The sequence below is a fragment of the Nocardia sp. NPDC051052 genome (assembly GCF_044456045.1).
Lineage (GTDB): Bacteria > Actinomycetota > Actinomycetes > Mycobacteriales > Mycobacteriaceae > Nocardia.
On sequence record NZ_JBITFL010000003.1, the window covers coordinates 1 to 54,859 of the forward strand.

The 54,859-nt window shown below is 66.1% G+C and carries 59 protein-coding genes and 1 pseudogene (1 of these 60 cut by a window edge); 21 read left to right on the forward strand and 39 right to left on the reverse strand.

Annotated features, from left to right (window positions below):
• Positions 1-93 precede the first annotated feature (93 nt).
• Genes ACIBCN_RS10070 through ACIBCN_RS10115 form a run of 10 tightly spaced genes read right to left on the reverse strand, consistent with a single transcriptional unit; the run spans position 94 to position 9,093 of the window.
• Positions 94-1,272, reverse strand: a complete 1,179-nt coding sequence (locus ACIBCN_RS10070) for an MCE family protein (protein WP_396991188.1) — start codon at positions 1,270-1,272, stop codon at positions 94-96.
• On the reverse strand, positions 1,269-2,402 hold the full coding sequence (locus ACIBCN_RS10075) for an MCE family protein (RefSeq protein ID WP_396991189.1): 1,134 nt from the start codon (positions 2,400-2,402) through the stop codon (positions 1,269-1,271). Before ACIBCN_RS10075 ends, ACIBCN_RS10070 begins: the two co-directional genes overlap by 4 nt.
• Positions 2,399-3,499 (reverse strand): MCE family protein, encoded by a 1,101-nt coding sequence (locus ACIBCN_RS10080; protein WP_396991190.1) that lies wholly within the window; start codon positions 3,497-3,499, stop codon positions 2,399-2,401. The genes ACIBCN_RS10075 and ACIBCN_RS10080 overlap by 4 nt, the downstream gene beginning before the upstream one ends.
• Complete coding sequence (locus ACIBCN_RS10085) at positions 3,499-4,524, reverse strand: MCE family protein (protein WP_396991191.1); 1,026 nt, start codon at positions 4,522-4,524, stop codon at positions 3,499-3,501. The genes ACIBCN_RS10080 and ACIBCN_RS10085 overlap by 1 nt, the downstream gene beginning before the upstream one ends.
• Positions 4,521-5,543 (reverse strand): MCE family protein, encoded by a 1,023-nt coding sequence (locus ACIBCN_RS10090; protein ID WP_396991192.1) that lies wholly within the window; start codon positions 5,541-5,543, stop codon positions 4,521-4,523. Before ACIBCN_RS10090 ends, ACIBCN_RS10085 begins: the two co-directional genes overlap by 4 nt.
• Positions 5,530-6,906, reverse strand: coding sequence for an MlaD family protein (locus ACIBCN_RS10095; RefSeq protein ID WP_396991193.1), 1,377 nt, complete (start codon positions 6,904-6,906; stop codon positions 5,530-5,532). The genes ACIBCN_RS10090 and ACIBCN_RS10095 overlap by 14 nt, the downstream gene beginning before the upstream one ends.
• An 8-nt stretch (positions 6,907-6,914) precedes the next feature.
• Positions 6,915-7,778 carry an ABC transporter permease gene (locus ACIBCN_RS10100; RefSeq protein ID WP_396991194.1) on the reverse strand — a complete coding sequence of 288 codons (864 nt, stop codon included), beginning with the start codon at positions 7,776-7,778 and terminating at the stop codon, positions 6,915-6,917.
• Between the two features lies 1 nt (position 7,779).
• Positions 7,780-8,634, reverse strand: coding sequence for an MlaE family ABC transporter permease (locus tag ACIBCN_RS10105; protein WP_396991195.1), 855 nt, complete (start codon positions 8,632-8,634; stop codon positions 7,780-7,782).
• Positions 8,635-8,680: 46 nt separating this feature from the next.
• Positions 8,681-8,869 (reverse strand): hypothetical protein, encoded by a 189-nt coding sequence (locus ACIBCN_RS10110; RefSeq protein ID WP_396991196.1) that lies wholly within the window; start codon positions 8,867-8,869, stop codon positions 8,681-8,683.
• On the reverse strand, positions 8,869-9,093 hold the full coding sequence (locus ACIBCN_RS10115; RefSeq protein WP_396991197.1) for a hypothetical protein: 225 nt from the start codon (positions 9,091-9,093) through the stop codon (positions 8,869-8,871). Before ACIBCN_RS10115 ends, ACIBCN_RS10110 begins: the two co-directional genes overlap by 1 nt.
• A gap of 291 nt (positions 9,094-9,384) precedes the next feature.
• Between ACIBCN_RS10115 and ACIBCN_RS10120 the strand changes: the two genes are divergently transcribed.
• Entirely contained in the window at positions 9,385-10,287 is a 903-nt protein-coding gene (locus ACIBCN_RS10120) for an oxygenase MpaB family protein (RefSeq protein WP_396991198.1), read from the forward strand.
• 71 nt (positions 10,288-10,358) lie between these two features.
• On the opposite strand, the gene ACIBCN_RS10125 is transcribed toward ACIBCN_RS10120, so the two are convergent.
• Positions 10,359-11,489 carry a serine hydrolase domain-containing protein gene (locus ACIBCN_RS10125; RefSeq protein ID WP_396991199.1) on the reverse strand — a complete coding sequence of 377 codons (1,131 nt, stop codon included), beginning with the start codon at positions 11,487-11,489 and terminating at the stop codon, positions 10,359-10,361.
• 139 nt (positions 11,490-11,628) lie between these two features.
• Here ACIBCN_RS10125 and ACIBCN_RS10130 point away from each other — a divergent pair, with 139 nt between their 5' ends.
• The 3 genes from ACIBCN_RS10130 (at position 11,629) to ACIBCN_RS10140 (ending at position 14,289) form a co-directional block, all read left to right on the forward strand.
• Positions 11,629-12,450: a carboxymuconolactone decarboxylase family protein gene (locus tag ACIBCN_RS10130; RefSeq protein WP_396991200.1), complete on the forward strand. Its 822-nt coding sequence runs from the start codon at positions 11,629-11,631 to the stop codon at positions 12,448-12,450.
• Positions 12,451-12,501: 51 nt separating this feature from the next.
• Entirely contained in the window at positions 12,502-13,197 is a 696-nt protein-coding gene (locus ACIBCN_RS10135; protein ID WP_396991201.1) for a type 1 glutamine amidotransferase domain-containing protein, read from the forward strand.
• 219 nt (positions 13,198-13,416) lie between these two features.
• A complete protein-coding gene (locus tag ACIBCN_RS10140) occupies positions 13,417-14,289 on the forward strand; it encodes an aldo/keto reductase (protein ID WP_396991202.1) in 873 nt (290 codons plus the stop codon).
• A 47-nt stretch (positions 14,290-14,336) separates the two neighbouring features.
• Here the strand turns inward: ACIBCN_RS10140 and ACIBCN_RS10145 are convergent, their stop codons facing one another.
• The gene (locus ACIBCN_RS10145; RefSeq protein ID WP_396991203.1) at positions 14,337-14,525 is read right to left on the reverse strand and encodes a hypothetical protein; all 189 of its coding nucleotides are present in this window, start codon (positions 14,523-14,525) and stop codon (positions 14,337-14,339) included.
• A 257-nt stretch (positions 14,526-14,782) separates the two neighbouring features.
• Here ACIBCN_RS10145 and ACIBCN_RS10150 point away from each other — a divergent pair, with 257 nt between their 5' ends.
• Positions 14,783-16,129, forward strand: coding sequence for a helix-turn-helix domain-containing protein (locus ACIBCN_RS10150; protein WP_396991204.1), 1,347 nt, complete (start codon positions 14,783-14,785; stop codon positions 16,127-16,129).
• A gap of 20 nt (positions 16,130-16,149) precedes the next feature.
• On the opposite strand, the gene ACIBCN_RS10155 is transcribed toward ACIBCN_RS10150, so the two are convergent.
• The 8 genes and pseudogenes from ACIBCN_RS10155 to mftA form a co-directional block, all read right to left on the reverse strand.
• Positions 16,150-16,311, reverse strand: coding sequence for a hypothetical protein (locus ACIBCN_RS10155; RefSeq protein ID WP_396991205.1), 162 nt, complete (start codon positions 16,309-16,311; stop codon positions 16,150-16,152).
• Positions 16,312-16,433: 122 nt separating this feature from the next.
• Positions 16,434-16,652, reverse strand: a complete 219-nt coding sequence (locus ACIBCN_RS10160) for an MbtH family protein (protein ID WP_396991206.1) — start codon at positions 16,650-16,652, stop codon at positions 16,434-16,436.
• Between the two features lie 475 nt (positions 16,653-17,127).
• Positions 17,128-17,580, reverse strand: coding sequence for a hypothetical protein (locus tag ACIBCN_RS10165; RefSeq protein WP_396991207.1), 453 nt, complete (start codon positions 17,578-17,580; stop codon positions 17,128-17,130).
• Between the two features lie 451 nt (positions 17,581-18,031).
• Positions 18,032-19,495 (reverse strand): mycofactocin system GMC family oxidoreductase MftG, encoded by a 1,464-nt coding sequence (gene mftG, locus ACIBCN_RS10170; protein WP_396991208.1) that lies wholly within the window; start codon positions 19,493-19,495, stop codon positions 18,032-18,034.
• 32 nt (positions 19,496-19,527) lie between these two features.
• The gene (gene mftF / locus ACIBCN_RS10175; RefSeq protein ID WP_396991209.1) at positions 19,528-20,928 is read right to left on the reverse strand and encodes a mycofactocin biosynthesis glycosyltransferase MftF; all 1,401 of its coding nucleotides are present in this window, start codon (positions 20,926-20,928) and stop codon (positions 19,528-19,530) included.
• Between the two features lie 230 nt (positions 20,929-21,158).
• Positions 21,159-22,460, reverse strand: a complete 1,302-nt coding sequence (mftC, locus tag ACIBCN_RS10180) for a mycofactocin radical SAM maturase (protein ID WP_396991854.1) — start codon at positions 22,458-22,460, stop codon at positions 21,159-21,161.
• Positions 22,461-22,463: 3 nt separating this feature from the next.
• A pseudogene (gene mftB / locus ACIBCN_RS10185) lies at positions 22,464-22,706 on the reverse strand (mycofactocin biosynthesis chaperone MftB); the annotation flags it as partial.
• A gap of 15 nt (positions 22,707-22,721) precedes the next feature.
• Positions 22,722-22,868 (reverse strand): mycofactocin precursor MftA, encoded by a 147-nt coding sequence (gene mftA / locus ACIBCN_RS10190; protein ID WP_396991210.1) that lies wholly within the window; start codon positions 22,866-22,868, stop codon positions 22,722-22,724.
• 267 nt (positions 22,869-23,135) lie between these two features.
• Here mftA and mftR2 point away from each other — a divergent pair, with 267 nt between their 5' ends.
• The gene (gene mftR2 / locus ACIBCN_RS10195) at positions 23,136-23,759 is read left to right on the forward strand and encodes a mycofactocin system transcriptional regulator MftR2 (protein WP_396991211.1); all 624 of its coding nucleotides are present in this window, start codon (positions 23,136-23,138) and stop codon (positions 23,757-23,759) included.
• Between the two features lie 63 nt (positions 23,760-23,822).
• A complete protein-coding gene (locus ACIBCN_RS10200; RefSeq protein ID WP_396991212.1) occupies positions 23,823-24,878 on the forward strand; it encodes a 2Fe-2S iron-sulfur cluster-binding protein in 1,056 nt (351 codons plus the stop codon).
• Positions 24,879-24,882: 4 nt separating this feature from the next.
• Here ACIBCN_RS10200 and ACIBCN_RS10205 read toward each other — a convergent pair whose 3' ends face one another.
• From ACIBCN_RS10205 to ACIBCN_RS10215, 3 genes are all read right to left on the reverse strand, one after another.
• Positions 24,883-25,623, reverse strand: coding sequence for a DNA alkylation repair protein (locus ACIBCN_RS10205; protein WP_396991213.1), 741 nt, complete (start codon positions 25,621-25,623; stop codon positions 24,883-24,885).
• Between the two features lie 16 nt (positions 25,624-25,639).
• Positions 25,640-26,401 (reverse strand): glutamate racemase, encoded by a 762-nt coding sequence (locus tag ACIBCN_RS10210; protein WP_396991214.1) that lies wholly within the window; start codon positions 26,399-26,401, stop codon positions 25,640-25,642.
• Between the two features lie 105 nt (positions 26,402-26,506).
• On the reverse strand, positions 26,507-27,718 hold the full coding sequence (locus tag ACIBCN_RS10215) for an NAD(P)/FAD-dependent oxidoreductase (protein WP_396991215.1): 1,212 nt from the start codon (positions 27,716-27,718) through the stop codon (positions 26,507-26,509).
• Positions 27,719-27,872: 154 nt separating this feature from the next.
• Between ACIBCN_RS10215 and ACIBCN_RS10220 the strand changes: the two genes are divergently transcribed.
• From ACIBCN_RS10220 to ACIBCN_RS10230, 3 genes are all read left to right on the forward strand, one after another.
• Positions 27,873-28,232 (forward strand): SPW repeat protein, encoded by a 360-nt coding sequence (locus ACIBCN_RS10220; RefSeq protein WP_396991216.1) that lies wholly within the window; start codon positions 27,873-27,875, stop codon positions 28,230-28,232.
• Positions 28,232-28,897: a TetR/AcrR family transcriptional regulator gene (locus ACIBCN_RS10225; RefSeq protein ID WP_396991217.1), complete on the forward strand. Its 666-nt coding sequence runs from the start codon at positions 28,232-28,234 to the stop codon at positions 28,895-28,897. Before ACIBCN_RS10220 ends, ACIBCN_RS10225 begins: the two co-directional genes overlap by 1 nt.
• Positions 28,898-28,985: 88 nt before the next feature.
• Positions 28,986-29,936, forward strand: coding sequence for a hypothetical protein (locus ACIBCN_RS10230; protein WP_396991218.1), 951 nt, complete (start codon positions 28,986-28,988; stop codon positions 29,934-29,936).
• Between the two features lie 7 nt (positions 29,937-29,943).
• Here the strand turns inward: ACIBCN_RS10230 and ACIBCN_RS10235 are convergent, their stop codons facing one another.
• Positions 29,944-30,777: an alpha/beta fold hydrolase gene (locus tag ACIBCN_RS10235; protein ID WP_396991219.1), complete on the reverse strand. Its 834-nt coding sequence runs from the start codon at positions 30,775-30,777 to the stop codon at positions 29,944-29,946.
• 147 nt (positions 30,778-30,924) lie between these two features.
• Between ACIBCN_RS10235 and ACIBCN_RS10240 the strand changes: the two genes are divergently transcribed.
• The 4 genes from ACIBCN_RS10240 to ACIBCN_RS10255 are packed head-to-tail and all read left to right on the forward strand — an operon-like array spanning position 30,925 to position 32,960.
• Positions 30,925-31,593, forward strand: a complete 669-nt coding sequence (locus ACIBCN_RS10240) for a hypothetical protein (protein WP_396991220.1) — start codon at positions 30,925-30,927, stop codon at positions 31,591-31,593.
• Between the two features lie 18 nt (positions 31,594-31,611).
• A complete protein-coding gene (locus tag ACIBCN_RS10245) occupies positions 31,612-32,211 on the forward strand; it encodes a DUF4232 domain-containing protein (protein WP_396991221.1) in 600 nt (199 codons plus the stop codon).
• Positions 32,212-32,271: 60 nt separating this feature from the next.
• Positions 32,272-32,529, forward strand: a complete 258-nt coding sequence (locus tag ACIBCN_RS10250) for a type II toxin-antitoxin system Phd/YefM family antitoxin (RefSeq protein WP_396991222.1) — start codon at positions 32,272-32,274, stop codon at positions 32,527-32,529.
• Entirely contained in the window at positions 32,526-32,960 is a 435-nt protein-coding gene (locus ACIBCN_RS10255; protein WP_396991223.1) for a type II toxin-antitoxin system VapC family toxin, read from the forward strand. Before ACIBCN_RS10250 ends, ACIBCN_RS10255 begins: the two co-directional genes overlap by 4 nt.
• Before the next feature lie 74 nt (positions 32,961-33,034).
• On the opposite strand, the gene tuf is transcribed toward ACIBCN_RS10255, so the two are convergent.
• The 6 genes from tuf to ACIBCN_RS10285 form a co-directional block, all read right to left on the reverse strand.
• A complete protein-coding gene (tuf, locus tag ACIBCN_RS10260; RefSeq protein WP_107659457.1) occupies positions 33,035-34,225 on the reverse strand; it encodes an elongation factor Tu in 1,191 nt (396 codons plus the stop codon).
• Positions 34,226-34,342: 117 nt separating this feature from the next.
• On the reverse strand, positions 34,343-36,445 hold the full coding sequence (fusA, locus tag ACIBCN_RS10265) for an elongation factor G (RefSeq protein WP_396991224.1): 2,103 nt from the start codon (positions 36,443-36,445) through the stop codon (positions 34,343-34,345).
• A gap of 136 nt (positions 36,446-36,581) precedes the next feature.
• Positions 36,582-37,052: a 30S ribosomal protein S7 gene (gene rpsG, locus ACIBCN_RS10270; protein WP_150399709.1), complete on the reverse strand. Its 471-nt coding sequence runs from the start codon at positions 37,050-37,052 to the stop codon at positions 36,582-36,584.
• Position 37,053: 1 nt separating this feature from the next.
• On the reverse strand, positions 37,054-37,428 hold the full coding sequence (gene rpsL, locus ACIBCN_RS10275) for a 30S ribosomal protein S12 (protein ID WP_019049359.1): 375 nt from the start codon (positions 37,426-37,428) through the stop codon (positions 37,054-37,056).
• Positions 37,429-37,696: 268 nt separating this feature from the next.
• A complete protein-coding gene (locus tag ACIBCN_RS10280) occupies positions 37,697-38,266 on the reverse strand; it encodes a DUF3558 domain-containing protein (protein ID WP_396991225.1) in 570 nt (189 codons plus the stop codon).
• Positions 38,267-38,277: 11 nt separating this feature from the next.
• Complete coding sequence (locus ACIBCN_RS10285) at positions 38,278-38,802, reverse strand: DUF3558 domain-containing protein (protein WP_396991226.1); 525 nt, start codon at positions 38,800-38,802, stop codon at positions 38,278-38,280.
• 327 nt (positions 38,803-39,129) lie between these two features.
• Here ACIBCN_RS10285 and ACIBCN_RS10290 point away from each other — a divergent pair, with 327 nt between their 5' ends.
• The gene (locus tag ACIBCN_RS10290) at positions 39,130-39,360 is read left to right on the forward strand and encodes a hypothetical protein (protein ID WP_396991227.1); all 231 of its coding nucleotides are present in this window, start codon (positions 39,130-39,132) and stop codon (positions 39,358-39,360) included.
• 6 nt (positions 39,361-39,366) lie between these two features.
• Here the strand turns inward: ACIBCN_RS10290 and ACIBCN_RS10295 are convergent, their stop codons facing one another.
• Positions 39,367-39,573 (reverse strand): hypothetical protein, encoded by a 207-nt coding sequence (locus tag ACIBCN_RS10295; protein WP_396991228.1) that lies wholly within the window; start codon positions 39,571-39,573, stop codon positions 39,367-39,369.
• Positions 39,574-39,642: 69 nt separating this feature from the next.
• A complete protein-coding gene (gene hppD, locus ACIBCN_RS10300) occupies positions 39,643-40,857 on the reverse strand; it encodes a 4-hydroxyphenylpyruvate dioxygenase (RefSeq protein WP_396991229.1) in 1,215 nt (404 codons plus the stop codon).
• Between the two features lie 171 nt (positions 40,858-41,028).
• Here hppD and ACIBCN_RS10305 point away from each other — a divergent pair, with 171 nt between their 5' ends.
• Both ACIBCN_RS10305 and ACIBCN_RS10310 read left to right on the forward strand, forming a co-directional pair.
• Positions 41,029-41,553, forward strand: a complete 525-nt coding sequence (locus ACIBCN_RS10305) for an Lrp/AsnC family transcriptional regulator (RefSeq protein ID WP_396991230.1) — start codon at positions 41,029-41,031, stop codon at positions 41,551-41,553.
• A gap of 68 nt (positions 41,554-41,621) precedes the next feature.
• Positions 41,622-42,785, forward strand: coding sequence for a low temperature requirement protein A (locus ACIBCN_RS10310; RefSeq protein ID WP_396991231.1), 1,164 nt, complete (start codon positions 41,622-41,624; stop codon positions 42,783-42,785).
• Positions 42,786-42,789: 4 nt separating this feature from the next.
• On the opposite strand, the gene ACIBCN_RS10315 is transcribed toward ACIBCN_RS10310, so the two are convergent.
• Both ACIBCN_RS10315 and ACIBCN_RS10320 read right to left on the reverse strand, forming a co-directional pair.
• Positions 42,790-43,899 carry a winged helix DNA-binding domain-containing protein gene (locus ACIBCN_RS10315; protein ID WP_396991232.1) on the reverse strand — a complete coding sequence of 370 codons (1,110 nt, stop codon included), beginning with the start codon at positions 43,897-43,899 and terminating at the stop codon, positions 42,790-42,792.
• A gap of 45 nt (positions 43,900-43,944) precedes the next feature.
• Positions 43,945-44,919 carry an NADPH:quinone oxidoreductase family protein gene (locus tag ACIBCN_RS10320; RefSeq protein WP_396991233.1) on the reverse strand — a complete coding sequence of 325 codons (975 nt, stop codon included), beginning with the start codon at positions 44,917-44,919 and terminating at the stop codon, positions 43,945-43,947.
• A 189-nt stretch (positions 44,920-45,108) separates the two neighbouring features.
• Here ACIBCN_RS10320 and ACIBCN_RS10325 point away from each other — a divergent pair, with 189 nt between their 5' ends.
• Both ACIBCN_RS10325 and ACIBCN_RS10330 read left to right on the forward strand, forming a co-directional pair.
• Entirely contained in the window at positions 45,109-45,435 is a 327-nt protein-coding gene (locus ACIBCN_RS10325; protein ID WP_396991234.1) for a type VII secretion target, read from the forward strand.
• The gene (locus ACIBCN_RS10330; protein WP_396991235.1) at positions 45,432-46,574 is read left to right on the forward strand and encodes a transglycosylase SLT domain-containing protein; all 1,143 of its coding nucleotides are present in this window, start codon (positions 45,432-45,434) and stop codon (positions 46,572-46,574) included. The genes ACIBCN_RS10325 and ACIBCN_RS10330 overlap by 4 nt, the downstream gene beginning before the upstream one ends.
• 15 nt (positions 46,575-46,589) lie before the next feature.
• On the opposite strand, the gene ACIBCN_RS10335 is transcribed toward ACIBCN_RS10330, so the two are convergent.
• The 4 genes from ACIBCN_RS10335 to ACIBCN_RS10350 form a co-directional block, all read right to left on the reverse strand.
• The gene (locus ACIBCN_RS10335) at positions 46,590-47,780 is read right to left on the reverse strand and encodes a hypothetical protein (RefSeq protein ID WP_396991236.1); all 1,191 of its coding nucleotides are present in this window, start codon (positions 47,778-47,780) and stop codon (positions 46,590-46,592) included.
• 20 nt (positions 47,781-47,800) lie between these two features.
• Entirely contained in the window at positions 47,801-49,747 is a 1,947-nt protein-coding gene (locus tag ACIBCN_RS10340) for a serine/threonine-protein kinase (protein WP_396991237.1), read from the reverse strand.
• Entirely contained in the window at positions 49,747-51,591 is a 1,845-nt protein-coding gene (locus ACIBCN_RS10345) for a serine/threonine-protein kinase (protein ID WP_396991238.1), read from the reverse strand. The genes ACIBCN_RS10340 and ACIBCN_RS10345 overlap by 1 nt, the downstream gene beginning before the upstream one ends.
• A 96-nt stretch (positions 51,592-51,687) precedes the next feature.
• Positions 51,688-51,879: a hypothetical protein gene (locus ACIBCN_RS10350; protein WP_396991239.1), complete on the reverse strand. Its 192-nt coding sequence runs from the start codon at positions 51,877-51,879 to the stop codon at positions 51,688-51,690.
• A 152-nt stretch (positions 51,880-52,031) separates the two neighbouring features.
• Between ACIBCN_RS10350 and ACIBCN_RS10355 the strand changes: the two genes are divergently transcribed.
• Positions 52,032-52,808 (forward strand): acyl-[acyl-carrier-protein] thioesterase, encoded by a 777-nt coding sequence (locus ACIBCN_RS10355; RefSeq protein WP_396991240.1) that lies wholly within the window; start codon positions 52,032-52,034, stop codon positions 52,806-52,808.
• Between the two features lie 48 nt (positions 52,809-52,856).
• Here the strand turns inward: ACIBCN_RS10355 and ACIBCN_RS10360 are convergent, their stop codons facing one another.
• Positions 52,857-54,527 carry an FAD-dependent oxidoreductase gene (locus tag ACIBCN_RS10360; RefSeq protein WP_396991241.1) on the reverse strand — a complete coding sequence of 557 codons (1,671 nt, stop codon included), beginning with the start codon at positions 54,525-54,527 and terminating at the stop codon, positions 52,857-52,859.
• Positions 54,528-54,685: 158 nt separating this feature from the next.
• On the opposite strand from ACIBCN_RS10360, the gene ACIBCN_RS10365 reads away from it, so the two are divergent.
• Positions 54,686-54,859: the beginning of a SixA phosphatase family protein gene (locus ACIBCN_RS10365; protein WP_396991242.1), read on the forward strand. It continues 318 nt past the right edge of the window; the window shows 174 of its 492 coding nt (coding positions 1-174); its start codon is at positions 54,686-54,688; its stop codon lies beyond the right edge, outside the window.

The following is a 54,859-nucleotide window of genomic DNA, read 5'->3' on the forward strand; positions in this document are numbered from 1 at the left end:
CGTGCTGTGGGCTCTGCTGCGTGACAACCGTACTTGGGAACCACAAAGGCTTGCCGCGGCTACGCCAGCGGCTTGACAGCATCATTGAGACTCCTATCTACCAGGTGCCGGTCGGGACAGCTCATTACCGGTGACGCCGGGTGGCGGGCCGGATCCGTTGTCCGGCACGTTCGGTCGCGGCGCGTTCGCCGAACCACGAACCTGCAGCGCCGGATTGCCGGTGACGCAGTAGTTGTAGAGCCGCACCCTGGTGTCGACGGTTTTGTTGGTCGGCACCACGGGGATGGTGTCGTAATCGCAGCTCGGTCGCGGCCAGGGATCGACGAGGGTGTGATAGGCGTTGTCGTGTGCCGGAACGCCGATCGCCTCCGAGCCCGTGCGCAGCGCGGGGAACAGCGCCGCGATGGCCGGTGCCCGCAGCTTCGCGGCTCTGGTGATCGCGACGAAGTTGGTGACCAGGTTGGTCATCGGGTCCTCGGTGTCGCGCACGATGCCGCCGAGGGTGGCCAGCTGGCCGGGTCCGAGGTCGAGGAACTTGCGTACCTCCTGATCCGCGGCGGTCATCTGCTGGAACAGCGCGCTGGAGCCGGTGGTCAGCGTGGTCAGGTCGGGTTGCGCGTGCGTGGTGGTGTCGGCGATCACCTCGAGGTTCTCGATGAGCTGCCTGGTCTGCGGTAGCAGATCGGTCAGCCCGGCCATGGCTCTGCTGATGCCGGAGATCATGTTGCGCAACCGATCCGGGCCACCGGCGAGAGCCTTGTCGAGTTCGTCGACGATCACATTGAGTCGCGCCGGGTTCATCCCGCCGATCAGACCGCTCATGCTGCCGAGTACCGACTGCACCGTCACCGGCGTCGTCGTCCGTGCACGCTCGACCACCGCGCCGTCGGTGAGATACGGCCCGCTGTCCACGTCCGGCCGGAAGTCGAGATACTGCTCCCCCGCCGCGGAGAGCCGGCCGACGGCAACGGTGCCGCCCACCGGAATCTTTGCCGTGTTGTCGATTTCGGCGATCGCCGCGATGCCGTCGCCGGATATCCGGACGTCGTCGACCCGGCCGACGCGGGTGCCTCGGAAGGTGACGTCGTTGTTGGCCGCCAGCCCGCCGGAGTTCCGCAGCTCCACCCGCACCGTGTACGTGCTCGGCAGCGGATTGATCCGCAGCACGTTGACGCCGAGGTAGGACACCCCGAGCACGAGCACCAGGATCAGGCCGACATTGGCCACCGCGACCCGGCGCCGGACCAGCCATTGCCACAACGGGGGATTCATCGCCCACCGCCTTGCAGCCGGCCGATGACCTTCTCGATGACCTGCGCCAGGCTGCCGACAAATGCTGGCACATCACCGATTTCGGGTGGCCTGCTGCCCTTCGGATCGGTCAGCGCGCCCACGCTGAGATAGGACACGGTGGCCGCGACCGCGAGTACCGGACCGTCCAGGCTGGCCGAGATCGACGGGTAGATGGCGTGCAGCCCGTCCAGCGCCCCCGCGAGATCGTCACCCATCTGGGCGAATCCGGACATGAGGCGCTGAATGCTGTCGAACAGGCTGAGGAAGTCCGGGCCGGTGGTGTCGGTGAAGTCGCCGAGCGCGGCCATGGTCACCGAGACCTTGGCGATGAGATCTGCGATGGCCCTGTTGTTTTCGGCGACCAACCCGATCAGCGGCGGGAAGGTGTCCGCGGCGGCACCCAATTCGGCTTTGCGCCTCGCCAATTCGCCGGTCAACGTATTGAGTCCGGACAGCACGCCATCGACGTCGGCGGTGCGCCGGTTGAGCGCGGCGAGCACGTCGGTCATCTCGGTGATCAGATGCGACAGCTCCGGCGCGCGCCCGGCGAACATGGAGTTCATCTCGGAGGTGATCCGCGCCGCCTGGTTGAGGCCACCGCCGTTGAGCAGCAGCGAGACCGACATCATCAGCTGCTCCACCGAGGCGCCGGTCGCGGTGTGGTCGGGGGCGATGGTGTCGCCGGACCGCAGCAGCTCGGCGCTGTCCTGCTTGGCGGGCAGGGTCATCGCGACGAACATGTCGCCGAGCGGGGTGGCCTGGCGCAGCTCCGCGGTGGTGCCGCGGGGCAGCTGGATGTCCTCACGGATCCGCATCTCCACGTCGGCGAGGAAGTCGGTGGTGCTGATCGCGGAGACCATGCCGACGTCGGTGCCGCCGATCTTGACGTGCGCGTTCGCGGGCAGGTTGAGGGCGTCGCGGAACACCGCGTGCAGGGTGTAACTCGGACCGCCGATACCTGGCTTGGGCAGTGGCACATTGTCCACCGTCACCGCGCAACCCGAGGTCGCGCCGACCGCCACCGCGACGACGATCGTCAACAGCAGCGCACAGCGATGTCGTGGGGCGCGGGGGCCGGGCGACGGGCGGCCCGAGGTTCGCGTCCTCATTTGGTCAGTCCGAGCAGCGCGGCGGTGAGCCCGAAGTCGGGGCCGAAATCCTGGATCTTGCCTGTGCGGCAACCATCGAGACGCATCTGCACCCGCTCACAGAACACCGACAGCGCCTCGCCGTCGAGGACCGCCTTGTCCAGCAGGCCGTGCAGGCGCAGCGCCTGATGTTCCTTGCTGGTCGCGTTGGCGAGATTCTGGAAGAACAGCGGTGTGACGTCGGCGATTTCGGTGACCGAGCGCGCGTTCGCCCGCATCTGCGCGGTGAGGCCGGTGAATCGGGTGAGCGCGCCGAGCAACTGCTCGCGATTGGTGCCCACCACCGTGGAGGTGTTGGTGACGAAGTCGTTGAGCTGGGTCAGCACGGCCTGCAGCCCGGGCGCCTGCTCACCCATCAGCTGAACCATGTCGGTGAGCCTGCCGCTGAAATCGCGCACCGTCTGGTCGTTCTCGGCGATGATCTGGGTGATCTCGTTGAGTTTCACGATGGTGTTGGAGATCTGGTCGCCATTGGCCAGGCTCACCTCGAACGCCGAGGACATCGCGTCGAGCGTCGCGCGCAGTTTGTCCCCGTTGCCGTCCAGCAGCGGGAAGAGCACCCGGCTCGCCATCGGCCCGGTCTTGTTGTCGCCCTGCAACGCTCGGCCGAGCTGATCGAAATTGTCCAGGATACGGTCGAGTTCGACCGGGGTGCGGGTGTGTTCGAGCGGGATGTGCGCGCCGTCGGCGAGCACCGGACCGTTGCCTTCGTAAGCGGGCGCGAGTTCGACGTGCCGGTTGGTGATCAGTTGCGGCGAAACGAGTGCCGCGATCGCGTCGGCGGGCACCTTGACGCTCTTGTCGATGGACATGGTCACCTCGACATAGCTGCCCTTGGCCGTCACCGTGTCGACCCGGCCCACCGGGACGCCAAGGATCGCGACGTCGTTGCCCGCGTACAGTCCGGCGACGTTCTCGAAATCGGCACTGATCCGCAGATGCTCGCCGAGATACTGATCCGGCAGTCCGCTCAGGCTGTCCGGCAGCAACGAGCAGCCGGAGGCCACCGCGGCGACCCAGCACAGCACGGCGGTTTTCAGGAAAGTACCTATTTTCATCAGTTGCACCCCTGTACCGCGCCGGCGAAACACAACCAGTTGTCCGGGAAGATCCACGGCGCCCACACATCGCCGTAAGGGCCGTTGCCGAGCGCATTGTTGAACTGCCGCAAGGCAACCGGCATGATCTCGTAGAGTGAGTCGAGGTTGTCCCGGTTCTTCTCCAGGCCCTCGGACATGGTGTTCAGGCTCTGGATCATCGGCCCGAGCTGATCGTTGTTCTCCAGGCCCATCTGCTGCAGCAACCGGGAGAGCTCGGCGACGTTGTCCAGCAACGACTTCAGCATGGTCTGGCGCTGCGCGACGGCATTCCCGATCGCCTCGCCGCGGGTGAGGAGCAGCAGCACGCTGTTGCGATTGTCCGACACCAGCTGCGAAACCTGATCCATGCTCTTCAACAGCACGTCGACCTCGTCGCGGCGATCGTTGATCACCTTGGCGAGCGCGCCGACGCTGTTCAGCGCCTCCACGGTGAGCTGCGGCGAATCGCCCATCTGCGTGCTGAGCAGGTCCAGCGACTGGCGCAGCTTGACCGGATCGATGCGCTCGATGTGCTCGAACGACGACTTGTACACCGGATCACGAATGACCTTGCCGAGGTTGTACGGCACGGACGTATTCGCCAGCGCGATCCTGTTGCCCGGCAGCCCTTTTCCGTTGCCTGGCACCAGCTCGACGTGCAACTTGCCCAGAATGGTTGTCATCTTGATGGCCGCGTGCGTGTCAGGACCGAGCCGCAGATCCCGGCGTACCCGCAGGTCCACCACAACTTTCGCGCCATCGAGCCGCACCGCGCCCACCGAACCCACTTCGATGCCGGACACATCCACCGACGCGCCCGCCCGCAGTCCCGCCGCCTGGGCGAACTCCGCTTGAATTGTCTTGTCCCCCAAGCGAGCCTCGGACAACACGCTGGAGCCCACTAGCAACAAGACCACCGAACCCGCGGCGAGCAGGCCCAGCCACAGCAACCTGTTGCGTGGCAATCGGACGCGTCCGACCAGGGCTCGCGCTCGTGTCATCATCGGCACACCTCCGATTGCGAATTGCCGCCGACCTGCGAGAAGAGCCCGGGTGGCAGCAGCACGCCCCACAGCGAGACATCGAGGCGGCAGATGTAGGCGTTGGCGTAGGCGCCATAGCTGGTGAACCTGGCGATGCCATTGAGCAGACTCGGCAGCTCGACGGCCGTCTGGTCCAGCGAGGCGCCGTTGAGCAGCAGCAGCGCCACCCCGCTCGTCGCATCGTTCTGTGCCCGCGCGATATTCGGCTTGACCTGGCCGATCAGCCGGGCCAGCGAGTCGGTCGAGGTGGCCACCTGATCCACCGAGCCCTTCAGCGACTCCCCCTGCGCGTACAGCGACTCGACCAGCGAACGTGCCTGGGTGATCAGTGTTTCCAGCTCGCCGCTGCGATGCGCGAGCCCGGCGATGACACTGCTCAGGTTGCTGATCACGTCGCCGAGAATCTTGTCGCGCTGACCGAAGGTGCCGGCGAGTTCGGCGGCCTGGGTGATCAACGCGCTGAGCGAGACATTGTTGCCCTGCAAGGCTTGGATCAACGTCTCCGACAGCGAATTGATCTGATCCGGTTGCAGCACACTGAACAACGGCTCGAAGCCCGACAGCAGCGCGGACACATCGAACGAGGGCTCGGTGCGCTCGAGCGGTATCGCCGAACCCGCCGCGAGCGCCTGCCCGTCGCCCGCGCCCGGCACCAGCGCGATATAGCGCTGCCCGATCAGGTTCTGGTAGCGCACCAGGGCCTTCGTGGTGGTGGTGAGCCGCTGCCTGCGCTGGATCCGGAATTCGATGCGGGCACGGTAGTCGCCGTCGAAGTCGATGCCGTCCACCCGGCCGACCCGCACGCCCGCCATCCGGATGTCGTCGCCGACGCGCAGGCCGAGGACGTCGGAGAAGGTGGCGGAGTAGGAATCGGTGTCACCGCTCACCGAGCGCTGCAGGGTGGACCAGATCGTGTACGTCAGCACGACCGCGACCACGGCGAAGAGGCTGAAGCCGATCAGCGCCTTACCTGATTTCATGGTCACCGCCCTGGTCCGCCGGGGTCACCGAGCCACCGGCCAGCAGCGGCGAGAGCAGCAGGTACTGGGCGGCGGTCGGCTTACCGCCGAGGATCGCCGCGACCGCGTCCGAGCCGCGTAAACCGCTGGGTCCTTGGCTATTAGGCGCCGGGTCTTTCGCGGCGGCCGGAGCAGTGAGTCCGGGAATCATCGGAATGCCGGGGATGGCGGGCAGTGTCGGTACCGTCGGCGCTGGACCAGCCGCGTCCAACCACTTCGGCGTCTGCTGCGCCGGATATTCTTGTGGCGGAGCGACTTCCGGCACCGAGGCGCCGCCGCAGCGCGGCCCGGCCATGCTGCCATAGCGCGGGCAGTCGGCGGCCGTGTACTGCTGGAACGGGGTGAAGGACACGTCCATCTTCCAGATCATCTGGCGACTCGGCCCGAAGCCGAAGACCGAGCGCAACTTCTGCAGGGAGACATTGAGATTGGCCGCCGTCTGCTGCAGCGCCCGCGGATCCTCGGCCAGGCTGCCGAACAGTTCGCCGAGGCCGGAGACCACTTCCTTGCCCGCGTCGGGGTTGCGGGCGAACAACGAATTCACCGAGTCGACCGCGCCGCTCGCATTGGTCAGCAGCGCGACGAACTGGTCGCGCCGTTCGGTGAGCGTCCGGGCGGTGGTCACCGAATCCGACAGCACCCCGACCAGATCGGGCGCGGACACGCTCAACGCCGTCGTGGCACGGCCGAGATCGCCGAGCAGGTTGCCGATCCCCGGAATAGCATGCATCTGGGTAAGCCACAGGTCCAGGCGTTCGATGGTGGAACCTGGTACCCGCACGGACGGGTCGAGCGCGTCGGCGAGGGTGGCGAGTACCCGGCCGAGCTTCTCCGGCTGGATATGGTCGAGCACATCCCGCAGCACGCTGAGCGTGGTCTGCAGCGCAACAGTGCCCTCGCTGGTGTCCTCGGGAATCTCCGCTCCGGCGCGCAAGGTCTCGGCGGTCTGCCCGTTGTCGACGAGCTCGATCGCCGTCACGCCGAAGATGTTGCTCGGTATCACCCGCGCCGTGACGGCCGCCGGAATCATCGACGCCACAGCCGGTTTCAGATCGATCTCGGCGCGCTGCCGCTCGCCCTTGGCGACCACCTGCACACCGGCCACCGAACCGACTGTCATGCCGCGGAACTTCACATCGGCGTGTTCGGGCAGCCCGTCACCGGTGCTGGTGAGCAGGGCGACAACGCCGACGTTGTCCTCGAAACGGCCGGTGTAGCGCAACCCGAGCAGGAACAACAGCAGCAGTACGACGGTCGTCAGCGCGATGCCCGAGAGCGAGAGCTGCCTCGGGCTCGGCCCGCGGCCACTGGGATCGATGATCATGTCGCCGCCTATCCCGAGATCCGAATGCCGGGATCGATGCCCCAGATCGCCAGCGTGAGAAACAGATTCGCGAACACCATGACAACGATCACCATCTTGATCGCGCGTCCCGCCGCCTGCCCGACCCCCTCGGGCCCGCCGGTGGCGACGTAGCCGTAGTAGCACTGCAGGAACGTCGAAATCAGCACGAACACCACCACTTTGAGCACCGAATAGAAGACGTCGGTGCCGTTGAGGAACTGGAAGAAGTAGTGGTCGTAGGTGCCCGCCGAGGTGCCGCCGAGAAACAGCACCGACAGCTTGGTCATCAGATACGCGACCGCGAGTCCCACGCTGTACAGCGGGACGATGGTCAATGTCGCCGCGATCATCCTGGTGCTGATCAGGTACGGAAGTGGGCGGATGGCAATGGATTCCAGCGCGTCGATCTCCTCGGCAATCCGCATCGCGCCGAGCTGCGCGGTGAATCGGCAACCCGCCTGAATCGCGAAGGCAAGGGTCGCCAGGATCGGCCCGATCTCGCGGGTGGTGGCGAACCCGGAGATGGCGCCGGTCAGCGGGTTCATCGTGAGCAGGTTCAGCGCGGTGTAGGACTCCATGCCGACGGTGATCCCGCCGAAGCCACACAGGATGACGACGACGCCGACGGTGCCGCCGCCGACGATCAGCGACCCGTTACCCCACCCGACGTCGGCGGTGAGCCGCAGCACTTCCTTGCGATAGTGCTTCAGCGCGAACGGTATTGCCGCGATCGCCGCGACGAAGGTGATGGCCTGATGGCCGAGCCGCTGATTGGCCCGCACCGGCCCGCGGACAACGCCGCCGACCATCCGGAACGGTTGCAACGCCGGTGGCGTATAGCGCGAGCCCATCTCAGAGCACCTTCGCCGGGAACAGCGTGTTGTAGACCTGGGTGATGATGATGTTGGTGGCGAACAGCATCAACGCGGAATTGACCACCGCCGCGTTCACCGAGTTCGCGACGCCGCCGGGTCCGCCCCTGGTGTGCAGGCCGATATCGCAGGCGATGATCGCGGTCAACGCGCCGAAGATCGCGGCCTTCAGCAGCGCGACGATCAGATCGTTCGCGACGGCGAAGGAGGCGAACGTGCTGATGAACGAGCCCGAGGTGCCACCCTGCGCGTAGACATTGAACAGATAGCCGGTGGCGAAGCCGACGAAGACCACGAATCCGCACAGCAGCATGCTCACCAGCACCGCGGCCGCCAGCCGCGGCGCGACCAGCCTGCGGATCGGATCGACGCCCATCACCTTCATGGCGTCGATCTCCTCCCTGATGGTGCGGGAGCCGAGGTCCGCGCAGATGGCCGAGCCGACCGCCCCCGCGATCATCAGCGAGGTGACCAGTGGTGCGCCCTGCCGAATGATGCCGAGCCCGCTGACCGCGCCGATGAAGGTGGTCGCGCCGACCTGACTCACCAACGCGCCGAGCTGGATCGAGACCACCACCGCCACCGGTATCGCGACGAACACCGTCGGCGCGGCCGACACATTGGCCATGAACGCGCACTGCTTGATGAATTCCTGGAACGGGAACCGGCGCGTGAGCAGCGCGCGCAGCATCTCGAGCACCGCGTCGCGGCCGAGCCGCACCTGCCTGCCCAGCGTCTCCAGCGAGCGCTGCGGGTGCCGCTGCCACAGACCCCGCAGGTCGTCGACGGCTTTCTCCAGATCGGTCCGATCCGGCGGTCGTTCGGTGATGGTCACGGGTTATTGCCTCTCCCACTCACGACTCCGCCTCGCTGACGCTCGTTCACGCGGCGCCGCTCAACTGCCGCTGCAGCAACACGAGGAGGTAGCCGACGACGGCGATGCCCGCCACGACGATGCTCAGCACGGCCAGCCACAGGCCGTACCGCAGCACCGGATTGACCCGCCTGCGGCCGCCGAGGACCTGCACGCCGATCACCACGATGTCGATGAGCAAGACCAAGATCATCATCAGGTCATGCACACGTTCGAGAAGGTGAGCACCGGCCAGCACACGATCGACCCCAGGAATGAGATGACCACGTCGATGCCGTGCATATCGCGGAGGTGCCCGGTGTGCGTGAGCGTCCAGACCACACCGATCAACCCGTACGGGATGCCGAGGATGATCAGCGTCCCGAGGAACTCCGAGACCTTCATCTCGTAGCTGAATATCCGATCCAGCCTCTTGAACATGCGCGTCCTTTCGCGTGCCGGTCGAAGACGACCGGCCGCCCACGGCAGCACCCGAATAGGGACCCGCCGTTGGATCCAGCCGGACACCTCGCGGTCCGGTATGGGCCCGTATGTTACGCACGATTCCGGACTTTATGGAAGCCTTTCGCACACATTCACAGCCAGACAGCCACGAATATTCCCATGCAGCCCGACCCGTTGACGCACAGCCCCCGGCGCACTTAAGTTATCAGTAGTTCACATGCTATTAATGCCTTGCGGAGTCGATTCCGGACACGAGAGGACTCCCCTATGACCGCCGCCGCTCGCTCCTCGGAACACGCCGCCGCACTGTCGAAGGACCGCACGCGGATCCACATCGGCACCGCCCACCGCCCGGTCACCAAGCGGCCGCTCGCGCTGACCGACGCGCTGGACTTCTGGTCCTTCGCGGGCGCGGCGGCCAACGTCGCGATGCAGATGGCCCGGCCAGGCGTCGGGTACGGCGTCGCGGAGAGCAAGGTCGAGTCCGGCTCTTTGATGCGGCACCCATGGAAGCGGGCCCGCACCACGACGCAGTATCTGGCCGTCGCGATTCTCGGCACCGAGCAGGAGCGCCTCGCCTATCGGGAGGCGGTGAATGTCGCCCACCGGCAGGTGCATTCAGCGCCAGGCGCCCCGGTGAAGTACAACGCGTTCGACCGGGATCTCCAATTATGGGTCGCCGCTTGCCTGTACATCGGCTTCGAGGACACTTACCAACTGCTGCAAGGCCGAATGAGCGATGAGCAGGCCGAGGCGTTCTACGTATCGTCCTCGACGCTGGGCACCACACTCCAGGTGACCGAACAGATGTGGCCCGCCACCCGTGCGGAATTCGATCAGTACTGGAACAAGGCCTGCGAGCAGGTCGTCATCGACGAGTTCGTGCGCGACTACCTGAACGACCTGCTGAACCTGCGAATGATCCACTGGAGTCTGCGGCTACCGTTTCGAAACCTGTTGAAATTCCTGACGATCGGCTTCCTAGCCCCCATCTTTCGCGAACAACTTCAGGTCGAATGGACGTCCACCGACCAGCGCCGCTTCGAACACCTCTTCGTCTTCGTCGCTTTCGTCAACCGATTCATCCCGCGCTTCCTCCGCCACGCCGGAACCCACAGCCTGATGGCAGACGTCCGCCGCCGAATCCGCAAGCAGAAGAACCTCATTTGAGCCGAGGCGGGACATGACACCGCCGTCCGGACGCTGAGCGCCCGGACGGCGGAGACCCCTCGAGGAAAGCCCTACGGGCACAACGCGTGGCCGAGCATGCCGACCAGGTCGGGCATCGAATCCAGTCCCTTGTTGAAGGCGAAGGTGACCGCGCGGCCGTCCGGTGTCGCGCCGGATACGGTGTTGAAGCCATAGATTCCGCCAGAATGCCCGAAATACTCTGCACCGCATGACAATTTGACGTACCCGAGACCAAGTCCGTAGTGCATCTGAGTGTCTTCGTCCATCAGCACGCCGTCGCGCATCTCGCGCAGTTCCGCGGCGGGGACTATCTGACCGGCGAGCAAGGCCGAGTAGAAGCGGTTCAGGTCGGCGCCCGTCGAGATCAAGGCGCCTGCCGCCCATGGCACCGATGGTTCGATGCGGGTGACGTCGGTGAGCGTACCGTCCACTACCGCATAACCTTTGGGATGTGGGCCGCGGATTTCGTGATCGCCCGGGCCGGGTAGATAGGTGTCGGCCAGGCCCTGCGGCTGCAGGATGCGCCGATTCAGTTCGTCGACATACGGTGCGCCGGTTACTTTTTCGATAAGCATGGCCGCGACGTAGTAGTTGGTGTTGCTGTACTCGAAGCGGGTGCCGGGCGCGAAGTCGGCGGGACGCGCCAGCGCGATCGCCATTCCCTCGGCAGGAGTCATGATCCGGTTCTCCTGTGCCGCCCGATATTCGTCGACGCGTGGATCCTTGGTGATCTCCGGCAAGCCGCTCTGGTGGCGCAGGACCTGGCGCACCGTGATGGCACGACCGTCGATCCCATCCCCCTTCAGCAGGCCGGGCAGATAGGTTTCGACCGGATCGTCCAGCCGCACCTTGCCCTCCGCGACGAGCTGCAAAACGATCGAGCTCACAAAGGTTTTCGAGATGCTGCCGATCCGCACACGCTGCGCCGGATCCACCGGCATCTTCGCGCCCGTAGCGACGTCGGCGACACCGCCGGCGAGCGCGACCGTCTTACCGTTATCGGTGACGGTGGCAATCGCCCCGGTCGCCCCCGACGCCACGATGCCGTCGATATCGGCCTGCACGGCCCGAATCTTGTTGTCCGGCACACCGGTAGGGGCGGCATCCGCCTGCCGATCCGACGTGCACCCGGAGAGCAGGGCAACCGCGGCGAGGGCGACGATGTTCGGTCCGAATCGCATACCTGAACGCTATGCAGCGGACGTCGCCGCCCACATCGGGGACGCACCCCGAGATTCTCCCTGATCTCACCTCCCCTTCAAGGATGAGTCGGCCGCGGCACTTGCGCTGGAGCGCACTCCAACTTCTACAGTCGTCCCCATGACCAGCACTCAGCACTCCACCGGCCAGCCCGATCGTTTCGAGCGCGGACTCGCGCTGCTCCAGCAAATCGGTGGGCAGCAACGCCCGGCGGTGCTGGACAGTCTCGCCGATATCGCTCCCGACCTGGGCCGCATCACCGTGGAGTTCGGCTACGGCGACATCCTCTCCCGCCCGGGGCTGACCCTGCGCGAGCGACAGCTGGCCACCGTCGGCGCGCTGGCCGCCCTCGGCAACGCGGCGCCCCAGCTGCGGTTCCACATCGACGGCGCGCTCAACGTCGGCAGCACCCGGACCGAGATCGTCGAGGTGCTCATCCACGCGAGCGTCTACGCGGGCTTCCCGGCGGCACTGAACGGGCTGAACGCCGCCAAGGAGGTGTTCGCCACGCGGACGAATCTGCCGACCGAGCCCGCCGCGCCCGGGACGCCGGACGGCGACCGGTTCGAGCGTGGTTCGGCCACCCTGGCCGAGGTCGACGGGCACGCGGGCGAGCAGGTCATCGCGTCGTTGCAGGACATCGCGCCCGACTTCGCCCGGCTGCTCATCGAGTTCTCCTTCGGCGACATCTACTCCCGCCCCGGACTCGATCTGAAGACGCGCGAGATCGTGTCGGTGGCCATGTGCACCGCGCTCGGTGTCGCCCCGCAGCTCGGCGTGCATATCCACGGCCTGCTCAATGTCGGCGGCACCGAGACCGAGGTGGTCGAGGTGCTGATCCAGATGGCCGGGTACGCCGGATTCCCCGCCGCGCTCAACGGAATCGCGGTGGCACGCACGGTCTTCGCCGAGCGCAAGTCCCATCAGAATTCCGATGTCTGATATCGGCGATCCAATTCGTTAGTCTACGGAGACGGTCCTAGTGTCGATGACATGGCGAAACTACTTTTTGTACTGACCGGTGCCGACACCTGGACCCTGGCCGACGGCACTCCGCATCCGACCGGATTCTGGGCCGAGGAATTCGCCGTGCCGTATGAGGCGGCGAAGGCCGCGGGCCACGAGGTCGTCGTCGCCACCCCCGGCGGCGTCGTGCCGCCCGTCGACCAGGGCAGCCTGTCCCCCGACTTCAACGGCGGCCAGGAAGGCGCCGACAAGCGCGCCGCGGTGCTGGCCGCCAGCACCGAGCTGCGGCACCCCGTCAAACTGTCCGAAGTCGACCTCGCCGACTATGCCGGAGTCTTCTATCCCGGCGGTCACGGGCCGATGGAGGATCTCGCGGTGAACGCCGAGTCCGGCGAACTCCTCACCACCGCACTGCAATCCGGCAAGCCGCTGGCCATCGTGTGCCACGGCCCCGCCGCGCTGCTCGCCGCGGTCGGCCCCGACGGCAGCAACGCCTTCGCGGGCTACACCCTCACCGGCTTCACCAACCTGGAGGAGCAGCAGGCCGGCCTGGCCGACAAGGCCAAGTGGCTGCTGCAGGATCGGCTCGTCGAGTTCGGCGCCGACTTCCAGGAGGGCGAGCCGTGGGCGCCGAAGCTCGTCGTCGACCGCAACCTGATCACCGGGCAGAACCCGGCCTCGTCCGCGCTGGTGGCGGCGGAATTGCTGCGGGCGATCGGCTGAGGTTTCGCTCGCCGCGACCACAACCCTCGTGCGGGGAATCGACGGGGCGGTAGAGACGTTGCTTGCGGAAGCGACGTCGCCGTGCGACGTCGTACCGGCTCGTCCGCTTTCGCGTAATTCTACTTCGGAAGGAACCGAACTCATGAGCGAACGAAGTGAGCGAATCATGTGCCAGCGCGCCTTGCGCATGACGGAGCCGAGCGCCAGCGAGGTGGAGTCATGAGCACCAACCTCCACGCACGGCCCGCCGAAGCGTCCGGCACCTTCGCGCTCGGCGGTGACCTTCCCGTCCACCGGCTCGGCTATGGAGCCATGCAGCTGACCGGCCCCGGCGTCTGGGGCGATCCGAAGGACCCCGACGAGGCGGTCCGGGTGCTGCGCCGGGCCGTCGAACTCGGCGTCAATTTCATCGACACCGCCGATTCCTACGGGCCGTTCGTCAGCGAACAGCTCATCCGGAAGGCCTTGCATCCCTACGCCGATGACCTGGTGATCGCCACCAAGGCCGGGCTGACCCGCAGCGGCCCCGGCGACTGGCGTCCGGTCGGCAGGCCCGAATACCTGCGCCAGCAGGCCGAACTCAGCCTGCGCAATCTCGGCGTCGAGCAAATCGGCCTCTACCAGTTGCACCGCATCGATGCCCAGGTTCCGCTGGCCGATCAGCTCGGTGAGCTCGTGCTGCTCCAGCAGGAGGGCAAGATCCGCCACATCGGCGTATCCCAGGTGAGCGTCGAACAGCTGCGCCAGGCCCGCGAGATCGCCACCATCGTCTCGGTGCAGAACCTCTACAACCTGGCCAACCGCACCGACGAGGACGTGCTCGACTACGCCGAGCGGGAGAACATCGCGTTCATCCCGTGGTTCCCCATCGCCACCGGTGAGCTCGCCAAGCCGGGCGGCCCGCTCGACGCGATCGCCAAGGAACACGGCGCGACCCCGGCACAGCTCGCCCTGGCCTGGCTGCTGCGCCGGTCGCCGGTGCTGCTGCCCATTCCGGGCACCTCCAGCATCGCGCATCTGGAGGAGAACACCGAGGGCGCGCGGATCACGCTGACCGACAAGGAGTTCGAGGCGCTGTCGGCGGCGGCCTGAATCAACCCCGGCATACAGCGGGCTCGGCTTCGGCCGGGCCCGCCTTTTTACTTGTCGACGGCCCTGCGGAAGCAGTAGGCCGAGGCGGCGAGGTATTGGTGGCAGCGGGCGCCGTGGCCGCCGTGCACGGTAAGGATGAATCGCGCTCGGTCGTAGCTGAGGCCCACCGGATCCTGCGCGCAGTCGCGGCTCTGTACCAGCCACAATTCTGGTACATCCGAGCGCAATACGTCCATTGTTCACCTCCGGGTAAAGACAGTGCACCCGGCGCCTAAAGGCGCCACCGGATTCACGCGCGACACGGATGGATCGGGCCGTGTCGGGACCGTGCATCGGATTCCGGAATGCCGGCGCCCTCGTAAGGGTTTGGGCAGAACCCCGGCGCCGGGTGCTGATTCAGCGTGCAGGTTGCGATTCGGTGGATAACAGACCCGAATGCGGTAATTGCGGGTAGTTTCCGTTTGTATCAGCCTGGTGCGAGGAGTCAGGACCTATGGTTGAGATCGACTGGACGGGCGAGGATGTCCGTGCGCTTCGTGCCGCGATGCGGCGAAGTCGTTACGAATTCGCGCGTCTGGTGGGCGTCACCCCGCGCACCGTGGTCTTGTGGGAAAACGGCCGGACAACCCGGATGCATGCCGCAAGCCAACGTCTGCTCGACCAGGTCGTGTCAAAAGCCGATCCGGTCGTCGTCGCACGATTCGAGCGTGCCGTCACCGCGGGCCGGGACTCCGGCTTCGACTCCGAAGCCGCCGCCTCGGCGCCCGATACGGATACCCAGCTCGGTAGGGACATCGGGCTCGACAAGGAAGTCGAGGATGACGACGTGCGAAGGCGAGAGTTATTGGCCTGCATCGGGGTCGGCCTGACCGGCAAGGCCGCGGACCTGGTCGCGGGCGAGCCGGAGAAGATGCTGGCCACCCTGGATGCCGGATCGATCAGCGAACGGCGACTCGGGCTGCTCGAGCAGTCCGCGGCGGCGCTCGGCAAACGCGTGGTGCAGGTGCCGCCGCACGAGTTGCTACACACCACACTCGAGCAATTCCGTACCGTCCGTGGCACTCTCGCGCAGCGGCAGGCCACCCACCATCAGGTCCGGCTGGTGCGCACGGCAGGCAGGCTGGCCAATGTGGTCGGCGAAATCCTGTTCAACGAAGGACATTTGGGACAGGCCAGGATGTGGTACGGCACCGCCATCCATGCCGCGCAAGACATCGGCGATCGCTATTCCGAGGATATCGCGCTGGCCGGTCTCGCATATTTACCGACGTACAGTGACAAACCGAAGGAAGTCTTGAACTTGCTCGGTGGGCGTCTAGAAGAAAATCCGGCGCACGGTCCCGCCGCGGCCTGGCTGTGGGGAATGGCGGCCAGAGCGCACGCCAGGTTGGGAAATGCCGTCCAGTTTGCTCGGTGTATCGAGAAATCCGGCCGCGCATTGGAAAATGTTGGGCAAGAAGAGCTTACGGTGGGGATCTTTTCCTATCGCCCGGAAAAGCTCGCCTTCTATCAGGCGATCGGCTACTCCGATCTCGGCCACGCTACCGAAACCGCCAAGGCCGCGGCCCGCGCGCTCGCCCTGTACGACCCACAGGAAACAATGGAGCCCGCCCTGGTCCGCTTCGAACACGCCACCGCGTTGCTGAGCGCAGGCGAGATCGACGAAGCGTGTTCCGTTGCGACACAAGCGATCACCAGTCATCACACCTATATCGGCCTGACCGTCACCAAGCGCGCCAGGCAGTTCGACGCGGCGCTCACCGGATTTCGCGGGCGCACGGTGACGGAGTGGCGTCAGCATGCCCGCTCGGTGATCGAGTCGGCGCGAGTGAAGGCATAGCGGACCGCGCCGCTGTGGCGCTATGACTTCGCGGCGTCCTGTGGGTGGCCGCGGTGCATGATGGCGTCCAGCCAGCCGCTGATCTGTTGTGTTTGTGCGTGTGTCGGACGTCCGGCCGCCCAGCGGCGGGCAGCTTCGATCAACGTCTCAGGCAGTGTGGGGGTGAACCGTTGATTCGTCATACGTCCATGATGCACTGGGGCGCAGCGAAGTACGAGTAGGGGGCGGGGCGCGCCGGTCAGCAGAGGGGATGTGGACCGACGCACCCCGCCTATACGGGTGGTTTCGGGTGGTTCGGTGAACCTCAGGGACTTTCGTTGGACATGGCCTCGATGAGTGACTTGGGTCGCATATCGAGCCAATGGGTTTCGACGTAGTGCAGACACGCTTTACGGGCGGCGGCACCGTAGGCGATGGTCCATCCGCCGGGTACGGCGGCGAAGATCGGCCAGAGGGAGTGCTCACCCTCCTCGTTGATCAGCACATAGAACTGCGCGCCATCGTCATCGAAAGGGTTGTTCATCGGGTTTCCTTCTTCCTGGTTGGGTCAGGTGTGGGGGTGGTAGGGGGCTAGGTGCGGTCAGCGTGCCCCACGAGGGCGGTGCGTTGGCTGCCGATCCTGACCGTCGCGGGTGCGGTGCTCGTGCACCGCTGAAGCGTTGTCGCGGGCAACGGTTCGCCGATGGCGAGCGGGGTACCGGTTGCGGCGGGTAGCGGCGCGCATCCAGCACCGGCGGCCGGCTGGGTCGTGCCGGTCCCGCCTATCGGTGCGGACGACGTGGACGCATCGGTCAGTTGATCGACGGTGAACTCTGTCGGTCCGTACCGATGTGTGCACCCGCACTCCGATCAACTCACACACGCGCGGCTCGGCCAGCGCGGGCAATGCCCCAGAGAGGCGAATGCACTGCGGAGCGTAATGCAGTGCTCAGTACCCCCGCTCGGCATTCGGTATCGACGCCATGAAGACCATGAAATGCGCGGTGCCGGAGCGTTCTTCAGTGCTGAACGAGCGATCCGGGCCGGGGCGCGGCGGCTGACGGTTGCCACGGCGAGAGACGGGTGGCAACGGAGCACCCGAAGAGAACCGGGGCGTCCGGGAATTCCGGGTGAATCCCCGCCGGTGCCGGACCTTCCCTGAGTCCGGCACCGGCGAAGCTTTGCGCGCCGACTGAGCCCTTGGTCGCCGAGGTTTCGATATCCGTCGACTGAAGCTCGAACATGGCCGCGCTGGTATCCAGCGTACTGGTGACCACCGGCAGACCGGGTAGTTCGATGACGATTGCTTCGACTTTGTCGACGGCAAGCGTCATTTGAGCAGATGCGGGGATGAGCTGTACCCCCGACAGATACAGCTCGCCCGACGCCAGGCGCGGCGCGGCGAGAGGATCGTTTTCGGTCGATTCCGGACGACTGACACCGACAGTGCCCGGCAACCGCTCGGCTGTCACAGCCTTCGGTGGGCTCCGGTAAGCGCGCGCCGACCTCGATCAAACCCCTGCCGTACACCAGCGCCTCCTCGATTGCCGAAACTTCGGCCGGCCGACAGCCTTCGGGCAGCCGCACGCCACCACCGGCCAGTTGGGTCGTCGGCTGCGCATCGACCAGCACCGCAATTCGGCAAAAGCGGGTGACGTGCCGACGTCACCGCATGAGATCCGACAGATTGTGAATGAGATCGGCGACCCGGGGTCACCGGCGGGCGAACGGCGCGCCGCTGAAGGTTCCATCTAGCTCTTGATCGATCCTCCAACTTCACAGCCACGCAGCGGATGCTGCGGGTATGCCGACTACCTCGCGCGGGGCTGAACCGCGCACTGCGAACACTAAGCCCTCAACTATTACAACGGAATACTTTCCACTAAATACTTCTGGACCGGTGCCGCGGCCATGGGTGGATGCTCATCCTCGAGATCGGAACTCCGCGACGTTTTCCGCGATCATCACCGTGGTCGCCTGCGGGCCGCGGCTCAGCGGCACCGGGACGACGGAGAGATCTATCACCGATAAACCGGCCACGCCGTGCACTCGGCACAACTCGTCCACCACCGCTCGCTCGTCGTTCGCCTGGCCCATCCGGCAGGTTCCGGAGAGATGTTGCGAGGTAGCCAGGTTCGCGTGCAGCCAGCCATCGGCGGTTTTCGGCGTCCCTGGCATCGGGTCGGTCCGTGCTCGCGCGGACATCCGGTGCAGCACCTCGGACGCCGTCGCGACAGCCCCGCGCAGCCGGGTTCGATCGTGCTCGGCCGCGAGATATCGGTGCTCGATCACCGGCGGTATCGCGGGGTCGGCCGAGCGCAGTCGCAACGCGCCCGCGGACTGTGGCCGCATCAGGGCGACACCGAGGCGCTGTATGCCGGGAGTGAAAGCGACCGTGTACGGCCGGATTTCGATGTCGTCCAGCTCCAGCACGTATTCCAGTGGGACGGTTGCCCGTTCGGGTGCGTCGAGTCGGTATTCGAGACCGACCTCGGGGTGGTCGGTGAACCAGGCGCCGACCGGTGCGGGATGCACGACCGGAATATCGAGTGCCCGAAGATGTTCGGCGTTGCCGATGCCGGAACGCAAGAGCGTCGCGGCGGATTCGATCGCGCCCGCGCTGAGCACGATGTGGTCCGCCCAGAGGGTCTCGGTTCGATCGTCGCGCACGACATCGACGCCGACCGCGCGCGTGCCGCGGAAACGGAGTCGTAGCACCGTCGTTGCGTCCTGAACAGTAAGGTTCGGCCTGGACAACGCGGGAAGTAGGTAGCCGGATGCGGTGCTGACGCGCCGGCCGTCATCGATATTGCATGGCACCGCGCCTACACCATCCGAGGCGGAGACTGCGTTCAGATCGGGCACTCCCGGAAAGCCAACTGCCGCACAGGCAGTAGCGAATTCTTCACTCAGCGGAGCCGGATTCGCGCTGCGGCGCACCGGAATCGGACCGGCCGCACCGTGCCAGGATTGGTCACCGAAGTCGAGGTCACGCTCCGATCGGCAGTACGTGGGCAGCACCGAATCGAAGGACCATATCTTCGACGAACCCAGCTCGCGGCTCCATGCCGCGAAGTCCGCGCCGGTGGCCCGCACGAAGTAGCTGCCGTTGACCGCGCCGGATCCACCGATCACCTTGCCGCGCACGATGTTTCCCGCGACCGCGACCCCATCGTCGGCGAGGGTGACCGGATAGCGCCACAGCCATGGCGCGTCCGCGCCGACCGGCAGCCGGGTGGCGTCGAGCAGCTCCGTGGGAAAGCCGCCCGGCTCGCGCCACAGCTGTCCGGCCTCCAGCAGTCGGACGGTGTGGTCCGGATTCTCGCTCAGCCGCGCCGCGAGCACACAGCCCGCGGTACCACCCCCGACGATGAGCGTGTCGGTCATCCGAACCTATCCGATAGGTGTGACCGCGCCGATCAGTGTGACGGCGCAGTAGGTTTCAGCGATTCCGGGCTGCGCGCGCGGAACGCGCCGACCCAGAGGCCGGTGCCGTAGGCGATGTCGTCGAGCCGCTTGTACGCCACGTAGCGCACCGGATCGAGGCCACCGGCATCGCGATGGGTGAACCAGTCGGCCAGGCCGTCCGCGACGGCCATGGTGATCGCGATGCGCCGAATACGCCGCGAGGCAAGCATCGCCAGCAGCGTCACCGGCCAGTAGTGCCTGCACATCGCCGAGGCCAGCCGCCACAGCCCGGCGAAGAAACCACGGGACAGATAGATCGCCGCGATCCGCGTCGAATTGTCCAGCTCCGCGAAGACCCGGCGTAGTCGGACCAGCGCGGTGACCAAGGTGATCAGCCCGCCGATCAGTCCCCACTTCGACAGCGTGGCGAACAGGAACGCCGCCAGCATCGTCCAGGAGGGCAGTGACAGCGGCGAAACCATCCCGGGGTGGCGCTCGCCGAGCGGCGCCGCGCCCGTGCCGTAGAACATCTTTCGGCCGAACCAGGCACGGAACGAGACCCGGTGGTCGTGCGCGACATGGGCGGCGGGTTCGTAGCGCAGCCGCCAGCCCGCCTGCTCGAGCCGCCAGCACAGATCGACATCCTCGGCGACCAGCATCGACTCGTCGAAGCCGTCCTGAGCCAGCAGCGCCCGGCGGCGCACCAGCAGCGCGGCGCTCGGCACGTACGAGACCAGACCGTGCGACTGCACGGCCGCCTCCCGCCTGCCCAGGTCCAACGAGGAGCGGGTGTGCTCGTAGCGGGCGAGAGCGTTGGACTCCGGGTCCAGCGCGACGATCCGCGGGGCAACCAGCGCCACCTCCGGATCGCTGAAGTGCCCGAGCATCACCTCGAGCCAGCCGCTGCGCGGCACCACATCGGAATCGAGGAACGCGACGAAGTCGGTTGTCGCGGCCTTCAATCCGGCGTTGCGCGCGGCGGCGGGGCCCTGCTTCTCGTCGTGCCGCAGCACGGTCACCCGGCAGCGGGTACCGCGGTCGCGCGGGATCTGCACCGGCTGGTCCGAGCCGTCGTCGACCACGATGACGTTGTGCCCGCGCAGTGCCGCGAGCAACCGGGCGAGGCCGTCGGCGTTGTTGTGCAGTGGCACGATGACGGTGACGTCCTCGGGGGACGGGAGCAGCCGGGGACGCGGGTTGGCAACTCCGGAGTCGAGCAGCCGTCTGGCAACGGTCGCCGACTTCGGTCCGGTCACCTCGAGGTACCCGTCGCCGATCATCTCGGCGGCCTCCGGGGCAAGTCGCAGCAACCGGGCGGGCGAACCGCCGATCAGCACTCGCCCTCCGGAGTATGCGCGTACCCGTGGATCAATCCGCACCCCGAATCCGTCGGGCAGGCGATCATGGCGCATTCCTGGCATGCTAGGCGGAGATTCGCGCGCAAGCATCATCAGCTCGGTTAAAAGGACAGAATTCCGCACGAAACAGCGTCGCTCGAGCCGCTGACACGTGTTGCGGCAGACGATGAAGCGCCGACTTCTGCTCGAATCCAGCATCCGGCAACGCGAGGGCAACCGGCCGGTCGGGACCGGCACGCGGCCGCCGCGCGGGGGTGAGCATCCGACTGGCTACTCCCATGACATCAGGCGAGCGGGTTCTCGTCACAGGCCCGAGCCGGGGGACGAACAGGGGGAAATACGCTCGGGCGCGTCACGGACAGCGTCAGCGGCACCGGCGCGGGTTTGCGCCCACTCGCGCGCGGCGTCACCCGCCGGGAGTGATCGACCGACGAGCGCGGGATCAACCGCGCGGTGTCGGCCAGCGCCGCCTCGCCGTAGCCCTGGACGCATTCCGGGTCCGGCCCGTCGGCGGGCAGGCCGGTGAAGAACTTGGCCGCCATGCAGCCGCCCCGGCAGGAGTCGTAGTGGCTGCACGACGCGCATGCGCCGCCGCCGCTCGGCTCACGCAGTTCGGCGAACAACGCGGAGTCGTGCCACACCGCACGAAAACCGCCGTCCGACACCACATTTCCGGCATGGAACCGGTCGTGGATGGCGAACGGGCAGGCGTACACGTCGCCGAGCGGATCGACCAGGCAGACCACCCGGCCCGCGCCGCACATGTTCAACCCGGGCAGCGCCTGGCCGAACGCGGACAGGTGGAAGAACGAGTCGCCGGTGAGCACGCCGTCGCCGTTGCGCACCAGCCAGTCGTAGAGCACGCGCTGCTGGTCCTGGGTCGGATGCAGGTCGTCCCACACGTCCGCGCCGCGACCGGACGGGCGCAGCCTGGTCAATCGCAAGGTGGCGCCGTACTTTTCGGCGATGGCCCGGAATTCGTCGAGCTGACCGATGTTGTGCCTGGTCGCCACGACCGACACCTTCGCATCGCGGAACCCAGCTGCCGCAAGGTTTTCCAGTGCGCGGATAGCCATGTCGTAGGAGCCGGGCCCACGCACCGCGTCGTTCACCGCTGCGTCGGCGCCGTCCAGCGAAATCTGTACGTCGACATAGTCACTCGCGGCCAGCCGGGTGGCGACCTCCGGGGTGATCCGAACTCCGTTGGTGGAGAACTTCACTCCGACATGGTGCGCCGTCGCGTAGTCGACCAGCTCCCAGAAGTCCGGGCGCACCGTGGGTTCGCCGCCACCGATGTTCACGTAGAAGATCTGCATGCGCTCGAACTCGTCGATCAGCGCCTTGCACTGCTCGGTGCTCAGCTCCCGCGGATCGCGACGGCCGGACGAGGACAGGCAGTGCACACACGACAGGTTGCAGGCGTAGGTGAGTTCCCAGGTGAGGCAAATCGGTGCGGCCAGGCCGTTTTCGAACCGATCGACCAGGCGCACCGCCGTGTCGGACGGCGGGACCACCCCCGCCGTCGACGCCGCCGTGCGCACGGCGGCGGGCGCCAGCGGAGCATCGGCGGGCGCACCGATGATCATGTCGGAATCGACAAGCTGTGTCAGCGCTTTCACGTACTGCGCGGCATTCGCGTCGGTGACGCCCGCCGCCTCGATGGCCGTGCGGGCCGAGGTGTGCTCCGGCAGCGACCGCACGATCTCGACGATCCGCGGGCTCTTCAGGAAGGAAAGCTTGCGGGTGCCGAAGTGGTAGAGCAGCGCACCGAACGGTTCCGGCCGCAGGGCCACCCTCGGATGTAGCTGCCATCGGGTATCGAGATCGAGCATGGTCTCCACCGCCTGTCAGTAAACGCCGCACATGCCGTCGATGGACACCTCTTCGATGAGGGTCTCCTCGATCAGCGGTGTGGCGTCTTCGCGTGCCTCGACTGCGCCGACCGTTCCCGAGTGGTCGGTGTCGGCGTGTCCGTTGGATCCGTATTCCGGCATCTCTACCTCCGAGCGAGCGATCCGGGCCTGCGGCCGCCAGCTGGTGGCCGCGATCACACGATAACGTCATTCGCTGACAAAATGGAACCTGTTCTAGCAAACGGGGCAACATCTGGACAGATATCGCTGGTCCATGGTTCCGCCCAGTAGTACGCACACCGAACCGGCGACAGCCGCGCCCTCTAGACTTCGGATGGAAAGCAGCTGAACAGGACGTGACGGGCGACACGCGCCCGCGGTGGTAGAGGTGGCATGGGAGTCGGACGAATGCAGGCGAGCGGAGGCGGCAATACCCTGTCGGAGTCCGAGATCGTCGAGGCCGCGCTGCGGGTGGTCCGCGAAGACGGCGTGGAGAAGCTGTCGATGCGGCGGCTGTCCCGCGAACTCGGGGTCTCGCCGATGGCGCCGTACTACTACGTCGCGGACAAGCGCGAGCTGCTCGACCTGGTCGCCACCGCCGCGCTGACCGGAGTGCGCACGCCACCAGCGGAATCCGGCCCGTGGCAGCGCAGGCTGCGCGACCTGATCGACCAGATCGACGACAAGCTGCGCAAGCACCCCGGCCTCGGCGACGTGCTCATCGAGCAGATGCTCGGCAAGCAGCTCGACCTGATCGCGGCCATCATGGAGATCCTGTTCGAGGCGGGCTTCAACGATCGCAATGTGCTCGTCGCGTACGCGACGATCCACACCTACCTGTTCGGCCGCAGCCGGGTGAATCCGCGCGATCGCGCGCCGCTGTCCGACGTCGCGCTGCCCGAGGCGGTCGAGCGCGCCACCAAGCACATGGCCGACCTGCGCGGTAAGTACGCCTACGACTTCGGCATGGAGGTGCTGATCTCCGGTCTGGAGGCTCAGCTTGTCCGGCAGCCGGAGTCCGACGTACGATAAAACTGAAACACGTTCTAGTTTTGGCACGGTGCGGCGCCCCGTGCCTGGGTTCGAGAGGACGACATGACCACTGTCGAGGTTCCGCACGGCTCGCGTTCGGTGGTACTGCGGGTAGCCGCGGTCATCACCGAAACGACCGATACCTGCTCGCTGGTCTTCGACGTCCCCGACGAGATGACCGAGCGCTTCCGCTACCAGCCCGGCCAGTTTCTCACCTTACGCATCCCCAGCGAGCGCACCGGCTCGGTGGCGCGATGCTATTCGCTGGCCAGCTCGCCCTACACCGACGACCGGCCGAAGGTCACCGTGAAGCGGACGGCGGACGGTTACGGCTCGAACTGGTTGTGCGACAACCTGAAAGCGGGCGACTCGCTCGAAGTACTACCGCCCTCAGGCGTTTTCACGCCCAAGGATCTCGACGCGGACCTGGTGTTGTTCGGCGCGGGCAGCGGCATCACCCCGGTGATGTCGATCCTGAAGTCGGCGCTGGCGCGCGGCAACGGCCGAATCGTGTTGGTGTACGCCAATCGCGACCACGAATCGGTGATCTTCGCCGCCGAGCTACGCGAGCTCGCCGACAAACATCCGCAGCGGCTGACCGTGATCCACTGGCTCGAACACCTACAGGGACTGCCGACCGCCGACGCACTGGCCACCCTTGTCGCCCCGTACCAGGGCTACGAGGCGTTCATGTGCGGGCCGAAGCCGTTCATGGATCGGGTGCACGACGCGCTCGCGCAGCTCGGCGTGCCGCGCTCGCGCACGCACGCCGAGGTGTTCAATTCCCTTGCGGGAGACCCGTTCGCGGATCAGGCGCCGGTCGAGGTGTCCGACGAGGAGGCGGCCGGTGCGGCGACGGTCGAGGTGGAACTCGACGGCGAGGTACACGAGCTGAAGTGGCCACGTAAGCAGACGCTGGTGGACATCATGCTGGCCAAAGGCCTCGACGTGCCGTACTCCTGCCAGGAGGGCGAGTGCGGTTCGTGCGCGTGCACGGTGCTCGAGGGCAAGGTGGAAATGGACAGCGCCGAGATCCTCGACCCGGAGGACATCGAGAACGGTTACATCCTCGGCTGCCAGGCGCATCCGGTGACGGATCACCTCAAGATCCAGTTCTGATCCGCTACTGCGCGCGATAGTGCGCGCGGACGGCGGGGTCGAGGTGCTCGGTGGCGTAGCTGAGGGCGGTGCGGCCGAGGTCGGCGGCGTGCTTGTCGAGGAAGCCGGTCAGCTGTTGCTGATCGATGCGTTTGCCGACTTCGCGCAGCATCCAGCCGAGTGCCTTCTGAATGAGATCGTGGCGGTCATCTAGCAGGTACTCGGACAGCTCGAAAGTGGTTGTCGCGTCGCCGGATTTGATGAACGCGAAAGTCGACAGCAGGGCGACGCGGCGCTCCCACAACGACGCCGCGGCCGCCAGATCGAAGAGCAGGTCGCGAGGCTTGTCCAATAGCCATGGGCCGAGGATGTTTTCGGCGGATACGTCCACCAGGTCCCAGTTGTTCACTCGGCCACGGCGTACGGCGGCCAGATAGCGATCGACCATCTCCGCGCGGGCCGCGTCGTCGAAGGTCTTCGGCTTCGAAGCCCTGGCGAACATCGCGTTGAGGATGATCAGACCGGCCAGCCGGTCCTCGTGCACCCCGCTGTCCAACAGCGCGTCGATCTCGTCGAGTGGCAGTGCCGCAAAGCGTTTCGCTACGCCACGGGTCGCAGGCACGCGCACGCCGAGGAAGACGTCGCCCTCGCCGTACTCCCCCGGGCCGGTCTTGAAGAATCGCTGCAGATGGATCGCGTCGGCGGGATTCGCGATCGCGCGAAGGGCGGTCTGCACGTCCGCGGCGGTCGGCGCTGCCTCGGTCATCGAACGGCTCGGCACGTCACCCCTGGGCGCCCAGAATCCGGCCGGATTCGAAACTGGCCGCACTGGCCGGTAATTCGCCCGGCCGTCCACTGTTGCGCACGATCACCTCGCCATTGCCCGGAGTAGGGCGGCCGAGCGCGTCCATCCGCCGGATGGTCTGCGCGGCAACGGCTTGCGCGCTGTCGAAGAGGCGGACACCGTCGGGCAGTGACGCGACGATCGAGTCGATCACCAGGGGGTAGTGGGTACAGCCGAGCACTACGCCTTCGACATCGCCGGGGGTCTGCTCGACGGCGCGGGCGATGGATTCGCGGGCCGCGACCAGATCGCCCCGGTCGATCGAGTCCGCGAGACCGTGGCAGGCCACGCCGACCACGTCCGCGTCGCCGCCGAACTTGGCGATCAGATCAGCCTGGTACCGGCTGGCGGTGGTCGCCGCAGTCGCCCAAACGGCCACCGAGCGGCAGACGGCGGCCGCCGGTTTGATCGCGGGCACGGTGCCGATGACCGGCACATCGGGACCGACTTCCACCCGTACGTGTTCCAAGGCGGTGACGCTGGCGGTGTTGCACGGAATCACGATCACCTCCGCGCCCAACTCGATCGAGGTGCGCGCGGTTTCCACCACGCGGTTGATCGTCCACCGGTCCGGCTTCGGCCCCCACGGCGCGCCGTCGGGGTCCAATTGCAGCAGCAGATCCACGTCCGGCCGCAGCTTGCGCAGCCAAGCGGATGTGGGCAGCAGCCCGAGACCCGAATCGATGAGCGCGACGATCACAGAGACAACCGTATTACAGTGCCCCGACGCCACTTGCGCGGCAGCGGTTCGAGCGGCCATCGCGGGCGCCATGGCGGCGACGTCCGTGGCGGCCGAATGGCGAACTCAGCTGGGAGTGAGCAGTTCCGACACCGGAGCGGCCGCGGCGATCTTGGCCCTGGTCTTCATCACCCCGGCCGTCATACCCGCGCCGACGACGCCGGTGAGTGTGCCGTCCTGCGCGTAGTAGGCGAGGAATTTGCGGCCGTCGTCGACGACGAGGTGCACGTCGTCGGTGGCGGTCGGCGTGCCGAGGGCTTGGATCTTCACCTCGTACTGGTCGCTCCAGAAATACGGGACCCTGGCCGCGGTCGGCGGGGCCGCGCCGAGCAGGGCGCAGGCCACCAGGCGGGCCTGTTCGCCCGCGTTGGTCCAGTGTTCGATCCGCTTGCGGTCGCCGGTCTGGTGCAGCCAGGCGGCGACGTCGCCGACCGCCCAAACGCGTTCGGCGGAGGTGCGACCCACCTCGTCGGCCACGATCCCGCCGCCCGCCGCCGGATCGGCGAGGACGATGCCGGACTCGCCGAGCCATTCGGTGACCGGGCGCGAGCCGACCCCGATCACCACCAGATCGGCGGCGACCTCGGTGCCATCGGAGAGCAGGGCGCCGCGCACCCGGTCGCCGTCGGCAAGCAAGGTGTCCAGGCCGGTCCCGCAGCGCAGGTCGACGCCCTCGTCGCGGTGCATCCTGGCCACCAGCGCGCCGACCTGTTCGCCGAGGACCGAGGCGAGCGGCGTCGACTGCGGCTCGACCAGCACCACCGGGACGCCGCGGGTGCGGAAGCTGGCCGCCAGCTCGCAGCCGATGAAACCGGCGCCGACCACGAGTGCCGTTGTCGCCTCGGCCAATTCGGTGCGCAGCGCGGTGGCGTCGGCGTGGCCGCGCAGCACGTGCACGCCCTTCAGGTCGGGCAGGCCAGGCAGGCGGCGCGGGCGCAGGCCCGTCGCGATGATCAGTTGGTCGTAGTCGAGGGCCGACCCGTCGGCGAGGCGCACCTGGCGCGCGGCGACGTCGACGCCGATCGCCTCGGTGTCGAGCCGCACGTCGATCCGCTTCTCGGCGAAGAACTCGGCGGGCCGCAAGGTGGTGTCGTCGGTTTCGCCGCGGACGAATTGCTTGGACAGCGGCGGCCGGTCGTATGGCAGTCGCGACTCGTCGCCGAGCAGGATCAGCGCACCCTCGTATCCGGCGCGACGCAATTCCTCGGCGGTGCGCAGACCGGCGAGCCCGGCGCCGACGATGACGATCGGCGCGGAATCTGTTGCTGAAGGTGCCACGCGCCTCACCCTAACGTCTGCTTGGTTCAGTACTCGAGTGAGCCCGATCACTCGGCAATCGCCGTGCAATCGTAGCCGTCCCGATATTGATCGGTCGGTCAATCAGGTCTATACCGAAAGACAGGACATATTCCTGAGCCCAAGGAGGCACACCATGTTCACCGAAAGCCGCGCACAGGATTTCCTGGCAGTAGTGCTCGGAATCTTCGCCGCGCTCTCACCCCTGTGGTTGGAGACCACGGACAAAGCGATGTGGTCACTGGTCGTACTCGGCGTGCTCATCGCGCTCACCGGCCTCGCGCAGATGTACCGGCCCGCGCTCGGGGCGAACGCCGACTACGCGATGGGTCTGTTCGGCGTACTGCTGTTCATTTCCCCCTGGGCGATGGACTTCACCGATTACCGCGGCGCATCCTGGACCGCATGGGTAGTCGGGGTAGTGACGGCGGTGGTCGCGGTAGCGGCGCTGCCGACGGTGTCGGGACGTCTGCACGGCGCGGCGACACCCCACTGATGCAGATGCCGAAACCCGGTCGCCGGGCAGCAGCCCAGCGACCGGGTCAGGAACCGAGGGCCGGGCGGCGGCGCAGCGCGAAGGTGGACGGCGATGCCCGGCAACTCATCCTGGACGCCGCCGAAAAGCTCTTCGCGGCACAGGGCTTCGACGCCACCGCGACGGCCGCCATCGCGGGTGCGGCCGAGGTGCCGAAAGGTCTTGTCTTCTACTACTTCCCGACCAAGGACTCGATCCTGTCGGCGCTGATGGACGAACGAGTGCCCGCGCACCCGATCGACGACATCGACACCGTGGTCGCCCCGGGCGATCCGGCCGCCAGCCTGGTCGCCCTCGACGCCGCGCTCAATCTGCGTGACCATCACTCCTCGGTGCTGCGGGTGATCATGTGGCGCGAGGCCGACACCCACCCCGACGTCCGTCGCCAATTGCGCCGGCTGCGTGATCAATTGCTGGACGTCACCGCGCGAGTACTGCAGGCCAGCGCAACGGTTCCGGTCCGGCCGGGCACGCTGCGCGCCTGCGCCGCCGCCTGGGTCTCCGCCATGTTCGCCATCGCGAGCACCGACCGGCTACACGCGCTGGACGGCGTGCCCATCCCCACCGCCGAAGACCTCCTCAACGTCGCCCAGGTGGTCGCCGCGGGCATGACCCAACTCGGCTGAGACCGAAAGTTATCCACAGGGTGCGTGTTATCCACACTCGCCGGGTCGGGGGATGTTGCCGAAGTCGGAGTTCGGTCACGATCGCGATATGGACGCACCGCAACTGATCTCACGTCGGCAGGCGCTGGCAGCCGGAATATCGGACGGCGAATTGCAGCGGCTCTGTCGTTCCGGACAATGGCGGCGGGTACGCGCCGGGCATTATGTGAATGCGCCTGCGCCGGCGCTCACCCCGGCGGGCCGCCATCTGATGCTCGCGATGGCGACGTGCGAGGCGATGTCCGAAGATGCTGTCGCCAGCCATTGTTCCGCGGTGGTGATTCACGGGCTGCCCACCTGGTCGCTGCCGCTGGACCGAGCACACATGACACGCAACCGAACCAACGGCGGGTTTATCAAGAAACAGCACGTCCTGCATTCAGCACAGCTGGCGCCGGACGAGATCACCCTCGTCAACGGTCTTCGAGTCACCACCGTGCCGAGAACCGTCATCGACATCGCACGCTCGGCGAGTTTCGAGCAGGCCGTCGCTATCGGCGACAGCGCGCTGCGGCAAGGGCTCACCACCGCGGGGGAACTGCGCGAACAGGTGTCACACCGGCGGCGACGAGGTTCGCAGCAGGCCACACGGGTGATCGACTTCCTCGACGGCCGCAGCGAAAGCGTCGGCGAGTCCCGGAGTCGCGTGGCGTTTCACCAGGCTGGGCTGCCGGCGTCCGAATTGCAGGCCAGGATCTTCACCGACGACGAAATATGCGTAGCGCGGGTCGATTTCCTGTTCGCCGGCTTGGGTGTGATCGGTGAATTCGACGGTGACGTCGAGTATCGCCGCGAGTGCGCAGGGACGCGGCCGGCTGCACGGCTGATGGTGGAAAGGAACCGCGACGATCGGTTGCGGGCGCTCGGCTGGATGGTGGTGCGCTGGACCTGGGCCGACTTGGCCGATGCCACCCAACTGATCAGGCGCATCTTCGCCGCCGCCGCTGTGGCGACAGATGTTCGCCGCACCGGGCATTGGACTTCGACACCGAGGATCTGAACCTTGCTCAGTGGGTGAGTGGCGAACCGGCGGTGAGGAATTCGGTGACGTCGGTGGCGAAGCGCGGGTGCTTCGGGACGCCGACGTGGCTGGTGCCGGGGTAGATGAGCAGGCGGGAGTTGGGGATACCGTCGGCGGTGTAGCGGAAGTTTTCGGTGCTGTAGGCCGCGTCGCGTTCGCCGCCGACGACCAGGGTGGGCGCGGCGATTTCGCCGAGGCGGTCGGTGAGGTCGAAGGCGTCTTCGGCGCGGACGAAGGCGAGGGTGCCCGCCGGGTTCTTCGGGCGAGCGAGCGGGTCGATCAACCACAGGGCGGCACCGGCCACGCGGGCCAGCAGCGGCGACGAAACGGTGGTCGAGGCCATGAGGTGCAGTGCGCGGCGGCCCGCGAATACCGCTTCGCCGTAGCGGATCTGGCTTTCCTTGGCGAGCGGATCCAATCGGTAGCCGGACGAGGCGATGATCAAGCGCCGGACGGCGGACGGCTGGTCGGCCGCGAGCTGCAATGCCACCGATCCGCCCGACGAGACGCCGAGCACATCCACCGGTTCGCCGAACTCGGCCCGCAACGCGTCCGCGTGCTCGGCGGCGATATCGGCCATCGTGGTGCCCTCGGCCATGCCCGGTGCCCGGTTGACCGCGTAGACGCGAAAGTGCCGGGCGAGTGGCGCCAGCATTTTGAGCTCGGACTCCCGCAGCCATCCGTGCGGATTCGCGTGATCCGGCGTGAACCACCGCAGGAACACCAGCGGCCGCCCGGCACCCATCGCCAGATAGGGCATCCCGTGGTGCAGTGCGCCCGAGGTGACATCGAGCTGGGTCGCGAGGCTGGACTTACCCATGCGTTCTCCGAATCGTCTGGTCTTGTTCTCGTTTCCGACGCTAACGGAGCAGACCGCGGCTCCGCGATAACCTCCGAGGTCATCGAATCACCTCGCCGCCGAACCACCACCGGAATACGTTGCGACACAACGACTAGTGTTATGGCCATGCGAATCGCGGCACTCGCTGCCTTAATCCTGGCGCTGAGCGCCTGCACCCAATCCACCTCGGGTCGGCCACAGCCCTCCCCGGACCAACCGTCGGTCACGTCGGTCAAACCCACCCCCACCGCGACGACCTCCAGCCCGGAAAGCCAGCTGAAGGATCGCATCGCGTGGGCGCAGGCGGGCAGCGCGGCCGACGTGAGCCACTACCACTCCGCGAGCACCGGCGGGGGGTCGGCCGCCGACCTGAAGAGCGATATCGCGTTCGTCAGCCCCTCCGGAAAGATCAGCTGCATCACCGGAACCGAGTACCAGATCGACGGATTCAGCTGCACCGTCAAACTGAAGAACCCGATCCCGAAGCCCGGTGACGGGTTCGGCAACTGGGACGGCGGGTTCGTCAGCTACTCCGGCCAGCACCTGTCGGTCGGCCAATTCCGCGGCGACCCGGGCCTTTTCATTCACGGCGACGGGCAGACACTGCCGTACGACAGCAAGCTGACCTTCGGCAACTACGTCTGCCGCATCGCGACCAGCGGCCTCACCTGCGTCAACCCGTCCACCCGGACCGGCGTGCAGATGAGTGACGACGGCGTCGTCCCCTTCGGCTGCCTCAAGGAAGTCTCGGCAGCGGAGCGCGAGGTTTCCGTCGGCCGGGCCTTCAGCTGCTGACGGGACTATTGTTGCCACATGCGCGGCACTGCATTGGTCATCCTCGCTGCGGCACTACCACTGACCGCATGCGGAACCACCTCGCCGGAACCATCGACCACGGCCACCAGCCCACCCGCGGCGGCGTCCACTCAGCGGACGCCGATCGTCGCCACCACGCCGACGACACCGGTCATCGCCGCACCCGACGGGGTACCAGCCTGCGCGTCAGGTGATCTCACCGTCTCCCTAGGTCAACAGGGCGGGGCGGCAGGCTCCATCTACGTCCCCATCGTCTTCACGAACGCCGGCACCGCCCCCTGCACGCTGTCCGGCTACCCGGGCGTGTCCCTCGCCACCGGCACCCCACCGACCCCGATCGGCCCACCCGCCGAGCCGGACACCGCCTCCGCCACCCCCCAGCCGGTCACCCTCGCCCCCACCCAATCGGCGCACGCCATCGTCCGCTACTCCCAAGCAGGCAACTACGACTGCGACCGCACCCCCGCCCAATACCTCCTGATCAACCCCCCGAACCAACCAACCCCCACCCCTCAACCCTTCACCGCGGAAGCCTGCGTAAAACCCGCCTACCTCCTCCTCCACGTCGACTACATCAAGCCCGGCAGGGAGATCTAGCCGGAAGCGTCCCCCTATGGCTACAATGGGCTATAGAAATATAGCCACTAGGGAGGAACTGTGGACGTCGGAGTACGCGAACTGCGAGATGGCCTGAGCCGTCATCTCGCAGAGGTTCGCGCTGGCCGGACCGTTACCGTCACCGATCACGGCCAGCCAATCGCTCGAATCGTCCCGATCGGCCGGCTGACCAGGCTGGAGCAACTACGCGCAGAAGGGCGGACCCAGCCTGCGCGCGTACGCAAGCAACCTGCACCCGAGCCGATCCATGGACGACATGGCATAGTGAGCGACCTTATCGATGAGCAGCGCCGTTGATCGGGTATCTGGATACCTCAGCCTTCGTGCCCTTGCTGTTCAATGAGCCGAGTAGTCAATCCTGCCGCCGATTCTGGGATGATGCGGACGACGTGGTTTCGACCCAATTGCTCTACGTAGAGACCGCCGCGGCGCTTGCTCAGGCCCACCGAATGAGTCGTCTCGATGATGCGGAGTACGCGGGTTGCCTGCGACTTTTGGACCAATTCTGGCCGCAGATCGAGGCCGTTGAAGTAAACGACGCACTCGTACTACGTGCAGCAGAACTTGCCGACCAGCTAGCGCTGCGTGCATACGATGCGGTCCACTGCGCAACCGCCGAGCAGCTGGAAGATACCGACACGGTGGCTGCATCGGGCGATCGCCGCCTGTTGGCGGCATGGAAGTCCCTGGGGGTGTCCACATTTGACACCAACTCACCAATGGATTAGTCCAGCCAGCCCTGAAATGCCGAACGGCGCCGGTCCTTTCGGAGCGGCGCCGTTCGGTTCAGTGATTCAGGAAATCACTTGATGATCTTCGTGACGCGACCGGCGCCGACGGTGCGGCCACCTTCACGGATCGCGAAACGCAGGCCCTCTTCCATGGCGATCGGCTGGATCAGCACGACCGACATTTCGGTGTTGTCGCCCGGCATGACCATCTCGGTGCCCTCGGGGAGGGTCACAACGCCCGTCACGTCAGTCGTACGGAAGTAGAACTGGGGACGGTAGTTGTTGAAGAACGGCGTGTGCCGGCCGCCCTCGTCCTTGGACAGGATGTAGGCCTGGCCCTCGAACTCGGTGTGCGGGGTGGTGGTGCCCGGCTTCACGATGACCTGGCCACGCTCGACATCTTCGCGCTTGATGCCACGAACGAGCAGACCGACGTTGTCGCCGGCCTGGCCCTGGTCGAGCAGCTTGCGGAACATCTCGATACCGGTGACCGTGGTCTTGGTCGAGGTCGGCTTGATGCCGACGATCTCGACTTCCTCGTTCACGTTGACGATGCCGCGCTCGACGCGACCGGTGACGACGGTGCCACGACCGGTGATCGTGAACACGTCCTCGACCGGCATCAGGAACGGCTTCTCGGTGTCGCGGACCGGGTCCGGGATCGACTCGTCGACAGCGTTCATCAGCTCAACGATCGACTCGGTCCACTTCGGGTCGCCCTCGAGCGCCTTCAGACCGGAAACACGCACGACCGGCGCGTCCTCGTCGAACTCCTGGGCGGCCAGCAGTTCGCGGACCTCCATCTCGACGAGCTCGAGGATTTCCTCGTCGTCGACCATGTCCGACTTGTTCAGCGCGACCAGGATGTAGGGCACGCCGACCTGACGGGCGAGCAGCACGTGCTCGCGGGTCTGCGGCATCGGGCCATCGGTCGCGGCGACCACGAGGATGGCACCGTCCATCTGCGCCGCACCGGTGATCATGTTCTTGATGTAGTCCGCGTGACCCGGAGCATCGACGTGCGCGTAGTGGCGCTTCTCCGTCTGGTACTCGACGTGGGAGATGTTGATCGTGATACCACGAGCCTTCTCCTCCGGCGCCTTGTCGATCTGATCGAACGCGAACGCCGCGTTCAGATCCGGGTACTTGTCAGCCAGCACCTTGGTGATCGCTGCAGTCAGCGTGGTCTTGCCGTGGTCGACGTGACCGATGGTGCCGATGTTGACGTGCGGCTTCGTCCGCTCGAACTTCGCCTTCGCCACTGTGGTGTCCTCCTGGACTTGTTGGTGCGTGCAGTTGCAGCAGTGCGGTTATTACTGGGGTCGTGCTGACTCCCGGCTGATGTTGGGGCAAGTCTTACACTTGCCCCAATATCGGTATTACTCGCCGGTCGCCTTGGCGATGATCTCCTTCGACACGTTGGCCGGAACCTCCGCGTACGAGTTGAACACCATGGAGTAGTTCGCCCGGCCCTGGGTCTTCGACCGCAGGTCACCGATGTAACCGAACATCTCCGAGAGCGGAACCAGCGCCTTGACGACACGGGCACCACTGCGTTCCTCCATGGCCTGAATCTGGCCACGGCGGGAGTTCAGGTCGCCGATCACTTCGCCCATGTAGTCCTCGGGCGTGATGACCTCGACCGCCATCAGCGGCTCGAGGATCACCGGACCGGCCTTACGAGCCGCTTCCTTCAGTGCCTGGGAGCCGGCGATCTTGAACGCCATTTCCGACGAGTCGACGTCGTGGTAGGCGCCGTCGAGCAGGATCATCTTCAGGTTCACCAGCGGGTAGCCCGCGAGCACACCGTACTGCATGGCGTCCTGCGCACCGGCGTCCACCGAAGGGATGTACTCGCGCGGAACGCGACCACCCGAGACCTTGTTCTCGAACTCGTAGGTCGCGCCGTCTTCGCCGACGAACGGCTCGATGGCGATGATGACCTTCGCGAACTGGCCGGAGCCACCCGTCTGCTTCTTGTGGGTGAACTCGAGCTTCTCGACCTTCTTGGTGATCGTCTCGCGGTAGGCCACCTGCGGCTTGCCGACGTTCGCCTCGACCTTGAACTCGCGACGCATACGGTCGACGAGGATGTCGAGGTGGAGCTCGCCCATGCCGCCGATGACGGTCTGGCCGGTCTCCTGGTCGAGCTTGACCGAGAACGTCGGGTCTTCGCGGGCCAGCTTCTGGATCGCGGTGCCGAGCTTCTCCTGGTCGGACTTGGTCTTCGGCTCGATCGAGACCTCGATGACCGGGTCCGGGAAGGTCATCGACTCGAGCACGACCTGGTTCTGCGCGTCGCTGAGGGTGTCACCGGTGGTGGTGTCCTTCAGCCCGATCACGGCGTAGATGTGACCGGCGGACGCGGTCGCGACCGGCATCTCCTTGTTGGAGTGCATCTGGAACAGCTTGCCCAGCCGCTCCTTCTTGCCCTTGGTCGAGTTGACGACCTGGGCACCGGAGGCGACCTGACCCGAGTACACGCGCACGTAGGTGAGCTCACCGAAGAACGGGTGCACCGCGATCTTGAACGCCAGCGCCGAGAACGGCTCGTCGACGCTCGGCTTGCGGGTCAGCAGCTCGTCTTCCTTGCCGGGAACGTGGCCGGTGGTGGCCTCCACGTCCAGCGGCGAGGGCAGGTAGTCGATGACCGCGTCGAGCATGGGCTGGACGCCCTTGTTCTTGAACGCGGAACCACACAGCACCGGGTAGAGCTCGGAGCTGACCGTCATCTTGCGGATGGCGGCCTTGATCTCGTCGACCGTGAGCTCTTCGCCGCTGAAGTGCTTTTCGAGCAGTGCCTCGTCGGACTCGGCGACCGTCTCCAGCAGTTCCTGGCGGTAGATCTCGGCCTGATCGGCGAGGTCGGCCGGGATCTCGACGACCTCGTACTCTTCGCCGAGCTTGGTCTCGCCCTTCCAGACCTTGGCGTTCATCTCGACCAGGTCGACGATGCCCTCGAAGTCGTTCTCCGCGCCGATCGGCAGCTGGATGACCAGCGGCTTGGCCCCGAGACGGTCCTTGATGGTCTGCACGGTGAAGTAGAAGTCCGCGCCGAGCTTGTCCATCTTGTTGACGAAGCAGATTCGCGGCACGTCGTACTTGTCGGCCTGACGCCACACCTGCTCGGACTGCGGCTCGACGCCTTCCTTGCCGTCGAACACCGCAACGGCGCCGTCGAGCACGCGCAGCGACCGCTCCACCTCAACGGTGAAGTCGACGTGCCCAGGGGTGTCGATGATGTTGATCTGGTTGTCTTTCCAGAAGCACGTGGTAGCCGCGGAGGTGATGGTGATACCACGCTCCTGCTCCTGCTCCATCCAGTCCATGGTGGCCGCGCCATCGTGGACTTCACCGATCTTGTAGGTGATGCCGGTGTAGAAGAGGATGCGTTCAGTTGTGGTCGTCTTGCCCGCATCAATGTGGGCCATGATGCCGATGTTGCGGACCTTGTTCAGGTCGGTGAGCACGTCCTGTGCCACGGAAATCTTCCCCGCTCGTAGCTAGATGGGATTTTCGGGGACGACCCTGTGGTCGTCTCTGTTCAACGCCGGCTGCGGCAGGTTGGTGCCGCGGCCGGCTGTGCCTCCCGACCCGAAACAACGGGCCGGGCAGACGTCACCAGCGGTAGTGCGCGAAGGCCCGGTTCGACTCGGCCATCTTGTGGGTGTCCTCACGACGCTTCACCGAGGCACCGAGACCATTGCTGGCATCGAGCAGCTCGTTGGCGAGACGCTCGACCATGGTCTTCTCGCGGCGAGCGCGGGAGTAGTTGACCAGCCAGCGCAGGGCCAGCGTGTTGGAACGGCCGGGCCGAACCTCGACGGGCACCTGGTAGGTGGCGCCACCGACGCGGCGGGGCTTCACCTCGAGGGCAGGCTTGACGTTGTCCAGCGCGCGCTTCAGAGTGACGACCGGATCGGTGCCGGTCTTGTCGCGCGCCTGCTCCAGCGCGCCGTAGACGATGCGCTCGGCGGTGGACTTCTTGCCGTCCAGCAGGATCTTGTTGACCAGCTGAGTGACCAGCGGGGACCCGTAGACCGGGTCGTTGATCAGCGGACGCTTGGGTGCGGGGCCCTTGCGTGGCATATCAGCTCTTCTCCTTCTTGGCGCCGTAACGGCTGCGGGCCTGCTTGCGGTTCTTCACACCCTGGGTGTCGAGCGAGCCACGGATGATCTTGTAACGGACACCGGGAAGGTCCTTCACACGGCCGCCACGAACGAGCACCATCGAGTGCTCCTGCAGGTTGTGGCCCTCGCCGGGGATGTACGCCGTGACCTCGACCGCGCTGGTCAGGCGAACGCGCGCGACCTTACGCAGCGCGGAGTTCGGCTTCTTCGGGGTCGTGGTGTACACGCGAGTGCACACGCCACGACGCTGCGGGCTGCCCTTGAGCGCCGCGGTCTTCGTCTTGGAGACCTTGTCGCGGCGACCCTTGCGGACCAGCTGGTTGATGGTTGGCATAGACCGGCTTTCCTTTTTAGTTACGCGGTGTCTGGAACTTCATGTCTGTGTCATCGAGCCTTAACTCGCACGTCCGGCCACGTTTCACGTGCCCCGAGGTCGGGCGTGTCGCGCGCGGTGTAGGGCCCGAATTGCGGGCACGCTGGAGGTGTCAGCCGCTTTCGCTGGCCTACGGTCACGCACGAACTTGCCCGTATGCTTCCGGGCACAGCGATCCACGATACTCGTGATCGCGACACAGGGTCAAAGCGGGGTGGCTGGCGCCCCGCTACCTGGCCAGGTTCAACGTCAACTCTACGAGTTTCTTCGCGCCCGCGCACGGATCCGGGTGCGCGGACCCCGGCCGATAATTGATCCAGAACCCGATAACGCCTTGATCCGCCGCGCCCGCACTGACGCCGCACGAGTCCGGATCGTTCGGCCGCCGCGTCTCCAACCCGCGCCGCCCCTGCACGGTGACGTTGGCGGTCGAGTAGCCGAGCTTGTCGTTGTTGGTCTTCTCGTTGTTCAGCGAGCCGATCTCGTACCAGTTCAAGGTGATCATGGCGGCACCGCCGGGTGCGCCGAGCGCGATCCACATGCAGACCGCACCGTAAAAGGATGGCTCCGGGGCCGGGGGCCCCTTGGCGCCGATCGCATCCGCGATCTGGTCGACCGTGACAATTTCGCACTCGCGCAACAACTTGTCGAAGTTGCTGTTAACTGTGCCGCCAGTACTCGAACCCGCAGGAAAGGCTGATCCACTTACCGTTTGCCCACAGCCGGTAGCGGTGACCGCAATCATCAACACAGCGACGCTGCACAGTATTCCGCGCACCGAGCTACGACCTGGTCTCATCCCGCACCCTCCTACTGCAGTCGTTGCACGGTCAACTCGGCCATCTTGCGAACTCTGTCACATGGATTGTCATGAACCGAGTAGCGCTCAAAAGCCATAGACCATTCGAAGAAGTCATCACCGAGCTGGGTGGCGAGGTCACAGATGTCTCCGCTCGGGTCCAGCGCTTGGAATCCGGTGCGACCGCCGACATCGATCGTCTCCGGGTCGCGCCCTTGGTTGGACACCCACGCCTTCTCGCGAGCGATCGGGCTGCCGCGATAGGAAGCAAAGGTGACACTGGTCGAACCGTATCCGGCCGACTGCCAATTGCACCCGACCGAAGTTCTCATCACCTGCGAGATCTGGACGAGGCCTGCGAGGCCACGGACCTCGTCGTCCGTGACGTGTCCGCACTCGCCGACGAACGGGCCGAGCGTGGCCACCTTCGGCGGCGGGCGCAACGCAGTGCTGGTGTCCGAGTCGCCACCCGAACCGCACGCGGAGAGCAGCAGCGCGAAGACCGTGCCTGTGACGATCGCCCACTTGGTCCGCATGCCCGAGACTCTACCGGCGCGACGCGCTCCACGACCCGCACGACCGATCACGCCGCTAGGACTCAGGTGACGGCACGGCAAAGACTATGCGGCACAACAAGGATCATGCCCTTGCCGCAGAAAGTGCGGCGGTTTATTCTGACCGTGTCGTGAGATATGACCGCATGGTCATGATCTCTACACAGGGGGTTCATTTATGGGGGGAATCGGCAGGAAACAAGAACCTGTCATTCAGCGTGTCTGATTGATTCAGGGCCATCGATCCATAGCGCGAACCTCGATTGCGATCATCCGCAACGCCGGATGAGAGACCATGGAGGAAGCCACATGAAAATGGTTATCAAGTCGACTGTCGTCGCCACGGCTGTCGCACTCGGATTACTCGGCGCCGCCGGGCAATCCACTGCATCGAATGCCATCCTAGGCTTCTATCCGACGCTCGTTGAATGCCTCAAAGCCGGGGCTACATACGACGACGGGCCTCTCGCGCACTACTGGCATTGCCATGCTGAAACCGACGATTGGACCGGGCCCAACACCTTATATACCGGCAATTAATCAGCACTACCCGCCGGGGACGCGGAGTTCGTAGCCGCCTATCGCATCGATGTAGGTGCATTGGGCCGGGCCCGTCTTGTATTTCGACATGGCGACCAGGCAGGCGTCCAGGGTGGGGTAATAGGTGGGGGCGGGGTCGGCTTGGGCTGTCGCGCTCGCTATGAGGGCGAGCGCGACGGCCAGTGCGAGGGTGGCGGCAGATCTCTCGAGCACTGCGGCAGTCCCCTAAGCATCCGGCGAATGCCAAGCAGCGTACTGCCGGATACTCAGGGCCACAACCGATCACAGGTTGCCGCGGGCGTCCTGTTCACGTTCGATCGCCTCGAAGAGGGCCTTGAAGTTGCCCTTGCCGAAACCGAGCGAGCCGTGCCGCTCGATCAGCTCGAAGAAAACGGTCGGGCGGTCGGTGATCGGCTTGGTGAAAATCTGCAGCAGATAACCGTCTTCGTCGCGGTCGACCAGGATGCCTCGGCTCTGCAGTTCCTCCACCGGAACGCGGACGTGGCCGATCCTGGCGCGCAGTTCCGGGTCCTCGTAGTAGGAGTCGGGCGCGTCGAGGAACTCGATGCCTTCGCGGCGCAGTGCGTCGACACAGGCCAGGATGTCGCCGGTGGCGAGCGCGATGTGCTGGACGCCGGGACCGCGATAGAACTCGAGGTACTCGTCGATCTGGGACTTCTTCTTGCTGACCGCGGGCTCGTTGAGCGGGAACTTCACCCGGTGGTTGCCGTTGGCGACGACCTTGCTCATCAGGGCGGAGTATTCGGTGGCGATATCGTCGCCGACGAACTCGGCCATATTCGTGAAACCCATGACGCGGCGGTAGAACTCGACCCACTCGTCCATCTGACCGAGCTCCACGTTCCCGACGACGTGGTCGATCGCCTGGAACAGCCGGTTCGGCGCGCCTTCCCTGGGCTGGTAGCCCGCGCGACGGGTGACGTAGCCGGGCAGATAAGGGCCGTTGTAGCCGGAACGGTCGACCAGCGTGTGCCGGGTCTCGCCGTAGGTGGCGATGGCGGCGGACCGGACGGTGCCGAATTCGTCTGTCTCGTCATGCGGTTCGACGACGACGGTGGCGCCGTGGGTGCGCGCCCATTCGATGCAGCGGTCCACATCGGGCACCTCGAGCGCGATATCGATGACGCCGTCGCCGTGCCGGTCGTGGTGCGCGACCAGCGGGCTGTCCGGGTCGACCGCGCCCTTGACGACGAACCGGGCGCCGCCGCTGCGCAGCACGTACGCCTTGTGGTCGCGATTGCCGGTCTCCGGACCGGAATAGGCCTCCAGGCGCATGCCGAAGGCGGATTCCAGGAAATGCGCGGTCTGCGTCGCGTTGCCGACGACCCAGACGAGGGCGTCCCAGCCGATCACCGGGAAGTTGTCGACGCTGGTGTCGTGGTCCACCAAACCGACGAGCTTGCGCAGCTCAGTGTCGGTGGGGCCGGTGCTCGGCGCCGTGCTGGACTGGGCGTTGGGCATCTGCTCGATGGTCATGCACCAAGTAATCGTCAGGGTCGGCCGATAGGCAACAGCGGCGATTTTCGATAGACACTCTGGCGAATTCGGCTAGGAAGTCCCCCTGAATGCTGGACAATTTGAATAGCATCAGCTGGCTGGTGCTATCCATGGCTGGAAGCCCAGCCTGTGCTCGGAACGGAGGCCGCCATGTCACGAACGCCGGCGAAACTTGACGAACTCGATCTCGCGATTCTGACCGCGATGCACGAATACCAGAAAGCGGGCATCCTCGAACTGTCCCGACGGACGCGGGTCGCCAGGGCGACCGTGCAGTCCAGGATCGGGCGGATGGAGGAATCCGGGGTCATCGCCTCCTACGATCCGCAAATCGACGTCACCGCAGCGGGTTTCGACGTGCAGGCGTTCGTAACGTTGGAGATCGCGCAGGGCGCGCTGGACGCGGTCGCGGCCGAACTGGAAACGATCCCAGGGGTTTTGGAGGCCTACGCGACCACCGGCACCGGCGACGTGTGGTGCCGGATCGGCGCGGACTCGCACGCCGGGCTGCAGTCGGTGCTGCTGAGCATCGACCGGACCACGTCGGTGGTGCGGTCACACAGCGTCATCGTCCTGTCCACCGTGGTGCCGTTTCGCACGCTGCCGCTGTTGCGCACGCTCGATCCGGCGGGAAACACGAAGGCGCCTGCCTATCGCGCGGCGCACGAAAGGTAGCCGGGCGTCTACGCTCGCTGAGCGGCGGTGCGGATGTTCGTCGCGAGAGATCGACGGCGAGACCGGTGATGAGCGAGACGACAACCGAATCCAGCACACCCCATGCCCGCGCGACCTGGGCGGAGCTGTTCTTCGACCTGGTGCTCGTCTTCGCGGTCACGCAAACCGCGCACGTGCTCGCGCACCAGCCCTCGATCGGCGCGCTCGGGCACGCGCTGGTGCTGCTCGCGCCGCTGTGGTGGGGCTGGGTCGGGGTGACCGTCCTGGTCAACAATGTCGAGGAGACGCACGCGCAGCGACTGGTGCTGTTCACCAGCGGCCTGTGCATCTTCCTGATGGCGGTGGCGGCGCCCTCGGCGCTCGATCAACCACGGGGCGCGGCAATGGTTTTCGCGTCGGCGCATCTGGTGTTGCGGATCGTGCTGCTCGTCGCGACCATGCGGGCGCACACGTTCGAGACCGCGATAAATCCGTTCAGTGTCGGACTGGTGACCGGAGTCGCGATCTTCGCGAGCGTCCCACTGCCCGAACATCTTCGACTGTGGGTATGGACCGGTGCGCTGGTCGTGCAGCTCGGCGCGCCGCTGTTCTACAGCCGAGCGCTGCGTGGCAGAACCCTTGGCGTCTCGCACCTTTCGGAGCGGTTCGGGTTGGTCGTCATCATCGCGCTCGGCGAGTCGGTGGTGGACGCGGGGGCGCAGGCCGCGTCCACCGGGTTGACGGTGCCGGTGGTGACCGCGCTGGTGCTCGGCTTCGTGGTCGGCGCCGGATTGTGGTGGCTGTATTTCCAATTCACCTCGAAGGTGATCGAGCACGCGCTGGCGACGCGATCGGCGCCGGGGCTGATCATGCGGGATGTGCTGAGCTACGGGCATTTCGCGCTGGTAGCGGCACTGGTGGCGGTAGCTGTCGGGCTCGGGCACGCGGCCGCAGATCCGGGGCACACCGCACACGGCGTGGCGGCGGTGCTGGCGCCGGGTGGTGCGGCGCTGTTCGTCGCGACGTTCGTGTTCACTCGCTGGCGGACGGTCGGGGCGCCCGCACTGGGGCGGGTGGTCACCGCCGCGGCCCTCATCGCGGTCGCGGCGGTGTCGTCGTTGCTACCCGCGATCGTCGTTGTCGCGCTGACGGCAGCCGTGCTCGTCACGATCAATGTGTACGAGCATCTGCTCATGGGGTCGGGGCGTCCGGTGCCCGAGTTGCGGTTTCGCCGCGGGGTGCGGACGCCGTAGCGGATCAGGGGCGCAGGTCGGCGTCGACCTCCAGGATCTCCACGCGCGGTTCCTTGTCGGGCTCCGTGAAGCCGAGCAGCGCGTGGGATTCGGCTTCCACCGCCGCACGCTCGGCCTTCGTCCACGTGCGGGTGGGGCTGATGCGCAGGCGTGCCGTAGCGGCTTCTGGGAAGATCTTGTACAGGCCGGAGAGATAGCCGTCGACCAGCACCGGGGCGACCGCGGAGGCGAAAGCACGCAGCGGCGATCCGCCGCCCTCGGGTACGATTCTGGTCCGATCCTGGTGGGAGAGAACGGCGTTGTCGTACCAGCCGAGCAGCCGCACCGGCACGGGGAGTTCCGGATCGGCCAGTTCGCCGTCGGCGACGTCGTAGAGGGTGCGGCCGCGCTCGTCGGTGTAGGTGCGCACGCGGTCGCCGAGCCGTTCGATCGCCTGCTTCATGCCGAGCAGCTTCGACCAGGTCTGCATGTCCATGGTTGAAGCGGGACCGAAGGCGCGCAGGTAGCGAAGGAGCAACTGCGCCAACGGATAGGCCGGGTCGAGCGGCGCGCCGAGCCACGGCTCGGCCCTGGACCAGATCGGTCTGCTGTTGTCCTTCCATTTGCCACGCGGCGGGGTCTGCAGGACCGGCAGCTGAATGAGCCAGGTCTGCACGACCATGCCGGGGTTGCGGTCCGGGTAGATCTCGGCGGCATGCTGTCGCAGCGCGGCGGCGGACATCGGTTCGTCGCCGAATACCCGTTCGCCGTGCGCACGCACCTCGTCGGGATCGAGGCCGACCATCGCGCCGTAGTTGAAACCCTTTCGGAAGGGGATCTTTTCGAGTTCAGGCTGGACGTGCGGCGCGATCCGCAGCGCGTCCGGCGGGGTCACCAGGTGAATGGTGCCGCGCATCAAGGTGATTCGGACCAGCGAACGGTCCTCCAGCGCGTCCGACACCACCGCCGGGTCGAAATCCGCTATGCGACTCCACAATCCGACGAACGGCGGCGGTGAGTCCTGCGCTTGCAGACCGACAAGGTGGTCGCACATCTGGTGCGCCGTGAGCTGCGAGCGCTCCAGCAAGTGCTGGCGGGCCAATAGTGTGCGGTTCAGTGTTCGGTTAGACAGCATGCGCGACATCCCAGCGGCCGGGCGACAGGTGGGCCAGGATTCGCGTCAGCGGAGCGTGACCACGACTTTGCCGGTCGCGGTGCGGTTGTCCAGCGAGGCGATCGCTTCGGCGGCCCGCTCCAGCGGGTAGAGCACCGGCTTCGGCGCCTCGATCTTGCCCGCGGCGAGCAGCGGTGCCACCTCGGCCCACTGCTCGGTCAGGTAACCGGGGTGCGTCATCACCCATTCGCCCCAGGCCGCGCCGATCACCTCGACATTCTTCAGCAGCAGTCGATTCACCTTCACGGTGGGGATCTCGCCCGCGGTGAAGCCGACCACCAGCAGGCGGCCCGCCGAAGCGAGCGAACGCACGCTGTCGGTGAACCGGTCGCCACCCACCGGGTCGAGCACAATGTCCACGCCGCGGCCGCCGGTGAGCTCCTTGACCGCCGCGAGCCAACCATCGGCAAGCACCACATCGGTGGCGCCGTTGGCGCGGGCCACCTCGGCCTTGGCCTCGGTGCTGACCACCGCGATCACCCGGCCCGCGCCGAGCGCGGCCGCCATCCGCAGCGTCGAGGTGCCGATGCCGCCCGCGGCGCCGTGCACGAGCACCGTCTCGCCCTCGGCCAGCCTGCCGCGCTTGCGCAGGCAGAACTGCACGGTGAGGTCGTTGAACAGGATGCCTGCCCCTGCCTCGAGGGAGATGTTGTCCGGCAGCTTGAACACCATCTGGGTCGGCGCGACTGCCACCTCTGCCATGGCATTGCCGAGCAGCGTCAGCGCGACAACCCGGTCGCCCGCCTTGACGTGCGCGTCTGCCGGCGCTTCGCGCACGATGCCCGCGACCTCGCCGCCGACGACGAACGGCAGTTCCGGCTTCATCTGATACAGCCCACGCGTCATCAGCACGTCCGGGAACGCGACACCGGCCGCGTGCACGTCGATCACCACGCCCCCCGGGTACGCCTTGGGCTCCGGGACGTCCACGATCTCGACCGACTCCGGTCCCTCCAGCTTGCTGACCTGGGCTGCGCGCATCTGTCGACCTCTCTGTCGTGGCACCGGCCTGTCTCCGCGTCGGTGCCGCCGTGATCAACGTAACCCGCGCCGACTCGGCCTGCCCAACCTGTCAGCGTTTGGCAGTCCAGGCCCGCCCGAGGGCCCTGTTCGGCCGACTCCGTTTTGCTATGCTGACCGCGACCTATGGTCGGGCGTGAAGGGGGACTCATGGTCGAGCGCAATCAACCAGCGTCGACAAGTGTGCAGGTAGATCCGGGCGCACTGCGATCGTTCGCGCAAACACTCGGCACCGAAGCCGGGGAGGTGACCGGACTGAACGCGGGGGGAGCGCTATCGGCCGCGGCCGGCGCGCTACCCGGCACCGAATTCGGTACCGCGGCAAACCAGGCCAACGATGTTGTCAATCGCTGCCTGCAGCGGATCGGCGGAAGGCTGACCACCATCGCCGACAATTTGCACAACGCCGCCGGGAAATACGAACTGGCCGAAGACGATTTCGCCGCGAAGCTCCGCGCGATCGGACTGTCCTCATGACCCTCAGCATCCCGGACGTAGCGAACTGGAAGCCCGAACAGCTCACCGCCGCGGGCGAACAAGCCGGAACGATGTCGCAAAGCCTCGACACCGCGGTCGGCAAAGGCTCCACGCAGACGAAATCGCTGGAAGACGGCAAGAAGTGGTCCGGAACGGCGGGCGCCGCCGCGAACGCGCGGATGGACACCGAGAAGACTCGCTCCTCCGCGGTCAGTGCCGCACTGCTGGAATTGAAGACCGCCTTCACCTCCCAGACACAGAACCTGGTCGAGGCGAAGAACAAGGTGATCCAACTGCGCGACGACGCGATCAACCAGACGCCGCCGTTCGACGTGGAGGCCAACGGCACCGTCAACGCCACCACCCGGATCGCGGCTCTGCGTGAGCATTCGGACAAGGCGAACGTGGAGGGGCTCGTTTTCCAGGAATCACTGCTGGCCGCGTCCAGGACCTGGGAACTGACCAATGCGCTGAAGACCGCGGAAACCGTGGCGGGCCAAGCGAAGACGCAGGTAGACGGCGCGGTGGCCAAGTTGGAGCAGGCGTTCAGCGGGCTCGGTGAGCCCAGCGCGAACGTGGCGCCACCGGCCAGTACGGTGCCTGCCAGCGTGAGCTCGCCTGCTTCGGTGAGCAACAACTCTCCGTCGCCTTCGTCGCACAAGCCGAATTACGCGATGGGGAATCACAACAACTCCGGATCGTCTTCCGGAAGTCCGTACAGCAGTAGCCACAGCGGTTCGGGGAGTCCGAGTTCATCCGCGCCGACCGGTGCGATGCCGAGCGGCGATATGGCGAAATGGATCGCGGAGGCCAAGCAGAAGCTCATCGAAATGGGTTATGACCCCAAGGATATCGATGAGCGGGCCATCGCCATGATCATCGAACATGAATCGACGGGTAACCCCTACGCGGAAAACCAATGGGATAGCAACTGGGCGGCGGGACACCCGTCGAAGGGGCTGATGCAGACCATCGACAGCACCTTCAACGCCTATAAGGCACCTGGCCACGACGACATTTGGAACCCGGTGGACAACATTATCGCGGGCGTTCGCTATTCGATCGCCACCTATGGCTCGGTCAACAACGTTCCAGGCGTAGTGGCGGTCGATCAAGGGCGCGCGTACCAGGGCTACTGACCGCAGTGCCGACGGTCATCCCTGGCTGTTGGCCAGCAACGCGTACTGTGCGGCCGCCCGTTGCTGCGTCTCCCACAATCGGCCACCGAGCACCAGGGCCGCGTATCGCCGGTAGGAGACAAAGCATCTGAACTGTGCGGGTTTTTGCGCGACATAGTCTTGTACGCACGACGCGCCAGGCACATCAGCCGGCGGATCTACCGCACGGCGGTCCACGACATTGCCGAGTTCCGCTGACTCGCTGACAAATTGTGCCGCTGCGGCATCGTCTCGGGCGCGGAAACCGAACGCGTCGGGCGTCACGGCGACCCGATCGACTCCCGCCCGCTGCAATACCGGCAGTCGGCCCGGTTGATCCTGGACGTAATTCAGGTATCCGCGCAAGGTCAGCACCACCTCGCCCTGTCCATCGGGTGCATGGACAACACCTCCGTCGTGCATGACTCGGACGAGCACACCGTCGGGATCCTGGCGCAGTGTGCTGAACTTTCCGGTCGGTGTCGGCGTGAACTTGTCGAGCTCGCGCACCTCGGCATCGAGATACTTCTGGCTCGCCTCGACCAGCCGATTGATGTCTGTTGTCCGCGTATCCGCGAGGACACTGATCACATAGATTCCGTGTGCTGTCGTGCTGCCCAGCGTCGGCACCGACGGACGCCAATGTGCCCGTGCGTCAGCGTACTTGGGCAGTTGGACGGCGACGTTTTCCGGATTGATCGCGAAGTCGACGGCGTCGATTTCGGCTGCCGCCGACTTGGCCGCTGTCGCGTCCGGGAAACGCAACACGGTGACGGTGAGGCCCTCACGTTGACGACTGCCGGCCTCCGCCGCCTCGAGTGGCCGGACATCATCGGCCGAGCCGGTCGAAAAACCCAGGACGAAGCCATATTTCTGCAACACCGGGATCACCGGCTCGGCCAGATACCGCGTCACCGATTGCACATCCGTGTGCACCTGTGCGGACGCCCCGACGGTGTACTTCGCGTCTACCTCGCTGGGACTCAGGACCGCACCAGCCATTCGCGCGGCCTCGAGCCGCGCGTAACCGATCTCATCGAGATGAGCCGAGATTTTGGGCTGCTCGGTGGGAAACACGCCGGTGTCCAGGGTTCGCACGTCGACCTCGGCGGCACTACCGGCCCCGCCCACCGTCGAAGCACAGCCACCCGCCCCGACTGCGGCGGCGAGGACTGCGCAGACTGTCATGGCCGCTCGTGAATTCCGGTTCATCGACTCACCCGTGGCAGGTTGTCCAACACGTTCTGCAGCACCAACTGCGCTGTGAGACATCTGAATTCGGGGTGCTCCGTCAATACCGGATTGTCGACCTGCACTGTCACCACCTCTGCATCACTGTCATCGATGCGGCGATACTCTCCGCGGCGTACACATGTCGGCGAACTCAATTCCGCCTCATCCAAGAAGGTGATATTTCCGCCACCGAGGTCGAATGGTATCGGCTTTTCAGTCGGCACCAGGATCTTCGAGCGCTCGAGCGAAACGGTGACGGTGCCGTTCGAGATCCATTTGCAGGTGTGCAGCAGATCCGGGGCACCGCGGACTTGATCCCCGATGTTCAGCTTGACAACAATCGAATCGACCAGCGCGCAAGGATCTTGCCGAGCAAGTGAGCTGCGAATGTTCGGGAGCTGCGGCGTTTGTGCGGTCATCCGATGGGCAAGCTCGGCGGCAGCCTCGTCCGCGACGCCGCACAACTTGTCGGATTGTGCGCCCTGCACCATTACCGCGATTCCGAACTGCGGATCCGTTTTCGCGGGAAGGAGGGCCCGCCCGCAGCGGTCGGTTCCGTCGGCCACGTCCTCCAGCACCGGGACCCCTGCCGCACGCTGACCATTGTCTCGGTAGCCCTCGATGCGTTTGATGTCGAAGGAGAACTGATATCCGTCTGCTTGGGCGGCGCACGAGCCCCATTGCGCAGAGCTCGGCCCTTTCGTCCACGCCCCTAGCGACGAGACCAGCGGTTCTTTCACCGCGGCACACAGGTCGATCGAGCGGAGCTTCGTGAGATTCAGTGCCGCAAGCGGATTCACCGACGGTCCGGTCGGCTGATCGTCGCTACCACCGAACAGGGCAGTTCCCGCGAGAACGGCCGCGACCAAGGCAACCACCGCCGAGGCCGCGATCAGGGCCCGCTTTCGCCGCTTACGCAACGTGCCTGCGCGTTGGATCTCGACGAGCGCCAGCAATCGCTGCTCGAAGTCGTCGACGCTCTGCGACCCCGCGACGGGCGACGGGTCGGCTCCGACGATCTGGGTGGCTTCCGGATCTGCCAGCAACGCCGACATCTCCGCTTCCTGTTCGCCGATCGCCTTGTGCACCTGGGCCGACCACGGTCGATGCTGCGGTGGTAGCGGGCCGAGGAAGTCGAGGAGCTGGGCAGGCGACGGGCGCTCCTGCGGATCCTTGCTCAGGCACGGGGACACCAATTCCCGCACCTCGGCCGACAATCCGCTGAGGTCGGGTTCGGTGTGCACGATGTTGTAGAGCGTGTGCGGCAGCGAGGATCCAGCGAAGGGGCTCGAGCCACCAGCGGCCATCGCGAGAACGGCTCCCAGGGAAAACATGTCGCTGGCCGGTGTCAGCGGTAGCGACTGCGCCTGTTCTGGCGACATGAAGGCCGGCGAACCGATGATCGAGCCGGTGTGGGTGAGCTCGGATCGGCCCTCGACCGCCCGCGCGATACCGAAGTCGATGACCCTCGGCCCGTCCTCGGCGAGAATCACGTTGGCGGGCTTGAGATCCCGGTGGATGAGGCCGACTCCATGGATGGCCTGCAGTGCCGAGGCGAGTCCGATCGCCAACTTGTGCAGCTCGTCCGAGGTGAGCGGTCCGTAGTCCTTGACCGCCTGGTCCAGGGGTACCCCAGGCACGAAAACGGAAGCGAGCCAGGGTTCTTCCGATTCCACGTCGAAATCGATCACCGCGGCAGTGAAAGCGCCCGAGACCTGCGCGGAGGTCTGCACCTCTCGGCGGAACCGAGGCAGGAAGTCCTCCTCGGTCACCAGATGTTGATGCACCTGTTTGATCGCAACCAGTCGGCCGTCTGGGCCGACACCGAGCAGCACCCGCCCCATTCCGCCGGAACCGAGCTGGCCGAGCAGCCGGTACCTGCCGATCCGCTGGGGTTCATCGCGCTCGAGGGGTGTCACCATCACAAGCTCCTCAGTCGGGCCACGACACCGTCGAGTATCGATTCGGTTGTGGCACAAGCTGTCTCGGTAGCGCCGGCTCCGTTCGGTTGCGCGGTCACGGCGATCTGGTCTCCTCGATCTTCGATAGTCGGCCGTACCAGATGGTAGGTAGCACACGTGCCATCTGGATCTATCCGACGCGCTGATGGTAGGTCGCCGAGCTTGCCGGCCTTCAGCAGGAGTCTGGTGTACTTCTGGTCGAGATCGACTCGTTTGCCCTCGGCAGTGTGCACCGTGATCGTGAACGGACTTCCCGCCCAGGTACAGGTGTGCGCGTCGACCGGCGCAGGTCGCGCCTCAGGTCCGACATACGCGACGACGACAGCCTGATCCACCGACTCACACGGAATCATCCGTACGACCGACTGTTTCAGCGGATTCACGCTCGGCGGACTCGTCACCAGACGGGTAACGACGGCTTTCAATGCGTCCGTAGCCAACTTGCAGGAATCACCTTCGGCCGCACTGACTTTCACCTCGACACCTAGTTGCGGCCGGTCACGTACCGCAACCGCCCGCCCGCATGAACCCGCGGCAACCGTGGTGTCCATCATGGATTTTCCGGCGACCTGTTCGCTGAGCTGTTTCCCGGCAACCGATATCCCGACCCCCACGGTCAGCTGCGTTTGCCGCCCGCCCTGCTCGATGAATTTCGTGCCGCAGATCGAAGAATCCGCCAACTCAGGTTTGACGGGCTGCCCCAACTTGCCGACGACGTCGTTGCCGACCAGCGCGCAAGTATCGGTGAGACGCAGTTGTTCATCCGTCAGTTCCAGCGTGCGATTCGCCAGCGGACCGGTTGGCGGCGGGTTGTGGCTGACCAGCACGGCGGTGACCGTACCAGCTAGCAGCAGCACCAGAACAGCCGCTGCGGCAACCCATCTCGCGGTACGACGAGGCGGTGCATCCGGCAGCACACCACCGCTGTCGACCCAGCGTTCGGCGTCCGCCCGATCCCGGGTGATCTGCTGCCGGACACCGGCGGGCCACCCGGAGCGCCCGGTGATCGCCCCTACCGCGTCGATCAACTGCCTCGGCTCGGGGCGCCGCGCGGGGTTCTTGTCCAGGCAGGCGTCCACGATGGGACGCAATGGCGCGGGCACGCGACTCGTGTCCGGGTGGTTGTGCACCACGTTGTACAGGGTCTGTGGTGCCGAGGCGCCGAGGAACGGGCTCTCCCCCGTCGCCGCCATGACCAGCATCGCACCGACCGAGAAAACGTCACTGGCGGTGCTGAGTTCGTGGCCTGACGCCTGTTCTGGCGACATGAAGGCCGGGGAGCCGACCAGCGTTCCGGTGCTGGTGATCTGGAGGTCGGCTTCCAGCGCGCGGGCGATGCCGAAATCGATGACGCGCGGGCCGTCTTCCGCGAGCAGAACATTGGAGGGTTTGAGGTCGCGGTGGATCATGCCCGCACGGTGGATTTCCAGCAGCGCGGAACCGAGACCCGCGGTGAGCAAACGCAGCCCGCCGAGCGGCATCGGACCGTGCTGATCGATGGCTTCGCGCAGCGAGGGGCCGGGCACGAAAACCGAGGCCAGCCACGGTTCTTGGGCGTCCGGGTCGGCGTCCATCACGGCGGCGGTGTACGCGCCGGTGACGCGTTGGGAGGCCTGCACTTCCAGGCGGAAGCGAGCGCGGAACTCGGGATTCTTGGCGAGGTGGCGATGGATCATCTTGACCGCGACCAGGCGACCGTCGGGCGAGCGGCCGAGCAGCACGCGACCCATGGCGCCCTGGCCGATGACCGCGATCAACTGGTGGCGGCCTGCCGTGCGCGGGTCGTGACGGCCGAGCGGCTTCACCGTTGTCCTCCCCTGTCGTGCCTGCTGCGGATCGTACCGGTGTGGCTGTGACACGTCTTGGTGTCGCCGGACGGCCGGGAGCCGGCGCGGTGCTTGTCAGGCGAAGGTTTGGTTGCGGGCGGCTAGGGCGCTGCGGAGTTTGGTGACGGCGGTCGGGCCTACACCGTGCAGTGCGGCGAGGTCGCGCTCGGTCCAGGAGGTGAGGTCGTCGAGGTGGCGGATTCCGGCTGCGGCCAGGGCTCGTTCAGCGGGTTTGCCGAGTTGGCCGGGCAGATCCGAATCGTTCATGGCGTCCATGATGCCTGGTAGCGGCGTTGTTCGCGGGCATACCGTCGGCTACCTACGCACTCGACGCGATGGTGTGACGTACGACCCGTAAAGTCGTCTCACAACAGCACCACACGAAGAACGCGGCACACCGTGCAGCGCGAGGAGCACCAGTGTCACTCGATCAGCCACTCGCCCCGCTTCCCCAGGAGGGCATGGGCTTTGCTTCGGCGTGGCCTATCCGGGCGGGCGATGTGGACCCCTACGCCCGGCTGCGATTCGACGCCGTCGCCCGCTACCTGCAGGACATCGCCTGGGAAAATCTGCATAAAACGTTCTTGAGCCGCAGCGATCCGAATTGGATTGTGCGCCGCACGGTGATCGACGTGATCCGGCCGATCCTGTGGCCGGACGAGGTGCGGCTGCTGCGCTGGTGCTCGGCGATGTCGACCCGCTGGACGAACATGCGGGTGCGGGTCACCAGCGCGAACGGTGGGCTGATCGAGACCGAGGGCTTCTGGATCAATATCAGCGAGTCGACCGGGATGCCCGCGCGGATCAGCGACGAGGGCCTGGCTTATCTGGCGCAGACCACGCAGGAGCACCGGCTGCGCTGGCGTCCGTATCTGACCGACACCGCGCCCTCGGAGTCGGACACCGACATGCCATTTCCGGTGCGCGCGACCGATATCGACCAGTACAACCACGTCAACAACGCCTGCTACTGGCAGGCGGTGGAACAGTTCATGGTCGAGTACCCCAAGCTGCTCGCCGGTCCGCATCGCGCGGTCATCGAGTACGTCGCGCCGGTGCTCGCCCGCCAGCACGTGACCGTGCGCAGCCGCTTCGAGCCGGGCGATCGCACCGGGCGACCGGTGCTGCGGCTGTGGTTCGTGGTCGGCGGCACGACGACGACCGTCGTCCGCATCATGCCGCTGCCGCCCGAATAGGCAACGGCCGACCGGAACTCGCGGCTCCGGTCGGCGGCACCGTTCGTCTCAGCCGCGCGCGGCCTTCAGCAGATCCGCGCGGGTGGTGAACTTGACCCGCGGTCGTCCCGCGGACTTGCCTGCGGCCCGCTCGGCCTGATCGATCGCGCGCCAGCCTTCCCGATCCACCAGATCGGCCTGCCGCTCACCGAGCAACGCCTGCAGCGCCGCTCGATTCGCCTCGGGCGCACCGAGTTTGCCGCTGGTGAAGTCGGCGATCAAGTTCTCCACGGTTTCCTCGGCATCGGTCCGGTTCGAGCCGATGACACCGCGCGGGCCGCGCTTGATCCAGCCGCTCGCGTACACACCGGACAGCGGGGTGCCGTCGGTGTCGAGCACCCGGCCGTGTTCATTCGGCATGACGCCGCGCCGCTCGTCGAACGGCACGTCGGCGACGGCCGCGCCGCGATACCCGATGGAACGCAGCACCAGCGAGGCCTCGATCCGCTCGGTGCGGTCGGTGGACCGGGCCACCAATTGGCCGTTCTCCTCGAACAATTCGTTGTGCGTGAACTCGATCGCCTCGACGTGCTCGGTGCCGGTGAGCGCGGTGGGCGAGGCCAGGTAGCGGAAGACGATCCGCTTGTGGCTCGGGTCGCGCGGGGCGCCCGCGTACTCCTCGGCGAGGGTGTACTTGAGCTTCAGCGACGGCTCGACGTCCGGGTCGTCCAGCAGTGCCTGGCTGGCGTGATCGAGCGCGAGATCGGACTCGTCGACGACCACGTCGATGCCCTTCAGGTGAGCCAGCGCGAGGAACTCCGACGACGTGTACGCCGCCTGCAGCGGGCCGCGGCGGCCGAGCACGACGACCTCGCGAATATTGCTGCGCCGCAGGGCGTCCAGCGCGTGGTCGGCGATGTCGGTCTTGGCCAGCTCGTCCGGGTCGACGGTCAGCACGCGCGCGACGTCGAGCGCGACATTGCCGTTGCCGACGATCACCGCCCGCTCGCCGGACAGGTCGAACTGCCGGTCGGCGAAGTCGGGGTGGCCGTTGTACCAGGCGACGAACTCGGTGGCCGAATGGCTGCCGGGCAGGTCCTCACCCGGCACATCGAGGCGGCGGTCGGTGGACGCGCCGACCGCGTAGATGACGGCGTGGTGGTGGCGCAGCAGTTCCTCGTGCGAGATGTGCGTGCCGATCTCGACATTGAGGTAGTACTGCAGGCTCTCGCGCCGGAACGCGGACTCGAACAAGCTCGACACCGTCTTGGTGCCCGGGTGATCGGGCGCGACGCCCGCCCGGACCAGCCCCCACGGGGTCGGCACCCGGTCGAACATCTCGATCTCCACGTCCGCCCTGCGCAGCAGCTCGTCGGCGGCGTAGCAGGCCGCGGGGCCGGCACCGACGATCGCGACCCGCAGGGTGCCGAGTTCCTTCGGCGGCCGCGGCGGGGTGACGATCGGATCGAAGTTCGACTCCAGCGGATGCCGTTCGAAATAGGCGGCATTGATGTCGCGGTATCTGGCCAGCGATGCGGTCAGGTCGTCCTCGGAGAAGATCGCCTCCACCGGGCACGCATCGACGCACGCACCGCAGTCGATACAGGTGTCGGGGTCGATGTAGAGCATCTCGGTCGTCGCGAACTCCGGTTGGTCCGGGGTCGGACGGATGCAATCGACAGGGCACTCGGAAACGCAGCTGGCGTCGTTGCAACAACGCTGCGTGATTACGTAGGCCATATTGTGCAGATCCTCGAAGATGTACGTGGGCTGTAGGCCACCCGGTGGGCGGAGGTGGACAGAAACGTCACGCAGCGGGACCACCGCGATGTGACGCCGCTTTCAGTTTGCCTCGAGTGTGTTCGAGGCCATGTGACCGGAGGCCTTACGGTATCTCCATGGTGCGGACTCTGATCCTCATGCGACACGGCAAGTCGGCATATCCCGACGGTATCGGCGACCACGAACGCCCGCTGGCGCCGCGCGGACAACGCGAAGCTGGGCTGGCGGGCGAGTGGTTGCGCAAAACCCAGCCGCCGATCGACGCGGTGCGATGTTCCACCGCGACGCGC

Coding starts and splice junctions, on each gene's coding strand:
- ACIBCN_RS10070 (WP_396991188.1), bottom strand. CDS start 1,272: ATGAATCCCCCGTTGTGGCAATGGCTGGTCCGGCGCCGGGTCGCGGTG.
- ACIBCN_RS10075 (WP_396991189.1), bottom strand. CDS start 2,402: ATGAGGACGCGAACCTCGGGCCGCCCGTCGCCCGGCCCCCGCGCCCCA.
- ACIBCN_RS10080 (WP_396991190.1), bottom strand. CDS start 3,499: ATGAAAATAGGTACTTTCCTGAAAACCGCCGTGCTGTGCTGGGTCGCC.
- ACIBCN_RS10085 (WP_396991191.1), bottom strand. CDS start 4,524: ATGATGACACGAGCGCGAGCCCTGGTCGGACGCGTCCGATTGCCACGC.
- ACIBCN_RS10090 (WP_396991192.1), bottom strand. CDS start 5,543: ATGAAATCAGGTAAGGCGCTGATCGGCTTCAGCCTCTTCGCCGTGGTC.
- ACIBCN_RS10095 (WP_396991193.1), bottom strand. CDS start 6,906: ATGATCATCGATCCCAGTGGCCGCGGGCCGAGCCCGAGGCAGCTCTCG.
- ACIBCN_RS10100 (WP_396991194.1), bottom strand. CDS start 7,778: ATGGGCTCGCGCTATACGCCACCGGCGTTGCAACCGTTCCGGATGGTC.
- ACIBCN_RS10110 (WP_396991196.1), bottom strand. CDS start 8,869: ATGATGATCTTGGTCTTGCTCATCGACATCGTGGTGATCGGCGTGCAG.
- ACIBCN_RS10115 (WP_396991197.1), bottom strand. CDS start 9,093: ATGTTCAAGAGGCTGGATCGGATATTCAGCTACGAGATGAAGGTCTCG.
- ACIBCN_RS10120 (WP_396991198.1), top strand. CDS start 9,385: ATGACCGCCGCCGCTCGCTCCTCGGAACACGCCGCCGCACTGTCGAAG.
- ACIBCN_RS10125 (WP_396991199.1), bottom strand. CDS start 11,489: ATGCGATTCGGACCGAACATCGTCGCCCTCGCCGCGGTTGCCCTGCTC.
- ACIBCN_RS10130 (WP_396991200.1), top strand. CDS start 11,629: ATGACCAGCACTCAGCACTCCACCGGCCAGCCCGATCGTTTCGAGCGC.
- ACIBCN_RS10135 (WP_396991201.1), top strand. CDS start 12,502: ATGGCGAAACTACTTTTTGTACTGACCGGTGCCGACACCTGGACCCTG.
- ACIBCN_RS10140 (WP_396991202.1), top strand. CDS start 13,417: ATGAGCACCAACCTCCACGCACGGCCCGCCGAAGCGTCCGGCACCTTC.
- ACIBCN_RS10145 (WP_396991203.1), bottom strand. CDS start 14,525: ATGGACGTATTGCGCTCGGATGTACCAGAATTGTGGCTGGTACAGAGC.
- ACIBCN_RS10150 (WP_396991204.1), top strand. CDS start 14,783: ATGGTTGAGATCGACTGGACGGGCGAGGATGTCCGTGCGCTTCGTGCC.
- ACIBCN_RS10155 (WP_396991205.1), bottom strand. CDS start 16,311: ATGACGAATCAACGGTTCACCCCCACACTGCCTGAGACGTTGATCGAA.
- ACIBCN_RS10160 (WP_396991206.1), bottom strand. CDS start 16,652: ATGAACAACCCTTTCGATGACGATGGCGCGCAGTTCTATGTGCTGATC.
- mftG (WP_396991208.1), bottom strand. CDS start 19,495: ATGACCGACACGCTCATCGTCGGGGGTGGTACCGCGGGCTGTGTGCTC.
- mftF (WP_396991209.1), bottom strand. CDS start 20,928: ATGCGCCATGATCGCCTGCCCGACGGATTCGGGGTGCGGATTGATCCA.
- mftC (WP_396991854.1), bottom strand. CDS start 22,460: ATGATCATCGGTGCGCCCGCCGATGCTCCGCTGGCGCCCGCCGCCGTG.
- mftA (WP_396991210.1), bottom strand. CDS start 22,868: ATGCCGGAATACGGATCCAACGGACACGCCGACACCGACCACTCGGGA.
- mftR2 (WP_396991211.1), top strand. CDS start 23,136: ATGCAGGCGAGCGGAGGCGGCAATACCCTGTCGGAGTCCGAGATCGTC.
- ACIBCN_RS10200 (WP_396991212.1), top strand. CDS start 23,823: ATGACCACTGTCGAGGTTCCGCACGGCTCGCGTTCGGTGGTACTGCGG.
- ACIBCN_RS10205 (WP_396991213.1), bottom strand. CDS start 25,623: ATGACCGAGGCAGCGCCGACCGCCGCGGACGTGCAGACCGCCCTTCGC.
- ACIBCN_RS10220 (WP_396991216.1), top strand. CDS start 27,873: ATGTTCACCGAAAGCCGCGCACAGGATTTCCTGGCAGTAGTGCTCGGA.
- ACIBCN_RS10225 (WP_396991217.1), top strand. CDS start 28,232: ATGCAGATGCCGAAACCCGGTCGCCGGGCAGCAGCCCAGCGACCGGGT.
- ACIBCN_RS10230 (WP_396991218.1), top strand. CDS start 28,986: ATGGACGCACCGCAACTGATCTCACGTCGGCAGGCGCTGGCAGCCGGA.
- ACIBCN_RS10235 (WP_396991219.1), bottom strand. CDS start 30,777: ATGGGTAAGTCCAGCCTCGCGACCCAGCTCGATGTCACCTCGGGCGCA.
- ACIBCN_RS10240 (WP_396991220.1), top strand. CDS start 30,925: ATGCGAATCGCGGCACTCGCTGCCTTAATCCTGGCGCTGAGCGCCTGC.
- ACIBCN_RS10245 (WP_396991221.1), top strand. CDS start 31,612: ATGCGCGGCACTGCATTGGTCATCCTCGCTGCGGCACTACCACTGACC.
- rpsG (WP_150399709.1), bottom strand. CDS start 37,052: ATGCCACGCAAGGGCCCCGCACCCAAGCGTCCGCTGATCAACGACCCG.
- rpsL (WP_019049359.1), bottom strand. CDS start 37,428: ATGCCAACCATCAACCAGCTGGTCCGCAAGGGTCGCCGCGACAAGGTC.
- ACIBCN_RS10280 (WP_396991225.1), bottom strand. CDS start 38,266: ATGAGACCAGGTCGTAGCTCGGTGCGCGGAATACTGTGCAGCGTCGCT.
- ACIBCN_RS10285 (WP_396991226.1), bottom strand. CDS start 38,802: ATGCGGACCAAGTGGGCGATCGTCACAGGCACGGTCTTCGCGCTGCTG.
- ACIBCN_RS10290 (WP_396991227.1), top strand. CDS start 39,130: ATGAAAATGGTTATCAAGTCGACTGTCGTCGCCACGGCTGTCGCACTC.
- hppD (WP_396991229.1), bottom strand. CDS start 40,857: ATGACCATCGAGCAGATGCCCAACGCCCAGTCCAGCACGGCGCCGAGC.
- ACIBCN_RS10305 (WP_396991230.1), top strand. CDS start 41,029: ATGTCACGAACGCCGGCGAAACTTGACGAACTCGATCTCGCGATTCTG.
- ACIBCN_RS10310 (WP_396991231.1), top strand. CDS start 41,622: ATGAGCGAGACGACAACCGAATCCAGCACACCCCATGCCCGCGCGACC.
- ACIBCN_RS10315 (WP_396991232.1), bottom strand. CDS start 43,899: ATGCTGTCTAACCGAACACTGAACCGCACACTATTGGCCCGCCAGCAC.
- ACIBCN_RS10320 (WP_396991233.1), bottom strand. CDS start 44,919: ATGCGCGCAGCCCAGGTCAGCAAGCTGGAGGGACCGGAGTCGGTCGAG.
- ACIBCN_RS10325 (WP_396991234.1), top strand. CDS start 45,109: ATGGTCGAGCGCAATCAACCAGCGTCGACAAGTGTGCAGGTAGATCCG.
- ACIBCN_RS10330 (WP_396991235.1), top strand. CDS start 45,432: ATGACCCTCAGCATCCCGGACGTAGCGAACTGGAAGCCCGAACAGCTC.
- ACIBCN_RS10335 (WP_396991236.1), bottom strand. CDS start 47,780: ATGACAGTCTGCGCAGTCCTCGCCGCCGCAGTCGGGGCGGGTGGCTGT.
- ACIBCN_RS10340 (WP_396991237.1), bottom strand. CDS start 49,747: ATGGTGACACCCCTCGAGCGCGATGAACCCCAGCGGATCGGCAGGTAC.
- ACIBCN_RS10350 (WP_396991239.1), bottom strand. CDS start 51,879: ATGAACGATTCGGATCTGCCCGGCCAACTCGGCAAACCCGCTGAACGA.
- ACIBCN_RS10360 (WP_396991241.1), bottom strand. CDS start 54,527: ATGGCCTACGTAATCACGCAGCGTTGTTGCAACGACGCCAGCTGCGTT.